This is a genomic window from Photorhabdus viridis (assembly GCF_040256935.1).
Lineage (GTDB): Bacteria > Pseudomonadota > Gammaproteobacteria > Enterobacterales > Enterobacteriaceae > Photorhabdus > Photorhabdus viridis.
In genome coordinates, this window is the sequence record NZ_JBEJZY010000017.1 from 1 (window position 1) to 55,966 (window position 55,966).

The 55,966-nt window shown below is 42.3% G+C and carries 67 protein-coding genes, 1 tRNA gene and 1 pseudogene (1 of these 69 cut by a window edge); 31 read left to right on the forward strand and 38 right to left on the reverse strand.

Annotated features, from left to right (window positions below; all coding sequences use genetic code 11):
• Nucleotides 1–54 precede the first annotated feature (54 nt).
• From ABR397_RS08920 to ABR397_RS08970, 11 genes are all read right to left on the reverse strand, one after another.
• The gene (locus ABR397_RS08920) at nt 55–264 is read right to left on the reverse strand and encodes a hypothetical protein (protein ID WP_350305432.1); all 210 of its coding nucleotides are present in this window, start codon (nt 262–264) and stop codon (nt 55–57) included.
• A 71-nt stretch (nt 265–335) separates the two neighbouring features.
• Entirely contained in the window at nt 336–773 is a 438-nt protein-coding gene (locus ABR397_RS08925; RefSeq protein WP_036777850.1) for a type II toxin-antitoxin system YafO family toxin, read from the reverse strand.
• Between the two features lie 3 nt (nt 774–776).
• Entirely contained in the window at nt 777–1,337 is a 561-nt protein-coding gene (locus tag ABR397_RS08930) for a hypothetical protein (RefSeq protein ID WP_214067741.1), read from the reverse strand.
• A gap of 314 nt (nt 1,338–1,651) precedes the next feature.
• Nucleotides 1,652–2,107 (reverse strand): hypothetical protein, encoded by a 456-nt coding sequence (locus ABR397_RS08935; RefSeq protein ID WP_350305433.1) that lies wholly within the window; start codon nt 2,105–2,107, stop codon nt 1,652–1,654.
• 4 nt (nt 2,108–2,111) lie between these two features.
• Nucleotides 2,112–2,195: a hypothetical protein gene (locus ABR397_RS08940; protein ID WP_350305517.1), complete on the reverse strand. Its 84-nt coding sequence runs from the start codon at nt 2,193–2,195 to the stop codon at nt 2,112–2,114.
• A 290-nt stretch (nt 2,196–2,485) separates the two neighbouring features.
• Nucleotides 2,486–2,869 carry a hypothetical protein gene (locus ABR397_RS08945; RefSeq protein WP_350305434.1) on the reverse strand — a complete coding sequence of 128 codons (384 nt, stop codon included), beginning with the start codon at nt 2,867–2,869 and terminating at the stop codon, nt 2,486–2,488.
• 1,068 nt (nt 2,870–3,937) lie between these two features.
• Nucleotides 3,938–4,522 (reverse strand): putative adenosine monophosphate-protein transferase Fic, encoded by a 585-nt coding sequence (locus tag ABR397_RS08950; RefSeq protein ID WP_350305435.1) that lies wholly within the window; start codon nt 4,520–4,522, stop codon nt 3,938–3,940.
• A gap of 7 nt (nt 4,523–4,529) precedes the next feature.
• Complete coding sequence (locus ABR397_RS08955; RefSeq protein ID WP_350305436.1) at nt 4,530–5,012, reverse strand: YhfG family protein; 483 nt, start codon at nt 5,010–5,012, stop codon at nt 4,530–4,532.
• An 82-nt stretch (nt 5,013–5,094) separates the two neighbouring features.
• Entirely contained in the window at nt 5,095–5,628 is a 534-nt protein-coding gene (locus ABR397_RS08960) for a GNAT family N-acetyltransferase (RefSeq protein WP_350305518.1), read from the reverse strand.
• A 131-nt stretch (nt 5,629–5,759) separates the two neighbouring features.
• Nucleotides 5,760–6,251 (reverse strand): bactofilin family protein, encoded by a 492-nt coding sequence (locus ABR397_RS08965; protein WP_350305437.1) that lies wholly within the window; start codon nt 6,249–6,251, stop codon nt 5,760–5,762.
• A gap of 667 nt (nt 6,252–6,918) precedes the next feature.
• Nucleotides 6,919–7,275, reverse strand: coding sequence for a hypothetical protein (locus ABR397_RS08970; RefSeq protein WP_350305438.1), 357 nt, complete (start codon nt 7,273–7,275; stop codon nt 6,919–6,921).
• Nucleotides 7,276–8,010: 735 nt separating this feature from the next.
• Between ABR397_RS08970 and ABR397_RS08975 the strand changes: the two genes are divergently transcribed.
• Both ABR397_RS08975 and ABR397_RS08980 read left to right on the forward strand, forming a co-directional pair.
• Nucleotides 8,011–8,286 (forward strand): FaeA/PapI family transcriptional regulator, encoded by a 276-nt coding sequence (locus tag ABR397_RS08975; RefSeq protein ID WP_350305439.1) that lies wholly within the window; start codon nt 8,011–8,013, stop codon nt 8,284–8,286.
• Nucleotides 8,287–8,732: 446 nt separating this feature from the next.
• A complete protein-coding gene (locus tag ABR397_RS08980) occupies nt 8,733–10,322 on the forward strand; it encodes an FGGY-family carbohydrate kinase (RefSeq protein ID WP_350305519.1) in 1,590 nt (529 codons plus the stop codon).
• A gap of 120 nt (nt 10,323–10,442) precedes the next feature.
• On the opposite strand, the gene tehB is transcribed toward ABR397_RS08980, so the two are convergent.
• The 4 genes from tehB to ABR397_RS09000 all read right to left on the reverse strand — a co-directional run bounded on the left by tehB (nt 10,443) and on the right by ABR397_RS09000 (nt 15,289).
• Nucleotides 10,443–11,300, reverse strand: a complete 858-nt coding sequence (tehB, locus tag ABR397_RS08985) for an SAM-dependent methyltransferase TehB (RefSeq protein ID WP_350305440.1) — start codon at nt 11,298–11,300, stop codon at nt 10,443–10,445.
• Between the two features lie 202 nt (nt 11,301–11,502).
• Nucleotides 11,503–13,644 (reverse strand): polysaccharide biosynthesis tyrosine autokinase, encoded by a 2,142-nt coding sequence (locus ABR397_RS08990; RefSeq protein ID WP_350305441.1) that lies wholly within the window; start codon nt 13,642–13,644, stop codon nt 11,503–11,505.
• A gap of 71 nt (nt 13,645–13,715) precedes the next feature.
• Nucleotides 13,716–14,144, reverse strand: coding sequence for an arsenate reductase/protein-tyrosine-phosphatase family protein (locus tag ABR397_RS08995; RefSeq protein ID WP_350305442.1), 429 nt, complete (start codon nt 14,142–14,144; stop codon nt 13,716–13,718).
• Nucleotides 14,144–15,289: a polysaccharide export protein gene (locus ABR397_RS09000; protein WP_350305443.1), complete on the reverse strand. Its 1,146-nt coding sequence runs from the start codon at nt 15,287–15,289 to the stop codon at nt 14,144–14,146. Before ABR397_RS09000 ends, ABR397_RS08995 begins: the two co-directional genes overlap by 1 nt.
• Before the next feature lie 717 nt (nt 15,290–16,006).
• Between ABR397_RS09000 and ABR397_RS09005 the strand changes: the two genes are divergently transcribed.
• Nucleotides 16,007–16,402 (forward strand): VOC family protein, encoded by a 396-nt coding sequence (locus ABR397_RS09005; RefSeq protein WP_350305444.1) that lies wholly within the window; start codon nt 16,007–16,009, stop codon nt 16,400–16,402.
• Between the two features lie 76 nt (nt 16,403–16,478).
• Here ABR397_RS09005 and ABR397_RS09010 read toward each other — a convergent pair whose 3' ends face one another.
• From ABR397_RS09010 to sctW, 19 genes are all read right to left on the reverse strand, one after another.
• Entirely contained in the window at nt 16,479–16,928 is a 450-nt protein-coding gene (locus tag ABR397_RS09010; protein ID WP_350305445.1) for a lysis protein, read from the reverse strand.
• Nucleotides 16,929–16,937: 9 nt separating this feature from the next.
• Entirely contained in the window at nt 16,938–17,339 is a 402-nt protein-coding gene (locus ABR397_RS09015) for a structural protein (RefSeq protein WP_350305446.1), read from the reverse strand.
• Nucleotides 17,340–17,351: 12 nt separating this feature from the next.
• Nucleotides 17,352–17,675 (reverse strand): phage holin, lambda family, encoded by a 324-nt coding sequence (locus tag ABR397_RS09020; RefSeq protein WP_021323761.1) that lies wholly within the window; start codon nt 17,673–17,675, stop codon nt 17,352–17,354.
• Between the two features lie 490 nt (nt 17,676–18,165).
• Nucleotides 18,166–18,963, reverse strand: coding sequence for an alpha/beta hydrolase (locus ABR397_RS09025; RefSeq protein ID WP_350305447.1), 798 nt, complete (start codon nt 18,961–18,963; stop codon nt 18,166–18,168).
• Between the two features lie 504 nt (nt 18,964–19,467).
• Nucleotides 19,468–19,857 carry a YscW family type III secretion system pilotin gene (locus ABR397_RS09030; RefSeq protein ID WP_350305448.1) on the reverse strand — a complete coding sequence of 130 codons (390 nt, stop codon included), beginning with the start codon at nt 19,855–19,857 and terminating at the stop codon, nt 19,468–19,470.
• The gene (locus tag ABR397_RS09035) at nt 19,854–20,087 is read right to left on the reverse strand and encodes a T3SS regulon translocated regulator ExsE family protein (protein ID WP_350305449.1); all 234 of its coding nucleotides are present in this window, start codon (nt 20,085–20,087) and stop codon (nt 19,854–19,856) included. The genes ABR397_RS09030 and ABR397_RS09035 overlap by 4 nt, the downstream gene beginning before the upstream one ends.
• Nucleotides 20,084–20,527 carry a type III secretion system chaperone gene (locus ABR397_RS09040; RefSeq protein ID WP_350305450.1) on the reverse strand — a complete coding sequence of 148 codons (444 nt, stop codon included), beginning with the start codon at nt 20,525–20,527 and terminating at the stop codon, nt 20,084–20,086. The genes ABR397_RS09035 and ABR397_RS09040 overlap by 4 nt, the downstream gene beginning before the upstream one ends.
• A gap of 411 nt (nt 20,528–20,938) precedes the next feature.
• The gene (locus ABR397_RS09045) at nt 20,939–21,811 is read right to left on the reverse strand and encodes a YopD family type III secretion system translocon subunit (RefSeq protein ID WP_350305451.1); all 873 of its coding nucleotides are present in this window, start codon (nt 21,809–21,811) and stop codon (nt 20,939–20,941) included.
• Between the two features lie 11 nt (nt 21,812–21,822).
• Nucleotides 21,823–23,019: a type III secretion system translocon subunit SctE gene (gene sctE / locus ABR397_RS09050; protein ID WP_350305452.1), complete on the reverse strand. Its 1,197-nt coding sequence runs from the start codon at nt 23,017–23,019 to the stop codon at nt 21,823–21,825.
• The gene (locus tag ABR397_RS09055; RefSeq protein ID WP_350305453.1) at nt 23,000–23,509 is read right to left on the reverse strand and encodes a SycD/LcrH family type III secretion system chaperone; all 510 of its coding nucleotides are present in this window, start codon (nt 23,507–23,509) and stop codon (nt 23,000–23,002) included. The genes sctE and ABR397_RS09055 overlap by 20 nt, the downstream gene beginning before the upstream one ends.
• Nucleotides 23,510–23,518: 9 nt before the next feature.
• Nucleotides 23,519–24,475, reverse strand: a complete 957-nt coding sequence (locus ABR397_RS09060) for a virulence-associated V antigen (RefSeq protein ID WP_350305454.1) — start codon at nt 24,473–24,475, stop codon at nt 23,519–23,521.
• Between the two features lie 10 nt (nt 24,476–24,485).
• A complete protein-coding gene (locus ABR397_RS09065; protein WP_350305455.1) occupies nt 24,486–24,764 on the reverse strand; it encodes an LcrG family type III secretion system chaperone in 279 nt (92 codons plus the stop codon).
• A gap of 46 nt (nt 24,765–24,810) precedes the next feature.
• Nucleotides 24,811–25,239 carry an LcrR family type III secretion system chaperone gene (locus ABR397_RS09070; protein ID WP_350305456.1) on the reverse strand — a complete coding sequence of 143 codons (429 nt, stop codon included), beginning with the start codon at nt 25,237–25,239 and terminating at the stop codon, nt 24,811–24,813.
• Entirely contained in the window at nt 25,236–27,353 is a 2,118-nt protein-coding gene (sctV, locus tag ABR397_RS09075) for a type III secretion system export apparatus subunit SctV (protein ID WP_350305457.1), read from the reverse strand. The genes ABR397_RS09070 and sctV overlap by 4 nt, the downstream gene beginning before the upstream one ends.
• Nucleotides 27,350–27,679, reverse strand: coding sequence for a type III secretion system chaperone SctY (gene sctY, locus ABR397_RS09080; protein ID WP_350305458.1), 330 nt, complete (start codon nt 27,677–27,679; stop codon nt 27,350–27,352). Before sctY ends, sctV begins: the two co-directional genes overlap by 4 nt.
• Nucleotides 27,680–27,681: 2 nt before the next feature.
• Nucleotides 27,682–28,047: a YscX family type III secretion system protein SctX gene (sctX, locus tag ABR397_RS09085; protein ID WP_350305459.1), complete on the reverse strand. Its 366-nt coding sequence runs from the start codon at nt 28,045–28,047 to the stop codon at nt 27,682–27,684.
• Complete coding sequence (gene sycN / locus ABR397_RS09090) at nt 28,044–28,415, reverse strand: type III secretion chaperone SycN (RefSeq protein WP_021323774.1); 372 nt, start codon at nt 28,413–28,415, stop codon at nt 28,044–28,046. Before sycN ends, sctX begins: the two co-directional genes overlap by 4 nt.
• Nucleotides 28,412–28,699, reverse strand: coding sequence for a TyeA family type III secretion system gatekeeper subunit (locus ABR397_RS09095; protein ID WP_350305460.1), 288 nt, complete (start codon nt 28,697–28,699; stop codon nt 28,412–28,414). Before ABR397_RS09095 ends, sycN begins: the two co-directional genes overlap by 4 nt.
• Complete coding sequence (gene sctW / locus ABR397_RS09100; protein WP_350305461.1) at nt 28,680–29,552, reverse strand: type III secretion system gatekeeper subunit SctW; 873 nt, start codon at nt 29,550–29,552, stop codon at nt 28,680–28,682. The genes ABR397_RS09095 and sctW overlap by 20 nt, the downstream gene beginning before the upstream one ends.
• Before the next feature lie 311 nt (nt 29,553–29,863).
• Between sctW and sctN the strand changes: the two genes are divergently transcribed.
• From sctN to ABR397_RS09205, 21 genes are all read left to right on the forward strand, one after another.
• Nucleotides 29,864–31,189 carry a type III secretion system ATPase SctN gene (gene sctN / locus ABR397_RS09105; protein WP_021323777.1) on the forward strand — a complete coding sequence of 442 codons (1,326 nt, stop codon included), beginning with the start codon at nt 29,864–29,866 and terminating at the stop codon, nt 31,187–31,189.
• Nucleotides 31,186–31,650 (forward strand): type III secretion protein, encoded by a 465-nt coding sequence (locus tag ABR397_RS09110; protein WP_350305462.1) that lies wholly within the window; start codon nt 31,186–31,188, stop codon nt 31,648–31,650. Before sctN ends, ABR397_RS09110 begins: the two co-directional genes overlap by 4 nt.
• Nucleotides 31,651–31,661: 11 nt before the next feature.
• The gene (locus ABR397_RS09115; protein WP_350305463.1) at nt 31,662–33,140 is read left to right on the forward strand and encodes a type III secretion system needle length determinant; all 1,479 of its coding nucleotides are present in this window, start codon (nt 31,662–31,664) and stop codon (nt 33,138–33,140) included.
• Nucleotides 33,137–34,063, forward strand: a complete 927-nt coding sequence (gene sctQ, locus ABR397_RS09120) for a type III secretion system cytoplasmic ring protein SctQ (protein WP_350305464.1) — start codon at nt 33,137–33,139, stop codon at nt 34,061–34,063. The genes ABR397_RS09115 and sctQ overlap by 4 nt, the downstream gene beginning before the upstream one ends.
• The gene (gene sctR, locus ABR397_RS09125; RefSeq protein ID WP_350305465.1) at nt 34,060–34,713 is read left to right on the forward strand and encodes a type III secretion system export apparatus subunit SctR; all 654 of its coding nucleotides are present in this window, start codon (nt 34,060–34,062) and stop codon (nt 34,711–34,713) included. The genes sctQ and sctR overlap by 4 nt, the downstream gene beginning before the upstream one ends.
• A 2-nt stretch (nt 34,714–34,715) precedes the next feature.
• Nucleotides 34,716–34,982, forward strand: a complete 267-nt coding sequence (gene sctS / locus ABR397_RS09130; RefSeq protein ID WP_021323784.1) for a type III secretion system export apparatus subunit SctS — start codon at nt 34,716–34,718, stop codon at nt 34,980–34,982.
• Complete coding sequence (sctT, locus tag ABR397_RS09135; RefSeq protein ID WP_350305466.1) at nt 34,979–35,767, forward strand: type III secretion system export apparatus subunit SctT; 789 nt, start codon at nt 34,979–34,981, stop codon at nt 35,765–35,767. The genes sctS and sctT overlap by 4 nt, the downstream gene beginning before the upstream one ends.
• The gene (gene sctU, locus ABR397_RS09140; protein WP_350305467.1) at nt 35,764–36,819 is read left to right on the forward strand and encodes a type III secretion system export apparatus subunit SctU; all 1,056 of its coding nucleotides are present in this window, start codon (nt 35,764–35,766) and stop codon (nt 36,817–36,819) included. The genes sctT and sctU overlap by 4 nt, the downstream gene beginning before the upstream one ends.
• Before the next feature lie 847 nt (nt 36,820–37,666).
• A complete protein-coding gene (locus ABR397_RS09145) occupies nt 37,667–38,485 on the forward strand; it encodes a helix-turn-helix transcriptional regulator (protein ID WP_350305468.1) in 819 nt (272 codons plus the stop codon).
• A gap of 114 nt (nt 38,486–38,599) precedes the next feature.
• Nucleotides 38,600–39,436, forward strand: a complete 837-nt coding sequence (locus ABR397_RS09150) for a T3SS regulon anti-activator ExsD domain-containing protein (RefSeq protein ID WP_350305469.1) — start codon at nt 38,600–38,602, stop codon at nt 39,434–39,436.
• A 14-nt stretch (nt 39,437–39,450) separates the two neighbouring features.
• Nucleotides 39,451–39,873, forward strand: a complete 423-nt coding sequence (locus tag ABR397_RS09155) for a YscB family type III secretion system chaperone (protein ID WP_350305470.1) — start codon at nt 39,451–39,453, stop codon at nt 39,871–39,873.
• A complete protein-coding gene (gene sctC, locus ABR397_RS09160; RefSeq protein ID WP_350305471.1) occupies nt 39,861–41,699 on the forward strand; it encodes a type III secretion system outer membrane ring subunit SctC in 1,839 nt (612 codons plus the stop codon). The genes ABR397_RS09155 and sctC overlap by 13 nt, the downstream gene beginning before the upstream one ends.
• A complete protein-coding gene (gene sctD / locus ABR397_RS09165) occupies nt 41,696–42,967 on the forward strand; it encodes a type III secretion system inner membrane ring subunit SctD (RefSeq protein WP_350305472.1) in 1,272 nt (423 codons plus the stop codon). Before sctC ends, sctD begins: the two co-directional genes overlap by 4 nt.
• Entirely contained in the window at nt 42,964–43,185 is a 222-nt protein-coding gene (locus ABR397_RS09170) for an EscE/YscE/SsaE family type III secretion system needle protein co-chaperone (RefSeq protein ID WP_350305473.1), read from the forward strand. The genes sctD and ABR397_RS09170 overlap by 4 nt, the downstream gene beginning before the upstream one ends.
• Nucleotides 43,169–43,423, forward strand: a complete 255-nt coding sequence (gene sctF / locus ABR397_RS09175; RefSeq protein WP_350305474.1) for a type III secretion system needle filament subunit SctF — start codon at nt 43,169–43,171, stop codon at nt 43,421–43,423. The genes ABR397_RS09170 and sctF overlap by 17 nt, the downstream gene beginning before the upstream one ends.
• Before the next feature lie 2 nt (nt 43,424–43,425).
• Nucleotides 43,426–43,782, forward strand: a complete 357-nt coding sequence (locus ABR397_RS09180) for a YscG family type III secretion system chaperone (protein ID WP_350305475.1) — start codon at nt 43,426–43,428, stop codon at nt 43,780–43,782.
• The gene (locus ABR397_RS09185) at nt 43,775–44,341 is read left to right on the forward strand and encodes a YopR family T3SS polymerization control protein (RefSeq protein WP_350305476.1); all 567 of its coding nucleotides are present in this window, start codon (nt 43,775–43,777) and stop codon (nt 44,339–44,341) included. Before ABR397_RS09180 ends, ABR397_RS09185 begins: the two co-directional genes overlap by 8 nt.
• A complete protein-coding gene (gene sctI, locus ABR397_RS09190) occupies nt 44,341–44,679 on the forward strand; it encodes a type III secretion system inner rod subunit SctI (protein ID WP_350305477.1) in 339 nt (112 codons plus the stop codon). The genes ABR397_RS09185 and sctI overlap by 1 nt, the downstream gene beginning before the upstream one ends.
• A 6-nt stretch (nt 44,680–44,685) precedes the next feature.
• Nucleotides 44,686–45,423, forward strand: coding sequence for a type III secretion system inner membrane ring lipoprotein SctJ (gene sctJ / locus ABR397_RS09195; protein ID WP_350305478.1), 738 nt, complete (start codon nt 44,686–44,688; stop codon nt 45,421–45,423).
• Nucleotides 45,423–46,049 carry a Yop proteins translocation protein K gene (locus tag ABR397_RS09200; RefSeq protein WP_350305479.1) on the forward strand — a complete coding sequence of 209 codons (627 nt, stop codon included), beginning with the start codon at nt 45,423–45,425 and terminating at the stop codon, nt 46,047–46,049. The genes sctJ and ABR397_RS09200 overlap by 1 nt, the downstream gene beginning before the upstream one ends.
• The gene (locus ABR397_RS09205) at nt 46,028–46,645 is read left to right on the forward strand and encodes an HrpE/YscL family type III secretion apparatus protein (protein WP_350305480.1); all 618 of its coding nucleotides are present in this window, start codon (nt 46,028–46,030) and stop codon (nt 46,643–46,645) included. Before ABR397_RS09200 ends, ABR397_RS09205 begins: the two co-directional genes overlap by 22 nt.
• Before the next feature lie 283 nt (nt 46,646–46,928).
• On the opposite strand, the gene cspE is transcribed toward ABR397_RS09205, so the two are convergent.
• Nucleotides 46,929–47,144, reverse strand: a complete 216-nt coding sequence (gene cspE, locus ABR397_RS09210) for a transcription antiterminator/RNA stability regulator CspE (protein WP_046973791.1) — start codon at nt 47,142–47,144, stop codon at nt 46,929–46,931.
• Between the two features lie 1,339 nt (nt 47,145–48,483).
• Here cspE and atoD point away from each other — a divergent pair.
• From atoD to ABR397_RS09225, 3 genes and pseudogenes are all read left to right on the forward strand, one after another.
• On the forward strand, nt 48,484–49,146 hold the full coding sequence (gene atoD, locus ABR397_RS09215; protein ID WP_350305481.1) for an acetate CoA-transferase subunit alpha: 663 nt from the start codon (nt 48,484–48,486) through the stop codon (nt 49,144–49,146).
• Nucleotides 49,146–49,796, forward strand: coding sequence for a CoA transferase subunit B (locus ABR397_RS09220; RefSeq protein WP_350305482.1), 651 nt, complete (start codon nt 49,146–49,148; stop codon nt 49,794–49,796). Before atoD ends, ABR397_RS09220 begins: the two co-directional genes overlap by 1 nt.
• Nucleotides 49,790–50,402 (forward strand): annotated as a pseudogene (locus ABR397_RS09225) (IS30 family transposase); the annotation flags it as partial. The gene ABR397_RS09220 and the pseudogene ABR397_RS09225, both read left to right, overlap by 7 nt.
• Nucleotides 50,403–50,612: 210 nt before the next feature.
• On the opposite strand, the gene ABR397_RS09230 reads toward ABR397_RS09225, so the two are convergent.
• Both ABR397_RS09230 and ABR397_RS09235 read right to left on the reverse strand, forming a co-directional pair.
• Nucleotides 50,613–51,827, reverse strand: coding sequence for a tyrosine-type recombinase/integrase (locus ABR397_RS09230; protein ID WP_350305483.1), 1,215 nt, complete (start codon nt 51,825–51,827; stop codon nt 50,613–50,615).
• A 165-nt stretch (nt 51,828–51,992) separates the two neighbouring features.
• Nucleotides 51,993–52,069 (reverse strand) — tRNA-Arg (locus ABR397_RS09235).
• A 196-nt stretch (nt 52,070–52,265) separates the two neighbouring features.
• Between ABR397_RS09235 and folD the strand changes: the two genes are divergently transcribed.
• Nucleotides 52,266–53,141 (forward strand): bifunctional methylenetetrahydrofolate dehydrogenase/methenyltetrahydrofolate cyclohydrolase FolD, encoded by an 876-nt coding sequence (gene folD, locus ABR397_RS09240; RefSeq protein WP_350305484.1) that lies wholly within the window; start codon nt 52,266–52,268, stop codon nt 53,139–53,141.
• Nucleotides 53,141–53,353, forward strand: a complete 213-nt coding sequence (gene ybcJ / locus ABR397_RS09245) for a ribosome-associated protein YbcJ (RefSeq protein WP_350305485.1) — start codon at nt 53,141–53,143, stop codon at nt 53,351–53,353. The genes folD and ybcJ overlap by 1 nt, the downstream gene beginning before the upstream one ends.
• A 70-nt stretch (nt 53,354–53,423) precedes the next feature.
• On the opposite strand, the gene cysS is transcribed toward ybcJ, so the two are convergent.
• On the reverse strand, nt 53,424–54,809 hold the full coding sequence (gene cysS / locus ABR397_RS09250; RefSeq protein WP_350305486.1) for a cysteine--tRNA ligase: 1,386 nt from the start codon (nt 54,807–54,809) through the stop codon (nt 53,424–53,426).
• A 268-nt stretch (nt 54,810–55,077) separates the two neighbouring features.
• Between cysS and ppiB the strand changes: the two genes are divergently transcribed.
• Nucleotides 55,078–55,572, forward strand: a complete 495-nt coding sequence (gene ppiB, locus ABR397_RS09255) for a peptidylprolyl isomerase B (RefSeq protein WP_350305487.1) — start codon at nt 55,078–55,080, stop codon at nt 55,570–55,572.
• Between the two features lie 10 nt (nt 55,573–55,582).
• Nucleotides 55,583–55,966, forward strand: partial view of a UDP-2,3-diacylglucosamine diphosphatase gene (lpxH, locus tag ABR397_RS09260; protein WP_350305488.1) — the 5' portion only. Its footprint extends 339 nt past the window's final position; 384 of the gene's 723 nt are visible here — the first part of the coding sequence; the start codon lies at nt 55,583–55,585; the stop codon falls past the right edge of the window.

The window sequence follows — 55,966 nt, forward strand, 5'->3', positions numbered from 1 at the left end:
TGGCAGACTGAACATAAGGTAACTTCATTGCTTCTTGTTGCATTTTGCTGTTGATTAGCTGAGTTCCCGGCCAATATCCCAAAATTCGCTGGTAATAAGGAATACCCAATGTTGTGTCATACCAGCACTCACCAGATATGTACTACAGGCACAAGCGACATCCTGCGCTACAGAATAGGGATTATCAGTAATGGCGATATTTCCAGAATCATCTAACGTTAAATCCCATGACTCGGTATCAAGAAGAAATGAACGAGTTTGCATTTTCGAACCCTATAGAAATAAAAAAACCGCAATTAAGCGGCCAAATATGAAAAAACCCGTACTGGACGGGTTTAGTTATTATCTCTGAAATCCTGAGCTATTCTTGCCAGATAACTCATTATCTTGGGATTTCTAGCTTTTCCATGAGCATCAGGATGCATTATCGCCAATAAGGAATATTTGTTTTCTTCCAAAAGACCTTGAACGTATACTAGACAAGCATCATTTTCTGGGCTATTTGATTTACACGTTCTATAATACTGAACCCTATTTGTAGGGAATGAATCAGGCGGAAAGCAAAGATGAATATGCATCATACATGATTTATATGCTGCTTCTGGCTGAGTGTAAGCAACATCCCTACCAAAATAATCAGGGACTTCTCCGGTTTCTTTATAGTGTTTAAAATCTTGCAGAATAGCCTGTTCAAGATCTGGATGCTTTAGGAAGACGTCATCAAAAAAATCTTTCCTCGTATACTCATTTATTGATACATCCACTTGTTCCATTTATCACCCAGTAAATGAAAAATTCCCAGACTCAATCTTTTTGGTTGTATAAGCAGCCAATTCTGATAGAGCAGCTTTATTTATATCGCTTTTATAAATCTTAGGCAAAGTAAATAATTGACGAGAAAAATCATTAAGACGAGTTATCTCAAATCTGGCCTTTGCTATAGATTTCAGATACATCCTCATTTCTTGTTTTTCTTCATCGGATCGATCTTGCTTCAACATAGCTTTGAGCCCCTGCTCAAACCCTCTCATTGTGGTTTCGCAAGCCTTATTAATTTCTATATCGTTTTGAAGCAAAATACCACGAATTTGACTTTCATCAAGGCTTAGGAGATTTAAATAATATTGGCTAATTTCATTAGCTAATGAATCAACAATCTCTCTTCTTTCTTGATATTGAGTTTTCAAATCATCCAGACTACAGATAGTTTCACCTACTTTAAAGCTAAGCATACTACAACCGTCCCTCGAATCCACATAACCAGCAGAGAATGAAGGAACCGACAGCACTCCTCCGAATAAAACTACTGCTAAACAATTCCTTAGTGATAGATTCATGACGTTCTACCTTATCAAATAGTTTGTTATAGTGAGTCACAAACAGTCATAATGTGTCACTATGTATCATATTAAACCACTATTCTGAACCTTACAACCATGCAGTAAATGACAATTAGCCACCTATATAAGCCTTATTCCAGAAGATAACGAACGTTAAAAGCAAGATTTAGAAAAATAGCATCACATTGACATCATTTTGTCATGAGTGTCATACGTCTGATGAAAATACGCAACAATATTGTACTGTAAGCCGAAGATGACTTTATCCACCAACACGGCTAGGGGTTTATAGATTCTTAAATCGTTCGATTCTATATTTTTCCCGCTGCTTTTAACGCGTTGTAGCTAGGAAGATAGCGTTTTGGATTAACGATACATAGCTGCTGAAAAACGGATGAAACCCCTTCCCCCCGCGACAACATTGCTTCATCACGATTCTCATAGTAATACCGGATAATATTCATTACTTGTTTCTCTTTTAGCATCAATTTTTTTCCTTGATTTACAGCATCTTCCTTTTGAGCTTTATATACCGGGCTTTCAGTCGAGTAACTTCCTGTTTGTAACAGGACCTCTTCTGCGAGGGTGGACGGATCTATATAGTTAAGCCCTGCATTCGCGGCATACTGCTGTAATATAGACTGGGACATACACATAGCGGATATCTTTTCTTGCCGAGAAGTGTCACTGTTTTTTGCTCCGGCGCTAAACACGCAGGCAAACAAAGCTCCTGCGACAATAATATTTGATGTTAGATTTCTATACATATTTTTACTCTGGACTGTTGGTTTTCGAACCACCAGATTCAACACCACCATGCACATGTGATGAAAGTTTAACCCCATTTCCTGTAATTTCGCCCTTCGCTGTTACGGTACTGCCGAATTATGTGAATCCAAAATATTTAACTGTTAGGATTAAATGTTAAGTTAAACCTATACTATATGATGTAATCAAGTAACTATAAATCCTCATTAAGTCGTAGCTAATGAAACTGATGACTAGTTTCAACGTTAATAATTAAGCCGGCGTTGATTCCGGCTTACTCACAATTTATTCCATTGTTTTTATTAACCAATCGCAATTCAATATATTACTATTAGATTACCGTCGTAATCCCATCGCCTTAAAATAATCATTCGGTTTTACCTAAATATAACAATATGATTGAATTCTGAATTCGGTAGAGTGCAGTCTTTAATCACATCATTGAAGTTAATAATATTAACCCGTTTTTGTATTTTAAACGCGGTTAATGCAAGAGAAAACAAAGCTTTTCCTGCATCTTTATCTACAGTGACTAAATCATCAGATACAAAATGTGTCGTCTTACTTGGATAAGTTTCTGGAGCCACTTGAATACCCCAACTTCCTGTTGCACCTGTTACATAGATTTGGGAAATGTAACCTTGCGCACATGAATTAGACTGTAATGCAACAACCTCACCTTTCTCAGGAAGCTCCTCTGCTATAGCTGACATGGCAATTAATCCAGACATTAAGGCCGTATAGGATAAGCTTTTTTTCATTTTTATCTCCTATCTTGGGTTTATTAGAGTGATATATTTATCATGGATGTAATGATATAAATGACAAATTTCCATTATTATTTTAGGGATTACAAGTGGAGACCGATATATCATTATACAATCAAAACCATATAAAACATAACGTTACTAAATATAATGTTACAGTAGCCAATCTGCACTTATTCCTTCTTCTTAATTATTAACAACTATTCCTATAAGTGAATAAAAATGTCAGATTGATTTTTTATGTGAATTATTCTTTCACTAACTCAAATAATTTGGTTCTGTAGATTGTATAGTCCAATAATTTGAGTAAATAGAGATATCTTTGGCTCAACAATATATATTTGATTTAGTTAAAAAAATAAATTGAAAGCTTAGTAACTTCAACAGATTTTCAACAAGACAGCAAAAATAATAGCGAAAAATTAACTCAATATTAATTATTGAACGATAATTAGTAACTCAGATAAATTATATGACTCCAATCAACACCTGATGAGGTACCAGCCATGAAAAAGTTATCAGCCTGTCTTTTAGTATTAAGTATTGCTTCTTTCACACCTAACTTTGCGTCTGCAAATATATGTTTTCAAGTCAAACATTCTCTGGGTAAATGCGCTAAAGCATGTGCACCGGTAATTTTCCTTAGTCCTTTTTTCTCAACAATTTGTCTTTAATTCAATTAACAATGAAATATTTAATAAACAAAGTGATAAGAATAATTTTTTTCCTATCACTTTACTGATAACACGGCAAGATATATGTCAATCTGACCAGAAACAACAGAAAATCTTATCAGAAAATGCTAGGAAAAATACAGAAGGATTTAGTTAGTTTAACTAGACGCTCACTCTAAATAAAATTAATTCAACTTAAATAGGTGAACTAACCCCCAAGATTGTCGGGCTAAATTATATTAATAAAAGCACAGATAAATAACCCACGATGAAAAAATTCATTTATAATACCTATTCTCTGATACCTAACATACAAAGTAGATAAAAATCTCAAATAAAAAGATATCGGAAAATTATTAACTATTGTATCATCCCCATCTTGTCTAATTTAATAGACACAATTTCCGAAAATTTTCATCAATGGCTTATAATTACATTGATAAGCAGAAATATTAGCTTCAATCCACTGCTTAGCATTTATAGACTCAAAAGAGATTTTATATCCACAGTTTATAACAATATATTCAAATAATAGTCGCTGTGTTCGCCCATTTCCTTCTCTAAAAGGATGAATCACATTTAATTCCGCATAATATTCAGCAAGTTTTTTAATAAGTTTCTGATAATTTAATCCTACAAGATAATTTTCATTCTCTAGCATATCAAATATCCTATTCCCTTCTATCTCAATACATTTAGCATGACAGAAACGGGTATCCCCTTTAGATATATCAATTATCCTTAGCTGACCAGCCCAATCATATAAATCAGAAAATATCTGTTTATGGAGTTTACACCAAAAGACTAAATTGTAAGGTGGTTCCTGGAATGAAATATTCAATATAGCAAGTTCAGTAAATTCCCTTTCTGCCTGCTCAAGAATAACGGGATCACGAATAGCTAATTTATTAATAAGTGTATCGATACCCAGATATGTATAGGGATCTTGCCCTGCTCCATATTTATCTACCATGAATACCTCATTGTAAACTATATTTTCTAATTAGTTTATCTTTAAGATTTTTTTGCTCTTTCGGTGTTTCAGGCAAACTATTCATAACAATATTCATCCCTTCAAGACGCATGCTATCTCTATAGTTTTTTAATTTTACACTGTCAAAATAATATTTTTTTTCACTATAAGTTGTCATTATTGTTTTTCTATTATTTTGGTTTTTAATATCTTTCTCTTGCTGACGGGAATATTTAAACTTAGCCAGATCCAAATCTCTCAATTTATAGTTAATCGCTTGACCGCTTTCAAACATCCCCCAAGAAATAACTTCAAAATAGCTGACTTTACCGTTTCTAATACAGTTAATCTTTACCTCTAAGTCTTGTTGTAATATTTGCAAAACCTGTTGCACTTTACGCTCAGATATCCCTGTCGCTTCCACAATTGAACGTGTGTTGGGATGTTCTAATTTAGCCAGAGCCGCCATAACAGCTAATTCATATTTCATTTGAATTCCCAAAATACATATATATTTAACAGTAGTATAAAACACTAAGGTCGCTAAAACCAGAAAAGAGAATATAGAATTATTACTGGCGAATTCTGTAAAGCACATGCTCATGAAGCAAGTGCCCATCTGGTAATAAAGGATGCAAGAAAGTATTTTCATCTTTCACCATTCCAAGCCTCTCCATAACTTTTTGAGATCGCAAATTAGACACTGTCGTAAATGCAACTACCTCCTCAAGTTTTAATTCAGTGAAAGCAAAATCCAATGCCTTGCATGCAGCTTCACTGGCATAACCTTTACCCCAAAATGGTTTATCAAGACGCCACCCAATTTCAGTACAAGGTGAAAATGGCAATTCTGCTACAGGAATATTCAAACCGACAAAACCAATAAAATCCCCCGTTTCTTTCAGCTCCACAGCCCATAATCCCCAACCATCCTGCTGTTCAAATCTCTGGATAATTCTATCCACCATTGTATTGCTTTGTTCAACCGTCAAAGTGGCAGGAAAGTATTCCATAACTTCTGCGTTACTATTCAAATGAAAGAATGGCCCCCTATCTTCCTCTTTCCAGGAGCGCATTATTAATCTTTCTGTTTCCAGTGTAATCATCATATTTTCCTTAATATCAGCTATATCAGCAGACAAGCAAAATGCCTATATGTGCGAAAAGCACATACTTCAACCAAGAGAATTAAAACAATTAAACAGATAAATTGCTATACACGGGCCTGGTTTATCTATCAGGCACTTGTTTTTACCGTAGCCTTATCTTTGGATTTATCATTATTGGTATCTTTTATTGGCACAACACGTTCAGATGCTAATGTTGCTTTATTTTCAATCTGTTCTGATTGCCCAAAGAATAAACCACCACGCTTGATAGACATACTGCCACAGCGACTGATACCACGCAGTTCACCATGTTCAAGAATATCCAATGTTGCTGCACAACAAGTCCCTTCAACATCACCGTCAATTATGATTTCTGGAGCATTAAGTTCACCTTCGACCCGCCCGGCATGCATAATGCGGATTGCTCCCTCTTTCACCCGGATATTCCCAATCACTTTACCCCAGATCTGTATATCACCTTCTACATCAATATCGCCCTTAAAGACTGAACTTTTAGCAACAATAGTGCAACGGTGGGCCTCTGCGCTGACACTCTTTTTATCATCACCAGCCTGAGACACTGGTTCCACAGCCACTGTTTCTGTTTTTTTTCCAAACATAGTTTTTGATCTCGATCTCATGTTAATAAAGCAAAATATTAAAGCCAGAAAAGATAGAATCGCTGTCACTGTACAGCTAAACAGATTACCAACCAGATAGAGCCCCAGAGCAATGCTCCACATGACCCATATACAGCTTAGAAAAATATTGTTCGAAAAACGATGTTTTGCCATGTTTTTTCACATTCTTATTGTTTTTCATACTTTTTTCATTAGAAAATGAAAATCACTATCTTAACAGAACAAATAGCAATCAATGCTGAAGGTAAGCCGATATTTGTAACGCTATTAAACGGTTAAAACCATCATTCATTCTTACTGCCTATACGATGATATCCTAGGATAACGATCAGTAAAAAAATTAATATTAGAATATAAATTTTAACTCTATATTTGATAACATCATTTAACAATAAAGTCACGTTATTAATGTTTAATTTTATTTACAAATAATCTGATAATGAAACAACAATAATCTTCCTTAAAAGGAAAATACGATATTTTCATTGTCTTTATATTAATCTGAAAGTTTTATAAGACTGATATGACAATAACTAAAGAGGGAACATGAAAATCTATAGGAAGGATAATTTAAACACCAGATTATTCTTAAAAATCACCAATTTTTTCTATCTTGTGATTAGAGTCCATGATCAAAAGATAACGATTAAAAAATAAAACTTACCATTAATCTGAACATGTGAAGTTTCTTCCACTGGCATGGCTTTGGTGGTTTATCTGGTTTATTGATAACACAGGGTAAAACCAGCAACACTTTTGAAGTTACCCGAGACAATAACCGTTGAACCACCGGTTCCAAACTGCAATTTTTCAAACGAATTTCGGTATTTTTCGGGATTTGGTTCCCCTCACCTTTCAACGCCAAATTGGAAGTTTTCCTAAGACTTATAGTGTGCTCTAAATTGTTCGAATTAATGAAATACGGAACATCAATCACAATACCACCGATAATAGAAATAACAAATATTAATGTTGTCGCCATCATAATTTTATTCAGTTTCATTTCTAACCCTCAATATATTGATAAAAATAAAATACAAAAGTATCTAATAACACTCAATAAAATAACATAATACAAATCAACTTCAATTTCAGAGTAAATTTATAAATGGATGTTTTTGCGATTATTAAGTATCTTTTGCTTTTTATGAATGGAATCCATTAACTAGAATAGTTAAGATGCCAAAATATATTGACATAGATATGACTGTTAGAAAAACGTGGAAAATTCACGACATATAGAAATCCATTAAGCACAGAAAAATAAAAACGATATCATTGATGGCTCTCCACTAGATTTATCATGATGAGAGATAAGTTAATGAAAACACAATTCATCCATAAACATTTATACATAAGCAATATCCTTATTGAAGTTCAAATTATTACAGAATAATTTGAAAAATAAAAACAAAAAATACAAATTCAAATAACTTCACAACAAAATACTTATATAACATTTCAATACTATAATTTGCGATCTATAGTGTCGCAAATTATATCTACATTAGGATAAAATCCTTTATTGCACTTGTTTATCAAATCAAAAGATATAAAATTTTAATTTTTCGATATAATCAATCTGCATCGTACAAAAACCAACCTTGACAAAACAGGATATACCCGGCAATTCTTTATGAACGGACATTTAGATTGTTCACATATGTTGAAATTAACCGTCGGATTACCCCAAGTAACTCAAGGTATCTAACTGGGTTCGATAAAGCCTGGAGTTAATATGGAAAACCGGAAGAATTCAACTCAACCTTCCCAAACAGATCAAGTACTTAATGTCATATCCAAATTATGTACCGTTCAGGAAATGCAAATAGCTCCACCACCGGAATCATGGCCCAGCACACGTGATGTAGCAGAGCAATGTGATTTCACTATCTATAAAGCTCGTTATCTGCTATTGAAACTGGCTGACAAAGGATTAGTTATGGTAACTCCGTCTCCCGTTAAAAATTCTCTTCGATGGTATATATCAGAAGATAAAATTAAATCCATCTAACAATTTATCTTTCAAAAAAATCTGAAAAAATAGGTGCCTGTTCTGCACAGCAGGGCCTATCATTAAGCTAAATTTACAAAAACAACATACAATCTTATATGTTTCGTTAAAATAGAGACTTTGTATACACTACATTCCAACTGATTCTGACACCAAAGATGGTAAATATATTTTCATCCGAGTAATCTGTCTGGCTATTTTTGCTATAATTATATTCACCACCTTCTTGTTTTTTTATTACAAAATTCTCAACAAATAATTTAAGTACAGAGGTCTGCCCTTCTCCCCGCTGATGAATAGAAAAATATGTGTAGTATTTTTTACCATCATAAAATTACCGAATCTTTCTCGAGCCGCTTCACAATAATTGAATAACCTCATTGTGTTATTGTCCTATCCAACTCATTTTGTCAGCTTAAGCTAACGAATAAGAGGAGAATCACATGATGGAACAACAATATTTCATTGGTATTGATGTTGGTTCAGCCAGTGTCCGTACTGCGGTTTTTGACCAACACGGCAAACGACATGCATTCTCGGTTCTCCCTATTCAACAATTTCATCCAAAAACCGATTTTATCGAACAATCTTCTAAGAATATTTGGGCACAAGTGTGTGCAACAGTAAAAGAAGCTGTCACATTGGCGAATATTAATCCCCTTGATGTTAAGTCAATCGGTTTCGATGCTACCTGTTCACTAGTCGCTGTAGCGAATGAAGGGCTGCCGCTTTCTGTAGCTGAAAATGGAGATCCTGAACACGACATCATCATGTGGATGGATCATCGGGCAACCAAAGAAACCATCACGATAAATCAAACCAATGATCCGGCACTATGCTATGCGGGTGGTGAAATCAGTCCTGAAATGGAACTGCCGAAGATATTGTGGCTAAAAAACCATTTTCCTCAGCGTTATCAGGATGTATGGCGTTTCTTTGATTTAGCCGATTTTTTAGTATGGAAAGCCACTGCCGCTGATGTAGCCAGTATCTGTACTCTTGCCTGCAAATGGAACTATCTGGCTCATCAAAAACAGTTCAGCGAAGATCTACTTCATGAGGTGGGTTTAGAAGATTTAACCAATAAAGTTCCATCTACCATTCTTGATATTGGCGATAAAGCCGGTTATCTGACCGCTAAAGTGGCTAAAGATTTTGGGCTACACACAGGCGTTGTTGTCGCCGGTGGTATTATCGATGCACATGCGGGTGGATTGGCGCTGGCCGGCGCATATCCAGAAGGCAGTCTAGTCATTATCAGTGGAACTTCAAACTGCCACATGATTGTCAGTCCCTATCCTGTCATGGTTCCGGGTGTCTGGGGACCTTATTTCAGCGCAATGCTACCCGGTTACTGGCTCAACGAAGGTGGGCAAAGCGCCGCCGGTGCATTAGTTGAGTGGTCAATACGTCAGCATAACAGCTGGCAGGAGCTGGAAGCAGAAGCTAAGGCATCTGATCATCAATACTACCAGCTATTGAATGAAGCCGTTGCACAGTTAGAAAAACAAGAAAAACACCCAACGGTTCATTTACATATTTTAGCTGACCATCATGGCAACCGTTCACCAAGGGCAAACCCTAACGCCAAAGGAATGGTCAGTGGGCTCACGCTGGAAAATGGTCGGGATGCTCTGGCCCGCTATTACTTGGCAACCCTGCAATCTATCGCTTATGGCACTCGTCACATTATTAATACATTAGTAGAAGCCGGACACCAAATAAACAAACTAGTTATATGTGGTGGAGCAACCAAAAACCCATTATGGCTACGTGAATACGCCAACGCAACCAGACGCGAAATTCATCTGCCTCAGGAAGAGAATGCCGTTAATCTTGGTGCAGCCCTGCTCGGTGCTGTTGCCTGCGATTCCTTTGAAAACGTCACTCAGGCAGCAAAATCAATGGTACGTGACGGCAACGTTATTAGACCGGAAAAAGAGACCTTTTTATTTCACCAAGCTAAATATCAAGTCTATCTGCAAATGTACCGTGACCAACAACAATATAACAAAATCATGCAAACCTGCGTTTAATCTTTAATAATAAAAACTGGAATATAACAGAATAGAACATACATTCGTGATTGAAACTTATAAAATAGATCAACAGTCGGTTAAATCGACTGTTGATATTAATATATTTATTTAAATATTTTACCGCTTTCTGGCAATAAGCGTTGCGAAGTTTAATTTTATTCTATTACCATTTTCATCTGTTTTATGAAGAAGCCCAGAATTTTCATTATACTTAATCATTTCCCAATCAGCATAATAACGCTCCAACTCTCTTGGTTTCAAAAAACATTTAAATGGCAGTAATGAATATGGTGCATAATCTGTTTCAACCGGACAAACAATCAAATTAACTCCACCCTCATTCGTCTGCTTCTGCATATTATAAATAATGTCAGCAATTTTTCCCCGTTGTAGGAACATCAGCACCACAGTTGAAATAATTAAATCGTATTTTTCTACAATATTGTGTAAGTTAATATCATAAACAGCTGTATGGATATTTTTAACCTGTTGTTTCTCTTTAATAGCATTAATTGCATCAATATGTTGCAGACTGATATCCACCGCTGTAACGTCATAACCTCTTTCTGCCAGATAGAAAGTATTCCGGCCACGACCGGATCCCAAATCCAATGTTTTACAAGGAGAAATAATATCTGCCAAATATCTGATCTCTGAGTGAGGTAATGACAAGTTATTTTGCTTATAAAACAGATATTGTGGTTCGCATAGGAAAGAGAGCTGGCACTTAATATCATCACTCGCCCATTTTATTTTATGCCAGACCTCTGGCTGAATAATCGGAGGTTGCTTTTGCACATTAAAGTATGCCGTTTTTTCCTGATCACCATCGAAAATCACAAACTCCAGTTCACCTTCAAGAATCTCAAGACAAGCATACGTCCCCTCTTTGGTGTTATGTCTTTCAGTGAACATGTCAGGAATAGTGTTTTTTTGCCAGATTGGCATTCGCTTATAGCAAACAAAATCGCTCATAGAAGTTCCCTGATAATAAGATTCATTTTAAATGCATCTTATAGTTACATTCTGTCACTGTAAAGGCATAAAGTAACGGGAGGAAAATTTCAGCAGGTTCGCCGTCGCTATCCTTACGAAATAAAAGGAAAAATGATTAATCTTCTTTTTACCCGAGCGAACTCATTGATAAAATTTCTCCGGCTAAAGCCGGAGAAAAAGGTTAATCTTTATAACTGTATTGATAATGTCCGCCATAATAGAGACTGGAGTTTTTCTCTACCGCATTTAGCAATACCCCTTTAATATGAGTGCCATTTTGCTCAAATCGGCGAATAGCAACATCAACTTCTTTAACTCTCGTTTTATAATAACGGGCAATTAACAATGAAGTTCCCGCATATCTCCCAATAATCGCAGCATCGGTTACGGCTAAAATAGGTGGGGTATCTATCAAGACATAATCATAACGCTCTTCTGCCCAAGATAATAACTCCTTGAATCTATTATGCATAAGCAACTCTGACGGATTAGGCGGAGTATTACCCCGACTGACAAAATCAAGTTCAGTAAGATAAGTTCTGGTAATAACCTCTTTTAACTGATTCTGACCAGCCAGATATTCAGAAAGCCCCAAAGATTGAGGACTTTCCAGCACCTTATGCAAATGGCCTCTTCTCATATCTGCATCTATTAAAAGAACGCGTTTATTACCTAATGCCAATACTGCCGCAAGGTTCACCGAAATAAAAGATTTTCCCAATTCAGGCGCTGAACCAGAAAGAAGAATAACTTTATTCGAGGATTCCATCATTGAAAAATGCAGGGTCGTTCTAAGACTCCGCAATGCTTCAATAGCCAAATCAGTAGGATCATGAATAGCTAATAACCGCAATTTCTGACGATGAGTTCTCTTTTTCTGTTGCTGTTCAAGTTTAGCCTGGGTCTCAGATAGTGGGATAGTTGCATAAACGGAAACTCCAATTTCTTCCAATTGCTCAGGGCTTTCAATTCCTTTACGGAACATTACCCTTAATAAAACGACTCCGATTGACAATATAAGCCCTAACATCGTCATAGCCGCAATGATCAGTGGCTTTTTCGGTTTTACAGCTGAACTTTCTACAACAGCTTCATCAATAATACGTACATTACCAACCGTCCCAGCTTTCAGGATATTCAATTCCTGCTGTTTGTTGAGTAACTGAACATAAATTTCTTGCCCAACCTGAACATCCCGGGTTAAACGTAAAATTTCCTGTTGTGTTTTCGGTAACCGTTTGATTGACTGATTAAGCTCCTTTTTGGTCTCAGCCAACGTCTTACGTTTATCAAGCAAAGCAACATAAGCAGGATGTTGTTTGGTATACAATTGCTGTAACTCAGCTTCTTTGAAAGTCAACTCATTGAGCTGTTTTTCAATCTGGACCAATGTCTCCAGAGCTGATTTTGCTTCAAGTGATAAATCGACAGATTCATTAGCTTGACGATACTGATTAAGCAGCTCTTCAGAACTATTGAGCGCCATTTTAACTTTAGGTAAATGATTCTTTAAAAAACTAAGACTACTTTCAGCCTCTTCAGTTTTTCTTGTCACATTCTGTTGTAAATAATTCTTACTGACACTATCAAGTATCGATTTTATTCTTTTACGATCATCACCTTCTATTTCAAGCGAGATAATGCCGGTATTATTTCCTTTCTCCGTCACCCGTAAAGCTTGTTGCAATGAACGAACGGCATCCAACCGGGGTCGTTTAACCAATGTAAAGCTTTGCCCTGGAGAAGCTAAGATATTTGAGATAAGCAAATTTACGCCGCCAGCATCAAGTACCTTATTCACTTGCCCGTGAAAAACCTGATCGTCAAACTCCAACTGATAATTTTCTGAATCATCAACATATATTTTTATAGCTTTACCAATATGCTCTGATGATACCGTAAAATTTTTAATAACAATGTCAGGCTTTGGCATACCTCGAAGACGAGCAATTCCCTTGCCTATTACAGGAAAGTAGTCGGCGGTAACCTGAATATCCAGATTCAAGTCCTTTACCGTCTTGCCTATTATCATTCGGGAAACTAATAGTTCCAGTTCTGCTGATGTATCTGACTGTCTTCCAGACAGCATCTCCGTCATGTCCCCAACTAAAGATAGTGCGCCACTTTTCTTTTCAACCTGCAATAAAGCATTCGCTTTGTATACAGGTGTAGCAACTAAGGAATAACCAAGACCAATAACCATGAATAAGAGAGTGATTCCGCCAATGGCCCAGCGATAATCGAATAAGGCACTAATAAGACGGCCTAAATCAATTTCATCACTATCCGTATGTGTGTGACTTGATTTATCTGATTTAGTCATAAAAAGCCTATAATTACTTTATTAAGAAGCAATGAAAAATAAAAAACCCAGAATCAAAAAATACTTATAAGTTATAATTTACCCAACCAACCATTAGCACTCTTAAACAATAATTGATATACATATTCATAAACCTCTATATCGGATTTATAAGGATCAGGAATCTCCATTTCACTTAGCCAATGACCAAAAAGCATTGTTTTCCCTCTTGCCCCTAGGTTTATCCGGTTTACCGCCTCAATATGTTTTTTTTCCATAACCAGAATCAGATTTGACTGCTGACATAATTCACTGGTTAGCTGACGTGCGGTATGCCCTTCTAAAGACAATCCATATCTGGACGCAATCTTACTTGAGAGCTCATGTGCAGGTTTATCCGTCAAAGCCGATATTCCCGCAGAATAAATCTCCTTCTGAGGAAATCGCTGCCGCAATAAACGCTCCCCTGTTGGAGATCGACAAAGATTACCCACACACACAATTAAAATAGAATTAAACATTAATTAGGCCACGTACGAATCCATCGGGTTGTTTCAGTCAGGTTGTTAATGCTTGATATCGTTGGCACCAACTGACTGATAACCCGATTCCAACGAACAATTGGCGCACTGGTAACATAAACAATATCATAAGGCTGCAAATTAAACTCAGTACCCAGGATTAATGCTGTTGCATCCTTAGCATTGAGCTGATAGATATTAGCTATTTTTCCATTATTATCAGGCACATTGCGCAATGAACGGATAACAAAAACTCCACTCGCATCGCTTGATAATTGATCCATACCTTCAGCGTTGCCCAATGCTTCTGTCAAGGTCATACCACTACGATCCATACGCAAAGTGCTCTGTTTTCTAACTTCCCCCATAACAAATACTTTCAAATCATCATTACGGGGAATGTATAAGATATCGCCGGAGTAGAGCAGACGATTTTGCTTCAGATCACCATTTTGCATTAAATCTTGCAGAGAAATAATCGTCTCCTTTCCCTTATGAGTCAAAATAACCCTTTTCCAGTCAGCATTTTCGGTCAAACCACCAGCATGGTTAATCGCATCAATAATAGTTAAAGGAACATTGGTGATAGGTTGTTGATCAGACTTGGCAACTTCGCCTGTTATATAAGCTTTTTGTGAACGAAAAGCAGCAATATTTACATCAATCTGAGGAGATTCGATATATTTTGATAACTTCTCTGTAATCAGAGTACGCACTTGAGTGACCGTTTTCCCTTTCACATGAAGTTTGCCAATATATGGATAAAAAATGGTTCCGTCAGAATGCACCCAGTTACCTGTATCACTGGCACTACGATATTGCCCTGCTGGTATTGTCAATTCAGGATGATCCCAGACAGTAACCATAATGACATCACCTACACCAATACGGTATTCATATTGCTGTAATTCTTTATCTAACTCAGGATTAGGACGTGCAATAGCAGAATTTACTCGTAACTTTTCAATTAACTGAGGTGTTACCGGATAAACATTTACCAAATCATTAATATCATAGTTATTATCATTACCATTGATTATTTCTTTATTATAAACAGGAAGACTACTCCCAGGAGCAACCGTACAACCACCTAATAACATAGAACAGGATGATGCCAGAACTATAATTAATTCCTTAATATTCATCAGAAATTTATCCTTAAAAAATAATAAACAAAAAAATACATCAATTAGTATTAATTATAATCTCCCTAAGAAAACTAGATTATAATATAATATAATATAATATAATATAAAAATTTTGCTTAAGTATCACAAGCCTCTATGTTACTGGTCATATCACTTTGTAAAAACAATAAAAATCAACTTAACACTTTTGAGTAATTCAAACTATCAAATAAATATAAATCAAACAAATAATATATTTATCAACTATTTAATTATAGAATGTATTTTATAAGGTACTATTGCAAATATAAAGTAATAACCACATCCCTCTGATGCAAGATAACAAGAACATTCATCAGAATTTATCGACACCGAATACATGATTGAGATTACATTAGTGGAAAAAATACGCACTGACTGGTATCAAGCCGGTGTTCACATAAGTGACTTTGTGATTTATATGATGATGACAGACTAAAAAACAGCCAATAATTTTATCACACAAGATAATTTATAAAACACTAAATTTGATTTCATTATAAACAATATCTCGGTGATATTGAATATTTTGAGACTATAATTTAATTGTTAACACTTTCAGACTATTCTAATTTTCAATAACACCACTTTGTACTTTTCACGGTTATCCACTACTATTATTGATTGTTTTATATTAGAGACAGAAAACCTGAAAGTTGAATATATTCCATAAAAATTTTATCAACCGGGACTATCATGCAAACATCAACCATCTTAAGAATAGCCAGACCAACCGATAACTTAAATCAGGTTGCCGACATGTACTGCCAAGGTTTAGGGTTTATTATTTTAGGTCGATTCGAAAATCATGAAAACTTTGATGGCATCATATTAGGACATCCAGATCATCCCTGGCATCTCGAATTTACACATCATCATGGTACAACCGCAGGCAGAGCACCCACACAAGATAGTTTACTGGCCTTCTATATATCAGACCATTCAGAATGGTTACATCAAATATCGTTAATGCAAACCGCTGATTTTATCACGGTTCCTTCTTACAATCCATACTGGGATGTTAATGGTAAAACATTTGAAGATATTGATGGTTATCGGGTTGTGTTACAAAACACAGTATCCCCTGTTTAACTTTAAGCATACTTACCTGATAACCAACCCACACCTACCTTGTTTGACATTGTGAAATAACATGATCAAAACTCAGCTATTGACACTGAGTTTTGATATACTCCCGCAAGTATTTAGTTTGTTTTTCGTTCTCAATAATCATTCTTCGGAGATCGAAATAATCTTGTTCAGCTGCCGGGTTAAGTCGTGGGGCTCTTGCATTGCCCATGCTGCCAGAGGAACCGGCTTCGCTTTGATTACAGGTTGCCGCGATACGCAACCGGAGACGACCAGCGGCAATATCACCACGAAGAACATCAATTTCAGATTTGGCATTGGCAAGTTCCTTTGTATATTTATTATCCAGATCAGACAGAAGTTTTATCCTCTCCTGCTGACTGGCGATTTCATTCTGTTGCTCTAGCAACTCGCTCTGTAGCTGGACTGTCGTATCAAGCTGTTTGGTGTACTTACCGTAATAGTGATGAGCCACCAACGAGACAAGAACCAGTGCAACGAAGGTGTAACCGTGTGAGTTAAACTTCATCATATCGCCCTACAAAAGTGAAAAGGCTTTATCAATCACCTCGTCGTTATAGGGCTGGCTACCATTCTCTACGGTAATAATGGCCTTAATCAATTTGGTCATAAATGCCTGATTAAACACATCAACAACTCGGTCACGGGTAACATCGGTGTCTTTACACACACGATTAACATAACCATCGGTATTATTCTCATTCGGGGGAGCCCAGCGTGAAATAATCCCCTTCACTGTTTTTAGACCATATTTCCTATTGTAATTATGTAAAATTTTAATCATTGCCCGAATACCATATTCAGGACTGACAAACTGACAAAAAGCGTTATCGGTACGCTGTGATCCAAGAACCAAGCCTTGCCAGTCATCACCCCAACGAATATTGCCGGGGTTATTGTTTCGTATGCCTCTGCTCATCATTTACTCCTTTTACTTATTGCCTGTTTTGTTATTAACCACTTTTCTTAAGATCTGACCGAAATAGTCAGTTCCCAAATAACCAATAATGACACTGCCGATGTAAGCCAAATCCGTGCTCATACCAAAGAAATCCAGCACATCACGGATAAACCAAGCAATCATGGCGCACATGATGGCATCCATAATTGTCGTCCAGAACTTACCTCCGTTATATCGACCTCTGAGATAAGCCATTGCAGCAGCCAGCGCCGCACCTATACCTTGCTCTTTGACTGACAGCAGCCATAACCATAGCTGCATCCAAATGTCAGGCTGTTTATCCATGTATTTCATCCTTTCCTCCCATTGATACAATGGGAATCCACAGGCTGCCGTGTAGCCTTAAATTTGAGTTAATAGGAATACTGCAAAATCAGTAGAATAAGAAAAGGCCACACATAGTGCAGCCTTAAATTTTGTAAGGTGATTACTTACATTTAGTATAATTCCGTGCTCATCAACAAACACCGGTTGTGTATCATTATGTATCAGGGAATGTTAACAATTAACAGACATATATCCTTCATCTTTCAAGTTGCTGCTTTGTTGGCTGCGTTCACTTACCCCAGTCACATCGTTATCTATGCTCCTGGGGATACGTTCACTTGCCGCCGCGCTGCAACTTGAAATTTATTAGATATATAACTTAATTAAGGCTTTAACTATTCCAAACAAATAATATCACACCTGACAATTATTATTAATTTTCTATAAAAACCGAATTTAAAATTTATTTTTTAATTTTCCGATATCGTATCCTTAAATAAAAAGACAAGGCTGACTATCACGCCTTTAATATAAATTCCTTTAATACACGATAAACCTCTTCAGGTTGTTCAAGTATCCCTAAATGGGTCCTGGAATTTTCTAGTCGCTTAACCTGGAAGAATGAGTGCTCAGAGGAAAATTTTCTCTGCTGAAGTAAATAATTATCACTTCTGTCCAAAGAATAAATATGAATACATTGATGCCCTCCGGAAAAAACTTTCAATCGTTCTAAAGGAGAACCGAATCTATTATATGCTCCAGCTATCGCCTTTCCGGCGGCTTCCCACACAGGGAAATCCACTTGTGACATTTCTTTAATTAAATGATCCATAATGATTTTATTATTTTCTCCCCCCATCCAGAAATTAAATAAAGAATCTCTTGCTGAAGTCCAACTTTCAGGATCCTGAATATCGCTGATTGATTGAAAAAATGCAGGATCGGGGTTAGTCATAATCCAATCAAGAAATACGAGTGCAGATACTCTCTCTGGCATTATCTCTGCTATATCGGTAGCAATCCAACTGGCATGAGCAACCGAAACCAGTATAAACTGTTCTATTTTTAATGAATTAATGAAAGAAACAATATCATTTAACAATATCTCTGGCGTTAATGGCGATGCCGATTGTGAGGACAATCCATGATTACGCCAATCCAAGCTAATCACTCTGAAAGTTTCCATAGCCAACGCTTCAAATGGAATAAAAACCGTTTTAGGTTCACACCATCCAGGAAGCAATAACAATGTTATTGGACCAATTCCATTGTCATTGTAATCTATTGTTATATTATTGCAGTGAAATTGACTCATAATCCTATCCTCAGCAAAGAGATAATAAATACCATTCCTGGTTTTTGTTTCAGTATCGTATGCAGTTTACACATCACATGATAACAAAAAATGAATTTATTTAATAAAGCAGATTCGACTAATAAGCGCAACGTTGTTAATCCAGAATAAAACACCATTCACACTTTCACTGATGAATTTTGAATAGTTTTGGACAGAGGCTGCCACAATTGAAAAATATACAGATTGGAATGGCAACCTAGGCAATGCCATAGAATAGGAGGTCAACATGAATATCTTAAGGTCATTGCCCTACGAATTAATAAATCTAACAGGATATTTTGGATTTTCCAATATTACAGGAATCCTCCACATACAAATGTAGCCAAATATTTTGAGGATGAAAAAGTCAAATATAGCAAAGCGATATAAATATCAGGAAACAACGGAGGAGGAGAAAAAATATCCCGTAAAATTACTCAATATAAGATAATGAAAATAGCCCAAGATATTGACTACTCAAGCTTATAGACACTCTGGATAACAAGGTAAAGGAGACAATTGCACTATAATTCTCTTTCCTGTCACGATTCGTTGTTGACTCTTTGCTTGTACCGCTTGTTTCCCATCCCAGCGCAGGCGAGTTCTTAAAAACAACTCATCATGGGAGAACTGTGGATTTAAACGCATAGAAAAAGTGAGAGGTAACATATCCAAGCGATAATTCATCTCCCCCACGGTCAATATTTTGCCTTCAACAACAGCAAGCAATGACAGTTCAACATTTGCTGTTCTGGTCAAAGAAATTGGCATAGCTACATCCCCCTCAATCAACGGTGATGCGTCATTCTTGATTACCTTACTGACACACCCGGTAATCAACAAATACAACAATACCAGCCCTATTTTGGTCATAACAGGCTAATTCTACGTTGTGATAACGGGGTATACTGCCCATCCAGTAAGCGCTGTAATGCTGTCTCATGTTCAGGCTCTATTACAAGGCCCCTATTTAGCACAGCAGAAAGCGGCTCATGAAAATTTTGCGGTACATGCCCAGGTATAACCCTGCGGCCACAACAAAGATTGTCATTCTCATGAGGTACGTTTGTTAAATGAATAGACAATGAATTATCAATTTTCATACTCGCATTCCCAGAGAATTACTCAGTTGAGAGTCAGTCGGAAGTTGAGCCTGCAATAACTCCTGCCAAAACTCGGCGTGATCCAACATACTCGAAAGGCTCTCCTCAAAAGCAGCCAGATTCAGTCGACTGGCTGACATTTGCCGATAAAGCTGTACCATCAAAGTTGATTCATCAAAACCAAAGTGAAGATCAAACTGATACCAATGACGATTAAAACTGGCTAATTGACGGAAAATTCCTTCCCCAACCGCAGTGATATCAGCAACATCTACCTGTAAAACGAGTTGGTCACGTTCAGGAATTAAGATCAAAGAGAGGTTAAGATGCTCATCAAAACAGAGAGCAGCCACACCTTCATGATTTAAAGCTAAGTGTGGCAAGCCAAATTTAGCAGCAAAGTCAGCCAAAACTTGGTTGATGATAATTATCACATCCATGGATTACTCCCGCAGAGAAGGAAATCAGGTAAACTCGAAGTTACCGCGCGGTTAAGCAAACGGGTTACTCCCGCAGAAAAGGGGATTAGTTTACTATTATCATCTTTTATGCCTCTGTCACTAAAAGGCAGTTCTTTTAATAAAAAGGTCACTCCGGTGATTATCAAAAACCAAACACCGGATCATAAGTGGACACTTTTTCTGTAACACACTTTGCTCTGTAAGATGTCCTACGAAGATGACCATTTCGAATGAATACTGTCGTAGAGTAAGTTTTCTTAGTTAGCTTATTTTTACGCTAACCTTGGTAAACCAAAGCCCTGATCCAAAAACTAAAACGTTATTAACAGTTTGAGCGCCCCTTCCTAGGGCGCTCATATCTACAATATCAACATTTGTCTGCTACCAGCATTACACCGTACGTAATACTTGAACCTCACTCTGAGAGAGTTGTTGCAGCAATTGCAAAATATCTTTCATAAAGTTGTTATTCAATGAGATCTGATCTTCACTCTTTTGTTTTTCGTGCTGGGCAACAGACGCATCGACTTCATGTTCCTTGGCTTTGGCCTGAGAAAGTCCTTGTTCTACCTGCACTGCATTATTAGACATATCTCTTAAACCGTTCATCACCGAACTGGAGATCTGCTGCTTGCTGTTACGATTATCAAAAACCAGTGTAAGAGATTTCAGAGCATTCTTGTCAGCATCTTGTGCTGTATCCCACACTTTACCAATCGCTGCCCGATCCGCATCGCTACTCTTACCTGACTGTTGCATCTTGATGTCGATTAATTCTTTACGCCCAGCAATATTATTGTCCAGCGTCTTCTGCTGCTTAATCGACTGACTATTTTTAAAAGCAGAGAAGCCCCCTATCAATGCTGAACCAAACGCCATTACACCTGAAACAACAGCCATAGCAATCGTCAGCTTGGCACTATGACGCATCTCATCTACTTGTGACTTCTGAGCATTAATAGTTGCCTTGTTTTCAGTATCACGCTGCAAGATACCCAATTCACGCATCTTCTTGGCAATCTCAAAAAGCAGCGACATCATATCCAGTATGCCAGTCAATTCTTGCTTGACATTACCTAACCGACTGAGATCAAGCCCCTGTCGTGGTGCAATCAAATCAACCTTATCCATACGCCCGGTTTTTTCCGACTGCTGGATAGCTGCTTCATGTGTTGTTACCGCAGAATTTTTATCAATAACAACATCAGTTGTGTTGCTGAAAGTGATCGCCTGAGAAACGTTGAAGCTATCAATAGTATTCATTTTTTTATTCCCTAAATTTTATGCGGTAGGCTGGCAAGATTGTTCATCATGTCACCCCTAGCATTGAGCATCTGAAAGACCATTTCCATGACATGTTGGAAAGATTCCACCATCTGGGATAGCTCCTCTTTAAGCTTATCCATAACAGCCCGGAATGCTGTTAATTCGCTACGTGAAAGTTGTACATCTGCTTGTCGATTAGCCGCTTTACTCTGGAACGCAAAATTGGCAGTTTGAGCACCACCATTAGCTAAATCAACAACCACGTCACTTACCTGAATACTTACTTTCACGCTACGAGACATAGTATTAGCTGTATTAGCCGCTGTACCAGCGACTTTTGCCGAAAACTCTGCCGCCTTTACCGCCATCTTAGCCGTCAATTCAGCCACTTTAGTGCCCATCTTAGCGCCCATTTTGGCTATCAAGCCAGCGGCTGAACCACCGAAACTGACTGCCGCTGCTGCCACAGCCATCGTAACCTCAATCGCAGTTATTACTGGCCCCAGCCACTTCATGGTTTCCTTGCTGATTAAACCGTCTTGAGCCGCTTGTTGCAGCCCCTGAGACACCACACCCATTACCCCTCCGGCAATCAGCATAGCGCCTGCTACCGCACCGACCCCGGTAGCAACCATGACTGCCCCGATCACAATTGAAGCAATCGCACTGATCCAGCCGAAGATTTTGGAGAACAACCCGGATTTCTGCGCCTCTTTGGCAGAGTTTTCGGCGTCTTTAATCTTCTGCTGGTTTTCATCCATTTTCTGCAAGCTTTCCTGGCGCGCCCGCTGGATATCCTGGATCTTGAGATTCGTTTGAGTACTCTTAACATCGCTGGCCAGCTTACCCAGCTCAATATCGAACTCCTCCGGTGAGGATAACGCCAGAGAGGACAACCGCGAAGTTTCTTTCAATTCTGCTGTCAGCTTTATTGTCAGCCCTGCTGCCAATGCAGCTCCTTGCGTAACCGATACGACCAGACTAGCTATTTTCCCTTGTTGCTGAACATCAAGACGAATATTACTCACTGCTAATGGTGCCGGCAATGATACCCCTCGTGACTTAGCCACATCAGACGGTACGTTACCAGCCTGGCTAAGCGTAATGCGATAATCCTCTTTAGGAGGTGTAGCCACAGGGATATCATCAACCTGAGAACCGCCCGGCAATAGAGGAACCCGATGTTCATTTGCTATCAGAGTCATCTTCCTGAGTCCTTTTTATTGTGATGGCTTCTAACATTGCGCTAGAACTGGCAGCTAAAGCAGCCTGTTCAGGCAAAGCTGCCGCTAACTGTTGAGCCGAGTAGAAGCCACTCTCGGCCCCATCAAGCTCTCCTAATTGCAGGAGGCATTCAGCAGCATGAAATGGAAAACGAGGCTCATTAATATCAAGCATCGCTCCATAACTATAACTTTGGATCGCCTGCTCCAATTGTCCCATCGCCTGACGGCACGCACCCAATCCGAGGAAGAACCGGGAATCATAGTGATCCAACATACATAAAGCCTGGAATATTTTATGCGCATCCTGCCATTTGCCTGATTGGTACTGATTGAACGCTAATGAATAAAGCTGCTCCAGCGTATCACTGGAGACATCCTTCAACATGGCAAGAGTACCGCCGTCATGAAGAAAGGACTCCAATTCTTGTGCATATTGGTCAGAAGTGGTAGATGTTTCTTGGTGCTCCATAATCATTCCTTAAATTGCGCCGAGAATATTACGCATAATGCTGTCGTATTTCTGGATAAAACGGTTTAACGCTTCAATAGCAGCGTTGTAACGAGAACTAACATCATTTAAACGCGTGGTTTTTTCCTGGACAGTATTGTTTAGTGGATTTACGCGATCATTGACCGAAGTAGAAAAGTTGGCCAGTTTGTTATTATCCTTATTATATTCATACGAGGTCGCCAGACCACTCATAGCCCCACTTTGCTTGTTGGAGCTTTCTAAAAAGTCCTTAATGGAGAGGTCTGGTGATCCTTTAGATGTATTGATTAGCAACTTATATTCAGCACTTTTCTCAAAAGTGGCCTTATCACTAAAACCATACTTCTCATGTTTCAGCAGATCGAAAGATTTACTATCATTAATAGAGAGAGTCCCATTAACTGCTAATTTCGCATTAATCTCCGACTGAATAACACTGTAAACCTTTAGCTCTGCGGTCAATGCTGCCAATTCATCACGCAACTCAAGTCGTTTTTTATCATGACCTAGCATGACAGAGATAAAGACTTCAGTGACATCATCATCAAGACGATCCGGCGTTAAATTAAAATGAACCGCAGCTAGGAAATCCCTTAATGTCCAGTCTTTTTTTAATGTCGGGTTATTCAAGAAGGATTTAAGATTCTCGATTCCATTCTTTATTTGGCTATCGAAGTGACCACCCTTAACAACCGCATCTGCTGGCAGGAAATAGGCAATCACTTTTTTCAGGAGCTCTTCATCGTCAGTAATAGTCTTTGTATCAAACTTTACCGTATCCATAGCCGGATCATATTTTGCTTCAATCTTGATCTTATTTTTACTAATAAGCCCAACTAATTTATCAAGCTCTGAAGATCCGGAACCTTGTAATTCTTGCAGAGAAACCTTCTCCAGATCTGCTAAGAAAAGCTGTGGATCATTTTGATATGGCCTAATTTCCATCTTTAAATCCTTATACAATAATGCCACGCATACGAGGTGGCCGACGGAGACGCTTTCCCTCTTCCAAAGAGTGAGAATGACTGCTTCGTAAGCGATTAACTTCTGTCAGCAGTTCCTGCTCGGCATCCTGAACCAAAAAAGTATCAGCATGACCAAACAGCGCTGTACCTACATTTGGGTTGATACCAAGAGACTGCCACATCTCCTGTAACAATTGCAGTCTGTGATCACTGTCCTTAATGGCTTCTTCAGCTGCTTGCAGTACTTTGGCATTGGGTTCCTCTTGCATCAGTGACTCCTATAATAAAGGCAGATATTGATTCTTCCTGTCAGAGTTAGACTTTTTTTTGTTGTTTTCTCATCTGATGTAACGAGATAACACGACTGGCTTCTAACTCGAACCAGCCAGGCGCCACCTCGCTCGCGCCTGTCCAGCGGTAGTAGAATCGGGCCAGACGTTCATCATTAAGGGGTGAATCAGCCAGAGTATTAACTTGACCATAAAGCCGACTACCCGATCCAAGCACTTCTATAGCGGCTGTTGCCAACAGATAAAGGGGAGCAAATGGATTAGCAAGTCCCCGGCGCTGCCGGGTACGACGTAACATGACAATCCAAACTCGCGGTGCATCATAGCGCCAGGCAATTTCACAGCCTTCACTCCACACACGCCAGCCAAGAGGAATTGGACTATTCCCCATACAGTGAGGCTGCACCGAATAACCACGATCCTCAAACCAAGACGTAAGCGGGTCATAATTCATAGACAAACCCTACCGAGAGGTTGGATATTAATCTGTTGAGTCAACTCCTGATACGAGAGCACTGGCAAACCGTGGTGATCACCTTCAATTAACTTGCGCACATAGCGGCGAATATCCATTGATACGATCAACACCGGCTTATTCTGCATCTGCGTTAAATCACCCACCGTTTTTTTCATCTGTTCAAGGAAACTTTGCGTCACCGCCGGGTCCAGCGCCAAATAACTCCCTGCGCTCGTCTGGCGAATACCTCCCCGAATCTGCTCCTCGACTTGCTGATCCAACAGATAAGCGGGCAGGATGTTATTGCCGTTAGCATACTTGTAACAGATATAACGCTTGAGGCTACTGCGAATATATTCCGTCAACTGCACCACATCTTTCTCCTTTTGCCCCCATACCACCATGGCTTCAAGAATCGCACGTGTATTGCGAATAGAGATATCTTCTCCCACCAGCCGTTGCAATATCTCAGTCATCCGTTGCAATGGGATGATGCGCATGGCCTCCTTGACCAACTCGCCATAGCTGCCCTCCATCTGCTCCAGAAGATAACGGGTTTCCTGCACACCAATAAAATCTTCGGCATACTCCCGCAACACATGTGACAAATGCCAGGTGATCACCTGAGACATCGACAAAACCGCCATTCCAGACTTAGTTAAACGTTCCTGATGTACTTCAGCCACCCACAAAGTAGGCTGATTAGGTAACAGTGGCTCGCCTTCCTCATAAGGGATAGCCAACAATTCCAACTGACTAACTGGTTCCTGTACCAGCAGATGTTCTGAACGCAGCCGACCACGGGCGACGGGTACTTCTTGTAGCTGGATCAAGTACTCTCCCTGCTTCATACCCTCATTAAAGCGTAAGTGGATACCTGGAAAGGGTACTCCCAAGTCTAAATAGAGGGCACGTCGTACCCGTATTAATTCATCGTTAAGCGAAATGGCTTCCAACTCAGCCTGTAATCCGGCATCCACATCAATAAGTAAAGGAACCGTCATCGCGAATTCTTCTTTCTCACCGAGCTTCCCGCCTTTAGCTTTACTGCCAACCTTAGGCTTAGATTTGGCTGCCGGGGCACCCGCTCCTTGAGCTAACAGGCTGGGAAGATCAGCTTGCTGACTAACATTGGCTTGCCGCTGACGCTGGAGCAGGAAATAACCCCCACCAGTCACCACCAGCGCAAGCATAAAAAAGATTAATGTCGGGAACCCGGGAATAAGACCAAACAACACCAATAAAAAACCACCAATCAGTAGCGCCTTTGGTTGAGCAATGACCTGTTCGCCAATCTCATTACCCAAATCTGAGGAATCTTCCGACGAAACCCGGGTAACAATGATACCTGCCGTGATGGCAATCAGCAGAGCCGGTACCTGAGAAACCATGCCATCACCCACGGTCAAAATGGCGTAGAGCTGCAATGCATCAGACGCTGACATTCCCTTCTGAGTAACGCCTATGGTTATTCCGCCCAGGATGTTGACAAAGATGATAAGGAGACTGGCAATAGCATCACCCTTAACAAATTTCATCGCGCCATCCATTGAACCAAACATCTGGCTCTCTTTCTCGATAATGCTACGCCTCTCCCTGGCCTCATTGACGTCGATAACTCCCGCACGCATATCTCCATCAATGCTCATCTGCTTACCAGGCATGGCATCGAGGGAAAAACGCGCGCTAACCTCAGCCACACGCTCGGAACCTTTGGTAATGACGATAAATTGTACGATGGTAATGATCAAAAAGATCACTATCCCCACGATCAGGTTTCCACCAACCACAAAATTACCAAAGGTATAAACAATCTTCCCAGCGTCAGCCTGCAAGAGGATCATCCGGGTGGTACTGATTGAAAGCGCCAGACGAAACAGGGTCGTCACCAGCAATACCGCAGGGAAGGCAGAAAACTGCAAGGGGGAGTTTATATAAACCGCCATCATCATTAGTACGACAGAGATGGTTATATTAATGGCGATCAGAATGTCCAGCAGGAAAGGAGGAAGTGGCAAAATCATCATGAAGACAACTGCCAGCAATAAGATTGCCAGCATAATATCTTTGCGCTCGCCGATCCGGCTTAATAACTCAAGCCCGCGATTCATAGTTCGGTCCCTTGAGAGAGATAACTCTGATAAGCACTACGTGCTTCTTTCAGGTTCCCTTCCTGTTGACAAGCGCGGCTGACACAAAGCCAAAGAGCCTCACTCTGCTCGCCCTGATCCCGTAAGAGAGCGCAATGTTCTTTCGCCACGCTCCCTTGTTGCAGTTTAAGTAATGAAACCACCAAAGCACGGCGTCCTTCCTGATGTTCAGGATGCAAAGCCAGCAATGCATCCAATAAAATACGGGCTCGGTCAGGGTGACCGTACTGGAGTTGAAGCCAGCCGAGCAGCAGCAAAGCACTTTGCTGTTTAGAACTAAGAGTCATGGTTATACCTTGTGCAACAGGTGCAGAGCCATCTGCAACAACTGTTCATCTTGATTCATCTTTTCCAGCAGAGAGACAGCATGCTGTACCCTGATGTCATCACCTTGTTGCAAAGTTGCACGCAAGCTACTGACAGCCTGACGGAAGTCATGGGGACGTAACAGAGAGTGAAACCCATCTTGTGGGCAGGCAAAGGCCAACAAAGCCTGATCAGCTTTATTGGCAGGATAAAGACGTGCAGAGTGAGTCTCAACGGATTGACCATCGGGCAATAACGCATAGCGATCAGGCAAACCAATCTCTATCTCTTCCCGGCTGATCGCCGTCAGTTGCTCAATTCCTATATGGGCGGAAGCAATTCTACTCACGAAGCGAGCACCTCACGCTGTACTCTTAGCAAGGAGCGAAATGCCTGATGCAACAAAGGCAACGTTATATGCCGTTCATCTAATGTCACAAACAACAACAAGCGATCTTCCCCCAGCCAGCCACAACGCAAGGGCAGTTCTGGCCCTTGACCGCTAAAGGTGAGTAACATCGCCTTAACCATCGCGTCTCTCCCCTGATGCCAGGGAATTTCACGGGCTAGCCAAAGCGTTAATGATCCACCATAGCGCTCAATCTGTAACGTGCCAGAATATTCAAAATCGATTTGGATCAAGGGACTGGAAGCATCAGACATCTCCATACCCAAATCCTGACAAAACTGGAGCAATTGTGGCTCTATCCAGTTCATGATGCTCCCTCTCCTGACCACAATTCGTCTTCTTCCCTTTCAATTGCTGTATCAAGCGCCAGTTGACAAGAATTAAGCAGGTTTTGCCGCTGCTCTTCATCACTGAACACTTCCACCGGAATCAATCGAATCAATCGCTTCAACTCCCGGTAAAAATGAATTTGAGTTTGGCTGTTCTGCAATTCCAAAGCATGACCGAGCATTTCAACATCCCGCACATTGGCCCAGCGCTTCTCAAGCAGAGAAACGACATCACCCATAAGGTCAGAAGGCCCGTATGCCATGATTTTCCCCCTTTACCACGCTTTGCCATAACTGCTCAACCTGAACCGACAAGCTGTTAAGCAGACGAAGCTTATGCATGTCACTCATCACACGTTCCAGCTTAATAGGATCAAGTTGTCGCGGTTGGCTGTCTAGATCAGCGCTCAGGGCTTTCATGATGAATCCTGTCACTTCCATCAGGGAGCTGCTCTTGAAATTGGCCTGGATATCTCGCCAGGCCGCTGACAGCCCTTGATAATCCATAACGGCATCACGATAGATGTTACGCAATGCCTGCAAACTACCAACTCCATCTCCGGCTGCTGCCGTGGCATCAGGAGTAATGCGGGCGCCTAACTCGATAGCAATACCTTGCTCTTGCGCTAAACGTGACAACTCCTGTTCAACCAATGTCAATATGGCACGTGCCTCTGGCCTGCCTGCCAACGCATCACGGGCCTGACTCAGCGCATAGAATTGCTCACTCACTTCTCCAGAGAAACTTTCCAGATAAGCCTGCAACTGAGCAATATTAGTTAGTTGGCTGCTATTTAAATGAGAGATCAACGCTTTAACCTTTTGTTGACGCTCCAGATCCGGCACTTTCTGCAAGTATTCACCCACCAACGCCTCAATTTCCCTCACCCTGGCATGTCCATCGCTAACTTTACGTCTGGAGAGCGGCATATCCTTGCGTTCCGAAAATGCAAAAGTAAGCTCTTCGGCCGCGTCAGCAAAAGACTGGGATGCAGTAACCAGTACCACTTTCTCTCCCTGAAACTGACCGACCCTAGCCTGCTCCTGTTGTGCTGTAATCCCGGCATCAGGTTCTGACAAAGTTACCGAATGGAGATGATTCTGGATAATATCCATAGCCTATCCTGTCATATCAGAGTTAATAATGGACAAATTATAAAGGTACCGTCCCGGCGCCTATGCCAAAATCAGCCGCGAATTTTTAGCAAAACCCGCCGTAAACTATCGCCAAGGACAGAATTCATCGTTATCTGCCCACTGAAGCTGATGTAAGATGCATCAAGCATGTGAACCGGGAAGCTTCACGGCTCAAAGTTGGGAATAGCTACGCAAACTCCAACCATTTTCTAAAAACTCCCGACTCAGGTTGCAATCTCTTCCCCTTTCCCTTCTTTATAGTACTTGCAGCAGAGGTTATATAAACGATCATGAAGCTTTCCCTTGACCATATTCCCGGCCAAATGAGCCACGCTATTAATGAATGTCGACTAATTCAGATTCGCGGCAGGGTTACTCAAGTCACGGGTACATTACTTAAGGCTGTCATCCCCGGAGTGCGGATAGGTGAGCTTTGCCATTTACGCAATCCTGACAATACGCTATCCCTCCTAGCAGAGGTGATTGGGTTCCAACAACATCAAGCCCTATTGACACCACTTGGCGAAATGTTTGGCATTTCTTCAAATACTGAAGTAAGCCCAACCGGAGCCATGCATCAGGTTGGCGTAGGTGATTACCTGTTAGGACAAATCCTTGACGGACTGGGTAATCCATTTTCCGGCGGACAGTTGCCGGAACCACAAGCTTTGTATCCGGTTTATCGGGATGCTCCGGCGCCCATGAGTCGTAAACGGATTGAGCACCCGCTCTCACTCGGCGTGCGGGCTATTGACGGCTTGCTAACCTGTGGTGAAGGTCAGCGTATGGGAATTTTTGCCGCTGCGGGCGGTGGCAAAAGTACGCTGTTATCTACGTTGATTCGTAACGCCGAAGTTGATGTTACTGTGCTAGCGCTCATCGGTGAACGTGGCCGCGAAGTGCGGGAATTTATCGAATCGGATCTGGGCGAAGAAGGACTGAAACGTTCAGTGCTGGTAGTCGCTACCTCAGATCGTCCAGCGATGGAGAGGGCTAAGGCAGGATTTGTCGCGACCTCAATCGCTGAGTACTTCCGTGATCAAGGCAAACGTGTACTCCTGCTGATGGATTCCGTGACCCGTTTCGCCCGCGCGCAACGAGAAATAGGTCTGGCTGCCGGCGAACCGCCAACCCGACGAGGTTACCCACCGTCAGTCTTCGCGGCATTACCACGATTAATGGAACGTGCGGGTCAATCTGACAAAGGATCAATTACTGCCCTTTACACTGTATTAGTGGAAGGGGATGACATGACAGAACCCGTAGCGGATGAAACCCGCTCGATCCTTGATGGTCACATTATTTTGTCACGCAAGCTGGCTGCGGCTAACCATTATCCAGCTATTGATGTGTTACGTTCCGCCAGCAGGGTGATGAACCAGATTATCACTCCTGAACACCAGGCTCAGGCGGGTTTGTTACGTCATTGGCTGGCTAAATATGAAGAAGTTGAGCTTTTGTTGCAGATCGGAGAATACAAAAAGGGGCAAGATCCCGTTGCCGACAATGCCATTGCACACATTGAAGCAATACGTAGTTGGTTGCGCCAAGGCACTCATGAAACAAGTGATTTGCCGCAAACTTTAGCACTCTTGCAGCAGATAACGAAACAATGATTAACCGTTTACAACGTATAAAAGCACTACGTGTTGAACGCGCTGAACGACATTTTTCCCTGCAACAAATGAAACTTCAAACGACACGTCAACACCATAAACAGGCTTTGCAAGCCTCGCAAGATTACTGTCAATGGCGAATAGCAGAAGAGCAACGTCTTTTTAAACTGTGTCAAGGCCAACCCATTGACCGCAAAGGTCTTGAACGCTGGCAACAGCAAGTTGCCCTGTTACGCGAAAATGAAGCTCAGTTGGAAAAGGAAGTTGCTGAAATGGCCGAAAAAGTGGAACTGGAACTGCGTCAACTACAAGAATGCCAACGTGTACTGCACCACGCACGTCAGCAGCAGGAAAAATTTAACGAATTGGGTCGCCAGGAACAAGAGGCGATCCGTGTCCAAAACGAATGCCAGGAAGAGCGGGAACAAGAAGAGTTCCATCGCCAACAAGAAAGGGTGTAAAACAGAAAAGCATGAACCCACTGACAGCTATCGGCAAAGGTGTCCCCTCCCTACCAACGTCCCCCACAACGGCAGACACAGATTTGCAGCGCCGTTTCGAGCAGGCTATCGCCACTCATACCAACAATACACGTCAGTCAACAACAAAACGGGCAGACCAACTATTAACCGACCCGGCCACAAACAGCGCAACAGCGGATCTACATTTCACGCATGACGCAAATGAGGAACTTCCTCCATTCGCCTCCACGCACCATGCAACTGATGACCCGCACAAACACACCTTACCACTGCCATACCATAACCCCTCTTCTTTTTCACATAGGAGAGAAGAGAACCAAGCTAATCTGGAGCAAGAAAAAGAGTCCCAAGAACCTGATATACGGGCAAACTCTCTGGCAGCATCTGACCTCCCAGTGCACGCTCCCAATCTTGAGCCAGCCAATATGACACCTGCGGTTGTGCCTCATCCAGACACAGCAATTATCTCTGCGCATAAAGACATACACAACAAACCAATATCCCTTTTAGTAACTCAGGAAACGCCTGACATATTCGCATCCCAGACAGACACACAACAGGTCATCCCTCATCCATTACCAGGCCAATATGTACCCGCACAACCTCAAAATCAGAAGAAAAGCTTATTGGCCTCTGTTGATCGTCTCAATGAGATCGCTATCGAGATAAAAGAGTCTCTGTCAACACCCGGTATCCTGACGAACCAACCCGCTCTGAACACGCTATCTGCTGACCTAAAACCGGTTGATATCATGTCCTCTGTTGCGGTCTATCCTGACACAGCAGCTATTCCTGCACGGAAAGATGCAAACGATGAACCAGTATATTATGCAGTGGCGCAAACAATGCCCGGCATATCCAGATCTCAGCTAAATACACAAGAGCAAGACATACTTTCCCGCCAGCAGGCAGGTCTGGCTCTTCCTGTTCCTAATGCTAATGAAATCTGCATCACGGAAAAAAAGATCCTTACTGAAATCGAGACGTACCATTTATTGGCATCAAAGCCAAAAGAATCTGACATTCAGTCCTCCTATCCTGGTGAATCAGACGGGAAAATGCCCTTCTTTCCACAAACACAGCTCCTCCCAGGCGAGCGCATACTCGCTACAATGCAAGCAACCTCAACTATTTCCCCACTTCTGGAGGCGCTGGTCGATAAATTGAGTGTGGAGATCAGTATCGAACTAACACGGCAGCAACGTCCGCCAACATTACATCTGACACTCCCTAATCTGGGTGCTCTTGAGATTCAACTAACCAATGAGAATGGCAAACTTCAAATAGAGATTTTGGCAAGCCCGGCAGCCCAACAACAACTGAAGCAGGCACGCTTTGAGTTGCTTGAACGTCTACAGCTCCTTTATCCAACACAAACCGTCGAACTCTCTCTCCCGTCTCAAGCGGATAGCGAGCACGGATCACGCCAGAGTCGCAGCGTATATGAAGAATGGAAAAATGATGCATGAATAGCCTGACCTTACCCAAAGTCTCATTGGAAGAATTGACTCTGCGTCAAACCCTGAGCCGTCATCAGCAACAATTTAACTGGGCTGATGGTCATCTCACTCTGAATATCGTTTCTCCTCCCCGAACGCTGGACAAAGTCCTGATCGCCCACTGGAAGGGACATACTTTCTCTTTTTACTGCCATGCAACCGAGCTGGCTCTGTGGCTCGCCCCCGATCTACAACGGGCAGATCTGGCTTCACTCCCTCAGGATCTGCTGCTGGCACTGATGGAATATCAAAGCAAAGCACTACCAGATCTGTCATGGTCCGCACTGCAAACCACGTCAGAACTCTCTTTATCAACCTGCTTATTACTACGCCTTGAGCGGCCAGGCGCCACATTACCACTCTGGTTACCAGAACCCTCGCCCTTACTTGCCATATTGCCAAAACGCCAACCAAGCGAGTACTTGCCCATTCCACTACAACTGTCTCTGCAATGGGGGACAATAAGCCTGACTTTAGACGAGTTTCATACCCTGGAACCAGGGGATGTACTGCTACTGCCCCCACAGCAACAGCCAGATGCCCCTCTGTTAGCCCATCTGGAAGGGCGACCTTGGGCCTACTTTAAATACCATGAACATAAACTGGAGTTAATCACTATGCACACTCTCTCTCCTGACACTCCTGACAGTACGCCGGTAACGGACTTAAACAGCCTAGAAGTTCATGTCAGTTTCGAAGTTGGTCGTCAGACCTTGGATTTACATACGCTTACCAGTCTGCAACCCGGTTCATTACTCGATCTTGGTGTTCCGCCAGACGGTGAGGTACGTATTCTCGTCAATCAGAAATGCCTCGGTTCAGGGCGGTTAGTGGATATTCAGGGACGTTTGGGTGTAAGGGTTGAACATCTCTTTACGGAGAAACAACCATGATTCAACTACCAAACGAGTTGGATCTTATCATCGGGCTAGCCTTATTGGCTCTGCTCCCCTTTATTGCCGTCATGGCCACCTCTTTTCTCAAACTGGCAGTGGTATTTTCTTTGCTACGTAATGCCCTGGGTGTACAACAAATTCCCCCCAATATGGCTATGTATGGATTGGCAATTATCCTCACTATCTATGTCATGGCCCCGGTGGGTTTCGCTACTCAAGATTATCTGCGCCAGAATGAGGTTTCATTCAGCAACTCAGAATCGGTAGAAAAATTTATGGAAGAAGGAATAACACCTTACCGGAACTTTCTTAAACAACATATTAAACCCAGTGAGCGCACCTTCTTTATTGATAGCACCCGACAGATTTGGCCAAGCCGATATGCTGACCGGTTGGAACCAGATAGCCTGCTAATCCTGCTGCCAGCCTTTACAGTCAGTGAATTAACCCGCGCATTTGAAATTGGGTTTCTTCTTTATCTGCCGTTCATTGCAATCGATCTGATTATTTCTAATATTCTGCTCGCTATGGGGATGATGATGGTTTCCCCCATGACCATCTCTCTTCCCTTCAAGTTGCTGCTATTTGTCCTGCTTGATGGCTGGACACGCCTGACACACGGCCTTGTCACCAGTTATGGAGCCTGAATATGAGTAATGCTGATATTCTGCACTTCACCAGCCAATCTCTCTGGCTGGTATTAATTCTTTCCCTGCCACCGGTATTAATGGCTGCCGCAGTGGGAACACTGGTTTCATTGATCCAGGCACTCACCCAAATACAAGAACAAACTCTGGGTTTTGTCATTAAATTAATTGCGGTCATTATTACCTTGTTCGCCACGGCTACCTGGCTTGGCAACGAGCTCTACAGCTTCGCCAACATGGCCTTTCTCAAGGTGCCACTAATCAAATGACCCTACCAGAGCTCCAGCAACAAATCCTTGCTTACACCCTGCTGTTACCCCGCATTATGAGCTGTTTTGTGATATTTCCTGTACTCAGCAAACAGATGCTGGGTGGTGGAATGATTCGCAACGGTGTGGCTTGTTCACTGGCCCTCTATGCTTATCCAACAGTAGCAGATACCGCCCTGCCGGCATTTGGTAGCTTGGAATTGACGCTGTTGCTCGGTAAGGAAGTCTTGCTTGGTATGCTAATCGGCTTTATCGCTTCCATTCCATTTTGGGCCATGGAAGCCACCGGCTTTATTATAGATAACCAACGGGGAGCAACCATGGCTTCGGTACTTAACCCATCTCTGGGAAGCCAAACTTCACCTACAGGTCTGCTATTGACTCAAACTTTGATTACGCTTTTCTTCTCCGGCGGCGCTTTTCTTAGTCTGCTTGGCGCCCTATTTCAGAGTTACAACAGTTGGCCGGTAGCTCAGTTTTTTCCCCACATTACCAGCCAGTGGATCAGTTTTTTCTACGGCCAGTTCAGCTATCTGCTGCAACTTTGCGCCCTGATGGCTGCCCCTTTATTAATTGCCATGTTTCTTGCAGAGTTTGGGCTGGCACTGATTAGCCGTTTCGCCCCGTCTCTCAATGTTTTCGTATTGGCGATGCCAATCAAGAGCGCCATTGCCAGTCTGTTATTGGTTCTCTATATCCGATTACTGATGCATCATGCTTATGATAAGGTGTTGTTAACGCTCTCTCCTGTGCGCATGTTAATTCCTGTCCTGGAGGCGCCATGAGTGGAGAAAAAACTGAACAGCCTACTCCCAAGAAACTCAGAGATGCCCGTAAGAAGGGCCAGGTAACCAAAAGCAACGAAGTAGTATCGACCTCCTTAATCCTGGGGCTGATCGGCATGATAATGGTCATGTCCGAATACTATTTGGAACATCTGAGTAAACTGATGCTAATTCCGGCCAGTCTGCTGGAGAAACCCTTTCCTCAAGCTTTCAATCATGTCGTTGAAAACCTGATGCAGGAACTGGTTTACCTCTGCCTGCCAATTTTGAGCGTTTCCGCTTTGCTATCATTAGCATCACACCTTGCCCAATACGGCTTCCTGTTGAGTGGGAATTCCATCAAACCTGATATCAAAAAGATCAACCCTGTTGAAGGGGCCAAAAGAATCTTCTCTATCAAGAGCCTGATGGAATTCGTCAAATCAATACTCAAAGTGACACTGCTCTGTATCCTAGTCTGGGTTACCCTGGAAGGTAATCTACAGGCGCTACTGTACCTGCCGGAGTGTGGGACAAGATGTATTATCCCTGTGCTCGGTATGATGTTGACCCATCTAATGACCGTATGTGGTATCGGGTTTATCGTGATTTCTATTGCCGATTATGCCTTCGAGCACTACCAACATATCAAGCAGCTCAGAATGAGCAAAGACGAGATCAAGCGCGAATATAAAGAGAGTGAAGGCAGCCCGGAGATCAAAAGCAAGCGGCGCCAATTTCACCAAGAATTACAATCAAGCAATATGCGCGCCAGCGTCAAGAATTCATCAGTGATCGTCGCCAACCCAACTCACATTGCCGTCGGTATCCGCTACAAGAAAGGAGAGACACCTTTACCTCTTATTACGCTCAAGTTTACTGATGCGCAGGCCCTGCAAGTCCGGCGTATCGCCGAAGAGGAAGGTATTCCAGTATTACAGCGAATCCCTCTCGCACGGGCACTTTATCAGGATGGCCTCATCGATAACTATATCCCCGCTGATCTCATTCAAGCCACCGCAGAAGTTTTACGCTGGCTGGAACAGTGGCAAGATCGCTCTCCTGAGCCGTAATCTACCCTCAAATAGCGCTTTTTGAGATGTAAAATGCACTATATTGACCGCGCTGTAAGTCAATGTTCGCTATGTGTCGATCATTCCCAGCAGCTCAGTATTTAAAATTTATTCAGTTTATAACGCACTGAACCCCCTTTCCGAAGTAACTTGATAAAAACTCGACTCAGGTTCACTTCTTAATTCATTGCGACCAAACCACATAATTATAACAAATTTAAGATAAATAAAGATGACTACTGATAGCTCAGTGTTCCTTAAACGATATTATAATAAACAATCCAATTCAGTTAGATTGATTCTTTTTATCGATTGATAAAATCGTTCAAACTAGATTTGAATTTCTTATCAAGTGATCTACTATTATGCAAGTATGCGAGGGTTATTTGAGCTATTAGATCTTGTTGCACACTGACTTCTGCGCCTTTTAATCAATTAATTCTCAGATGACCATGACAATAATTGACGTATTTTGAATCATCCATACATTATCTGAATAAAAAGGAGAAAAATAATAATTGAGACAAAATAAAAAGCCCAACTTATGATTCAGCATGAGGAATCTACAGGCAATCTTTACTATGTAAAAAGAATTGATCGCTTTTCATCTGTCATTTATAAAATGTGAGAATAATACTATTATTCAGATCGAGAGCATTAATATGCTACCAGAAGAAAAACCGTTTTAATTAAAAAGCCTTATAACTCGCTATCCCGTTAAACACATAAAACTATTCTTCCTGTCTATTGCAGGTAGTAAAACCAAAGAAAACATATATTTAATATCAATAAGAATAACGTAATTTATATTTTTTTAAGACAACACCAATAGATCCAGGACAATAAAATGAACGGCATCACAACATCAGGGAAGGGAATGGATATCACTCTATTCCAGAGTAGCATGCCTGCCTTCAACGTTATAGAACATCATCAGGAAGGGATATATATCCTGCTCGAAGGTGAAATGACATGGCAGGACAGCACCAATACCTACGATATCTCTCATAACGAACTGCTTTTTGTTCGTCGTGGCAGTTACGCAGCAAAAACGCGTAGTGATACCTGTAAGCTACTTTGGTTACCCCTGAGTACCACTTTCCTCCACGGTTTTCTGCAACGTTTTGGTACTCTGCTCAGCGAAGTCGAGCGGCATAATGTGCCAACACCCGAGTTGATTGCATTTACCTCATCTCCGCTATTATCCCAGAGTGTTAGTGGGCTGGTTGATCTATTGGCTCATGATTACCCCCCAGCTTTGGGTCAATTAAGAACAGAAGAATTGCTATTGTTAATGTCTTTTGAGGAACAAGGGATTCTTCTCATGTCAGTATTACGACAACTGAGCAACCGCCAGGTAGAACGTTTACAGAGCTTTATGGAAAATCACTACCTCAAAGAATGGAAACTCAGCGAATTTGCTAAAGAATTCGGCATGGGATTAACCACTTTCAAGGAGCTATTCCGCTCCGTATACGGCATATCACCACGAGCCTGGATCAGTGAGCGCCGTATTCTTTATGCACATCAGCTACTACTCAATAGCGAGATGAGTATTGTTGATATCTCAATGGAAGCCGGATTCTCCAGCCAATCCTACTTTACTCAAAGCTATCGGAGACGCTTTGATTGTACTCCCAGTCGTGCCAGGTATGGCAAAGAGTAACGATTGGCTAAAATAATCTGACGTTTTTTACAAGTTAACCATTGGCCTGACAGATAAAATAAGGCCATTCCTAATCTAATCGACAAGAGTGACTAGCAGCAAGATGAGCATAGCATGAGCCAGCAAGACCATAATCAGACTCGAACCAGCATGTTTCTCGGCCGCAAGATCTCTGTCATGCAGTCTGGGATTCCGCGCCGAGAACAGTTGCTCGGAAAATCACCGTCTATTCAGTACCAGAATAGAGACATTATCAATAACCAACAGTTTGTTCTGTTACAACGCCTTTTGCCCAGACATCTTCTGGAAAGCTTAATGAAATCTGTTTGGTTTCGCAGACGGCTAAATTGTGGGCAAGCTTTGAAACGTAATGACCTGCAACAGCTAATCAGAGCGGCGGCAAAATCAGAATGTGGCTGGGACACGGTACTGGGTGACCACATTAACCTAGCCGACAGGCATCTTTTACAACATTGGGTACTACAGCCACTATTTGATTGGTGGCTCCGCCTGCTAGAACCAGAAATAGAACTCTGGTTCATCGAACTTGATCAGTTGCAGATTCAAGAACGGCAACTGCGTGCTAAGGCGCATTTTTGGCAACAGGTTGAAAACGTATCATCTCAATGCCGAGAACAACACTCTCAAGAGGTTATATCCTTGCAAACAGCGCTCAACCAACGCAAGCAACTATTAGAAAAACTGCTGTTGACAGCGGAAAACCAGGCCCATGAAGCATGGCCCAACTGGTTTACCGGTCTGGATGCACTCCAGACCGATGACAATCTTACCGTTTTCACCCCGGTTCCTGAAGTACTGTCTCCCTGCTGGACATGGTTGACCACTTTAAAGTACGACACAGAAGCTGCTATCCACTTGAAACAATGGCTCTGCTCTCGCGTCCTGTGCTTGCCACAGGACAGTTTTTATTGGCAATCGACGACGACCTAATCATTAGAGGAAACATGCAAACTCTACTCAATCATTTGGCCAGTCGCCTGGGCCAGAAACCTTTTGTTTCCGACAAACGAGGGCATTACCATTTGCACATTGATAACTACAACCTGTTTCTTCGCCAACAAGGAACTGAATTTGTGTTATCCAGCCCTCTAAACTGGCGCCATAACCCAAAAGATCCATCAGGCACTGAACAACTGAAGACACTGTTGCAACAAGTCACTCGTTGGGGACGTCATACTCCCCACGCATTAACCCTAGATGAATCAGAGAATCTTATTCTGGAGGCTCGCCTTGATCCTGACAATTTGGATGTTCAAATCCTGGAACAGATGCTAACTATGCATGTCGATTTATTGGGACAAATTATGGAATTATTATCGGAAACGCAATCTTCCCCTCAATGGAAACAAGTAATATGGCAGCCATGAAACAGTTCCAACGGCTGTGCCGTTCCTTACTGTTGTCGTTGAGTATCAGTAGCGTGATGCTCTCTTCGGCTTTTAGCCAGGATCTGGATTGGCTGCCCATGCCTTATGACTATCTGGCAAAAGGAGAAAGCTTGCGGGATGTGCTGGTTAATTTCGGCGCTAACTATGACGCATCAGTGGTTGTCAGCGATAAGGTGACCGATCAGGTTAACGGCCATTTTGAACAAAATGGCCCTCAGGAATTCCTGCAACATTTATCCTCTCTCTATAACCTAGTCTGGTATTACGATGGGAGTGTGCTTTATGTATTCAAAAACAGTGAAATACAATCGCGTCTCCTTAAGCTTGAACAAACCAACGCAACAGAGCTACAGCAAGCCCTGAAACGTTCCGGTATTTGGGAACCCCGCTTTGGCTGGCGTCCAGATGCAGGTAACCAACTGGTGTACATATCAGGCCCTCCCCGTTATCTTGAACTGGTCGATCAGACTGCGTCCGCACTGGAACAGCAATCACTGCTGCGTAGCGAAAAAACCGGAGCGTTAACAGTAGAAATTTTCCCTCTAAAATACGCCTCAGTCACAGACCGTCAGATCCAGTATCGTGATAGCAATATTGAGGCGCCTGGCATTGCCACTATTCTCTCCCGCCTGCTCAGCGATGCCAATGTGACGACTGTCACTGGTGAAACAGCATCGTCTATGGGAGGAAACCATTCAAGCCGTGCTGTTGTACAGGCAGAACCGTCCCTAAACGCAATCATTGTACGTGACACCCCGGAAAGGATGTCCATGTACGCACATTTAATCAACGCACTGGACAAACCCTCTGCACGTATTGAAGTTGCACTTTCCATCGTCGACATCAACGCTGACAACCTTTCTGAACTGGGTGTCGACTGGCAGGTAGGCATCAATACCGGACCTCGCCATCTTATCGATATCACCACTACTAGGGAGAAAAAGGAAAAAGGGGAGAGCATCGGCTCAGCGGCATTGGGTAGCTTAGTTGATCGCCGTGGCTTGGATTATCTACTAGCTAAAATAACCCTGTTAGAGAGTAAAGGCAGCGCTCAGGTAGTCTCCCGCCCGACGCTTTTAACTCAGGAGAATACTCAAGCGGTCATTGACCACAATGAAACCTACTACGTAAAAGTTAATGGTGAACGGGTTGCCGAGCTTAAAAGCCTCACCTATGGCACGATGCTGCGCATGACTCCCAGAGTCATCCAAATCGGAGATTCTCCTGAAATCAGTTTGAGTCTTCACATTGAAGATGGTAACCAGAAGCCCAACAGTTCAGGCCTGGATGGCATTCCGACTATCAGCCGAACCATTGTTGATACCGTTGCCCGGGTTGGGCATGGGCAAAGCTTACTGATCGGCGGCATCTACCGTGACGAGATGAGTGAAACCCAGCGCAAAGTGCCATTTTTAGGCGATATCCCCTATCTGGGTGTTTTGTTCCGCAGTACCACTGAACAAGTTCGACGATCAGTACGACTATTTATTATTGAGCCACGGCTGATTGATGGTGGGATAGCTCATTATCTGGCTCTTGGCAACGGACAAGATCTGCGCCATCGGTTACTGGCAACACAAGATCTCTCTAATCAGAGCGTTTCTCTGAGTAAAGTACTGGCTGGCGCGCAATGCCAATCTTTATCCCCGGCCCGTCAAGTGCAAGAAACGCTACGGCAAGCAGGTAAAAGCTCATTTTTAGCCCCATGCCGAATGGGCAAGGCTTATGGATGGCGAGTCATTGAACAACAATGTTCACTTAAGGATACCTGGTGTGTTCGTGCGCAAGATAAGGCGATCAGATGAGTTGGAAAATTCGCTTCTACCGCGGACTGAATAAAAGTATTGAGGTCAATCTAGCCGAAGGGCGCTTAGCCATCGGCTCGGATCCCTTACAAGCAGATATCGTTCTGGTAGATGAAGATGTTGCTCCTGTGCACCTCATCTTAGAAGTAGAATCAGACTCAATCCGCCTGTTGGAATGGGCCGGTGAAACAGTACCAAGTCAGAATGGTGAATCCCTATCACCGGGGGTTTCACTACAAGCACTGGCTCGCCAAGAGGCGGGGCCGTTACTATGGGCTTTCTGTGACCAACAACAGACATTCCCAAATCAACTCGCTGAACCGGCGGTAACACCACACCAGCGCCCTGCCCGGCAAAATCGTAGCCGGGCTGCCGGCGGGATGCTGATACTCTGTTTGGTGTTGGCACTCGGCTTTTTGGCTCTGCTTGGACATGAAGGATGGCAAAGGCATAACCCATCCCATGGTATGGCCGAACAGGAACTACGCCGTTTCCTTAATAACGATTCAGCCTATCGTCAGGTTAATGTACAAATGATGCCCAATAATGAGCCGTTGCTGCTCAAAGGTTACGTGAACTTCAACCATCAACGATTGGCACTGCAACAGTATCTTGATACTCACTCTCTCAATTATCGGCTGGAGCTACGTACCATGGAGGAATTACGTCAGGGGGTGGATTTCATTTTACAAAAATTAGGCTATACCCAGGTCCAGAGCGGCGATGGCAAACTACCCGGTTGGATCCGTCTTACGGGAGAATTAACTGATCCTGATCAACAATGGAATGACATTGAGTCACTGCTCAAACGTGATGTTCCGGGTCTACTCGGTATAGAAAACCAGACGCGGCTAACTGGCGGCCATCTCAAGCGGCTGGATATGCTATTGGCTAAACATGATTTACCCAACTCGCTGACCTATCAGGATAAAAGCGATCGTATCGAATTCACAGGTCAATTAGATGAACTCCAGACTCATAATTTCTACCGCTTACAACAAGTATTCAAGCAAGAATTCGGCAACCGACCAACACTGGTATTACTGAATAACAACCGGCTCTCCCGCAATGATGAACTCAATTTCGACGTCCGGGCGGTTTCTCTGGGACGTGTGCCTTACGTGGTACTAAAAAATAACCTGCGTTATCCCGTTGGAGCAACAACAGAAAATGGTTTGAGGATCGAAGCTATCCGTCGAGACGCTATTGTTATTATCAAAGGTGAGCAGCAATTTATCGTCAAACTTAACAGGAGCCCAGCTTTATGATGACATCCTTGGAGGCACGACTGTTTGGTGCTGATCCCACTTATGTCAACGAAATTCAACACCGCCTCTCTCAGGCGCTGAACGATATCAAACAACGCCTGAGACGTGGGGGTTCTGTACAAGAATACCAACAATGGCAGCAGGAGGCTGACGCCATTCAAGCTGCAATCACAATACTTAACACAACAGAAGGAGACCATCATGGCTCAGATTTTTAGCCACACAGGCACAGTCAATACACTCGATCAGGTTGGTACTCAACTTAATGGGAAAGCCGACGAGGCCAACACCGAAGTTAGTAATGCAATCACCGCACTAAAAAACGGTCCAGATAACCCCGCCTTGCTAGCTGAATTACAGCACAAAATTAACAAGTGGTCAGTCATCTACAATATTAACTCTACCGTCACCCGGTCCATGAAGGATCTGATGCAGAGCATATTACAGAAGATCTGATTATGACAACACGTTCACTCAAAGGGCTACTGGCAGATATTGCTCTGGTTGGAAGCGGCCACCACTGCCATAACGAAGCCAATATTATTGCCAATTGGCTGCTATTAAGCGAAGAAGGGCAAGAAGCCGCAAACCTGATTCGGCTCTCTTCTCTGACGAACCAAGGCAAATATCAACAGGCTCTGGATTTTGGCCGGGATCTTCCCTGGCCCAGTCTGGAACCCTGGTTGGCTTTGTGTGAATGGCGTCTGGGGCTAGCATCAGCCCTGGAACAAAGGCTGACGCGAATGGCGGGCAGTGACGATCCGCAATTGTTGTCCTTTGTCGACGGTATGCGAGAACAACTGACCCATGAATAGGATCGAAGGACCATCTTACAACATCCCGTCGCAACCAACAGCACAGCCTTCGGTCAGCGTTGTGCACAAGCACGACTTTGAACAGGCACTGGAACTCATGCCAGATCAGCAGACGCTGAAAGAGCGGCAACAACGCTGGATACAAGGAGCATCTCTGGAAGAAGTTTTAGGTGACTTCAATCCGACAACCCAGCAAAAAATCGTCTGGCAATGGCATCAGACCTTATCAACTGATAGCCAGCCCTCCCAACGTGCTCAGTTAGAGGGCAAACTTATTGCCCCAGTACAAGAACATCTGTGGTCGCAGTTCGGCGGCCTGACATTACCCGTCAAGCCACAACTGGATTTACCAGAACTCAGAGCGATTGTTCGTGAATTCGCGCCCACAGGTCGACAACAGGAAACTGTCCTTCTCAAAGTACTCGGCGAGATTAAATCTCTAGACGGTAATGAGTACCTGAGTGACCTAATCCGACGTGAGTTGCAGACACTTATCCCCCGTAACGGTATGGTGGATAACCTGATCCGAAACTCACACAAACTCGATTTGGAGGAATAATGGACCTGCCACAAATAAGCGAGACACTGATAACCAGCCTGGATGAACTCAACACACCTCAGGCCAGCGCCGAAAATATTGCACATTTTGAACTGGCTATGTCCAATCAAGATCAGGGGCTTGAAAACAACCTGATCAGCGAGTTGGGCCAGTATAAACAACAACTTACTCAGGCTAAACAAGATCTGGAAGCACAGCTGGCAGTCCCCGGCAGTGATCCCAATAGCTTGATGCAAATGCAATGGTCTCTAATGCGGATTACCCTGCAAGAAGAGCTGATTGCCAAAACAGTAGGACGATTGAATCAAAACGTTGAAACCCTAATGAAAGCCCAGTGAGGAGCCGTGAAGAAACACCCTATAATCTGCATCCTGTTAGCTGTCCTCATGCTGACAGGATGTAAAATCGAACTCTATACTGGAGTTAGCCAAAAAGAAGGCAACGAAATGCTGGCCTTGCTCAGGGAAGCAGGAATTTCCTCTGATAAGCAACCAGACAAAGATGGCAATATCAAGCTGTTAGTCGAAGAATCCGATGTCGCACAAGCTGTTGAAGTGCTAAAACGCAAAGGGTATCCACGGGAGAACTTCTCCTCTCTACAGGATGTCTTCCCTAAAGACGGCCTGATCTCCTCACCGGTAGAAGAGCGGGCGCGGCTCAACTTCGCCAAAGCACAAGAGATTGCCCGAACGCTTTCTGAGATCGATGGCGTACTCGTAGCACGGGTACACGTGGTCTTACCTGAGGAGCAAGACAGACTGGGTAAAAAGTTATCGCCGGCCTCTTCTTCTGTGTTTATCAAACACGCAGCTGACGTTCAACTCGATACTTACATTCCCCAGATAAAGCAACTGGTCAATAACAGCATCGAAGGATTGAGTTATGACCGCATTAGCGTCGTATTAGTCCCTGCGGCGGGCGTGCGTCAGGTACCGTTAGCACCACGCTATTCCACACTATTTTCTATCCAGGTTACTGAAGAATCACAAGGCCGCTTGATTGGAATTCTGGTTTTATTGTTGGCCTTGTTATTCATCAGCAATCTGGCTCAGTTCCTGTGGCACCGAAGCAGGATGCAATAATGGTAACAACATTAACACCCTACCAATTTCGGTTTTGCCCTGCCAGTTATATTCATGCGGACCATCTATCACCAGATTGGCTTTCAGTCTTGTCCTCCCTTCCTGAATGGCGTAGCTCTCCCAGAGTCAATGGGCTACTGTTGACTCAATTTGACCTGAATGTGGATTACGAGTTACCCGCCGGATTGGGAAACATTGCCTTACTGGAGCAATCATACTTAGAACAACTTTTTACCTGGCTGGGAGCTTTACTTCACGGGCAAGCTATTCGCCATTGCCTGTTGGCGGCAGAACTTCGCCATTTACATGACGCGCTTGGGAGAGAGGGACATCACTTTTGCTTAAAGTACCTCGACATCATTATCGGCAACTGGCCGACTGGTTGGCAACGTTCATTGCCACCAGAAATCAATGCGAATTATTTTCGTACCTGTGCCTTACAGTTTTGGCTAATGGCCATGGAACCACTCCCTGCCGATTTCGCCAAACGCCTGAGCTTACGGCTTCCCCCTAATAACAATTCCTCTGCCTGGCCTATCAGCCAGGCAGAACGACCACTGGCACAGGCATTGTGTCTCAAACTGGCTAAACAAGTGAATACAGAATGTTACCTTTTATTAAAATAACAAAAGAACATCTTCAATTTTCTCCTGAACTTCTGATATTACGTAAAGCAGACTATCAAATCTGCCTCAGCGCCCAGTCTCTACTTGATGCCGCCCAGATCCAGGCTCAGGAAATTGAACGTGAAGCTCAGACCGTTTATGAGCAACAAAAAGAGTTAGGCTGGCAGGCCGGTATTGATGCTGCCCGCACAGAACAAGCCAATTTGATTCACCAAACCCAGCTCCAATGTCAGCAATATTACCGACAAGTCGAGCAACAAATGAGCAATGTGGTATTGCAAGCTGTTCGTAAAATCCTGAAGAATTATGACCAGATTTCCCTTACCTTACAGGTGGTTCGTGAAGCCCTTTCATTAGTCAGCAACCAAAAACAGGTCATCCTGCGAGTTAATCCTGAACAGGCCACAGCAGTACGCGAACAGATATCCCGGGTACATAAAGACTTTCCTGAGATCGGTTACTTAGAAGTCACAGCGGATGATCGCCTCGATCAAGGCGGCTGCATTCTGGAAACAGAAGTCGGGATCATTGATGCCAGCTTAGATAGTCAACTCGACGCACTCATGTCCGCCATTAACAATCAATGGCAGAATTGACTATTTCGTCATTATAATAGAGTGAAATTTTGACAAAACATTTTGATTCACTCTATCTGATATCTAGGCTTATATTCCCTTATCCGTAAGATAATCCGGTATACATTTCTCTTGCCGGATTTGTTCTATAATAGGCTGGGAATAACATGTAACATTTTGGCGGGTACACATACGAAAAACCCGCAATTAAGCGGGTTTTTACTTATTAACGACGTTAACTGCTCAGGATATTACCTTCATCGCTATTGTAAAGTCGTTAATGAATTTAAGCAGTTAAGTTAAATCAAGATAATACGATAACATTTACTGCTGATGGACCTTTAGCACCATTCTCAATAGAGAATGAAACTTCCTGTCCTTCTTCCAGCGTTTTGAAATTATTGCTCTGAATTGCAGAATAATGAACAAAAACGTCTTTGCTACCATCTTTCGGAGAAATAAAGCCAAAACCTTTATCGTTATTAAACCATTTTACTGAACCAGTCATTGCACTAGACATAGAATTTTCCTTTAATTTTATTTAAGTTGCCATAAGGCATATTAGGTCTGTTTTTCAGTTTTACTTATGGGTACTAATTAGAAGGAATTCGCAATGAAGTGGTATCGTGGATAACGCTAAATGGTGAACTGCTTTAACTTGCTTTTCATAAAGTAGGTCTGTACTTCCAAACCAGTGAAGACATTAAATCACATATACTGACATTTAGCAAATTTTAATTTCATTTATTTTTTTCTATTTGATGTTTCCCTTTTCCCAAATTGCTGATTTATGCATACTGCATAGCACCGCCAACACTATAACTGACTAATTATAAAAAGTTCTTATCCCAAAACCCTATTTGGAATGCCGGAGATTAGATGACTCACTTAACAAACTACTGGAATTGAAACGTACACTGTCCACACGCTTTTACAACTATCTAACAGCATATAGCAGCATTAGAGCACCCATTACGCTCAATAACATTGACTGAATTCACTATAATACCAATGTATTCTACTATATCTGCATCTGGGCTCAGCTCAGAAATTCAATTGAATATCTGCGGAAACATGGTCTTACTCTTGCAAATCCCGTAAAGACTTGGCTATGGTATTGAGATACGAAAAAAGCCACCTCAAAGCGTAGCCTTAAGCCAAGAATTAAAAACTGTCGAACTAGCCAAACAATCACATGTTGCTTTATTTATGATTTTTCAGCAAATTATTTGAATTTACGATCAGATTCCACTACGTTAAGAACATAATTAATTTGTAAAAAGTCCAATTTAAAAATTGGCCTGTCCTATGTTAGTAAATAAGATTCCAAAATAGCTCCACACCTTATACCACAAATAATTCCATGTATAACAATGGGTTGAAGAAGGCCATATGTAGCAGAATTATGAAACGTTATTTAAATACGATGCCGTACCTCTCGGCATTAATAAATCAGTCCAGCTCCATACGCCCATAAGGTTAAATCGAATCAAAATCATTAGAAATTCTTCACATTAAGCCATTTTACCCTTTGCCCCAACTCTGCAACAATTTATACTCCGAATAACGGTCTTACTGTCACATAGTACCTATTATCCCTAAGGATCTGGTTTCTATGCCCCAGTCTTTACCGGTTTTGCACAATACATTAACAAGCTATCACCACATACTCTGCGCATAAAAATGATCATGCAATCTGCACTGATAATCTCTTTAGCTATACTCATCATTATCTATCTAGCTGAAATCGAAGAAAGGGATACCCTATAGGAAAATGTAAAAATGAAAAAATTAACCGTTCTAACCGGAAAACTGCCTCCTTCCCTCCCAGAAAGACAGGATTTCCCAGAGGTTAACTGATGAAAAATAAACTCATTAGCATACAGCAAGCCACCGCGCATTTTTATGATGGAATGACCATCATGGTAGGCGGTTTTATAGGCGTAGGTACGCCTCCTGGTTTAATCACTGTATTACTCAATTCCGGTGTAAAAGATCTGACTCTGATTGCTAACGATACTGGCCGTGTCGACTTCGGTATCAGTCCTCTTATTGTTAATCATAGAGTGAAAAAAGTTATCACCTCGCATATTGGCACTAACCCAGAAACTGGACGCCAAATGATTGCTAGAGAAATAGAGGTGGAACTGGTTCCTCTGGGAACATTGATCGAACGTATTCGCTGCGGTGGAGCAGGTTTGGGCGGATTCCTGACCCCTACCGGAGTCGGTACCTTTGTAGAAGAAGGGAAACAAAAAATAACCCTCAATGGAATAGACTATTTACTGGAACTCCCACTACGCGCAGATCTGGCGTTGATTCAAGCTCATCTTGCCGATCATCAGGGCAATCTGACCTATCAGTTAAGCGCCCGTAATTTTAACCCAGTTATCGCTCTGGCTGCGGATATCACAATTGCCGAGCCGGATACATTAGTTGAAGTGGGTGAGATTGCACCGGACTGCGTTATGACACCTAGCGCACTGATTGACTATATCGTTTATCCAGAGGGAAACTCATAATGAACATCAAACAACTTATTGCCCACCGTATCGCACTTGAGCTACAAGACGGCGACGTTGTTAACCTCGGCATCGGTATTCCCACGCTAGTAGCGAACTATCTGCCTGATAACATTCATATTACCCTCCAATCAGAAAACGGTTTTCTGGGCCTTGGCCCCGTTACAGAGCCCCATCCGAATCTGGTCAATGCCGGAGGAAAACCCTGTGGCATCCTGCCCGGTGCCGCCATGTTTGACAGTGCCTTCTCTTTTGCCCTGATCCGCGGTGGTCACATAGACGCTTGCGTGCTGGGTGCTCTGCAAGTTGACCAACATGCCAATCTGGCCAGTTGGATGATACCGGGGAAAATGGTGCTCGGTATGGGGGGCGCAATGGATCTCGTCACGGGTGCCCGAAAAGTGATTATTGCAATGGAACACTGTACCAAAAACGGATCCGCAAAGATCCTCAAGCAATGTACCCTGCCGCTAACCGCCGTCAATAAAGTCAAGATGATCGTCACCGAACTGGGCGTATTCTACTTTGAGCAGGACCAGTTAATCCTGAAAGAATATGCACCGGGCATCACACTAGAAACTCTAAGAGAAAAAACCGAAGCAGAATTCAGCGTCGCACATGATCTCAAAGCCATGCCTATTCCAAAATAGAGGGGGGTGATTTATGGCAACATCTGCGAATAGCCAGAAAACCCTATCGCAAACGCTATGGTCGCGATGAAAGAAGAGGTAAAATTAAAAATCGGGTCAGTATTGATGAACGCCCGGAAATTGTTGATAAAAAAGAACGTATTGGGACTGGGAAGGAAATACGATAATAGGGAAAGATAAAAAAGTGTCTTATTAACATTGGTTGACCGCAAGACGCTGTATACAATTATCGTTAAACTTGATAGCAAGCGGGCATCAGAAGTCGCGAAAGCGGCCGTGAAAGTATTATACCCGTTAAAACAAAAGGTTAAGACCATCACGTTCGATAATGGTTTAAAGTTCGCAGATCATGAAATCATCAGTGAAGAATTAGAAACCCAAATTTACTTTGCTCCCCCTTATTCGCCTTGGGAAAGAGGGATCAATGAGAATATCAATGGGTTAATCAGACAATACTTCCCAAAGGGGACCAATTTTAATGAAATCTCTGATCAGGAAATAAATTTTGTGGTAAACCGATTAAATAATTGCCCTCGAAAAACACGGGGTGGGAAAATACCGAATGAATTATTTAAAGGAATACGAACATGTTTACTTCCAGATTAACGATGTTGCACTTATTATGTGAATCTAAGTTCCAATATTCATGCCGTATTTGCAAAGCCAGAAACCATTGTTCATGGTTTAAGGAATGAACATATTCTTCATATTTATCGATATCAAACCAATTTAAACAGCAATATTCATTCATCAGCATTGTTCAAAAGCCATCCTAAAATGTTCAGTTAATACAGATTAACATATGGAACTTATCCACTACGCCCTTTTGCCAAATTTTCCGATCAACACATTTTCACCTCGCTCCAACATATCCATATAATCCGCATACCATTGCAGCATTTCCCTACGACCATCCAGATATTGAGCGTGATTGTAAGTTCCCCGAATACTGTTCTTATCAACATGTGCAAGCTGTGTTTCAATCCATGCAGAGCTATAGCCTTGTTCATGCAAAATTGTACTCATTGTATGGCGGAATCCGTGGCCTGTTGCCCTTCCATCATAACCTATACGCTTAAGAACCTGATTAATGGCGGCTTCACTCATTGGTTTACTTGCATCATTCCTACCATGAAAAGCAAAGTTAAATCGGCCTGTGATCGCTTCCAACTCTCTCAGCAAAGCCAAAGCTTGCTCAGAAAGCGGAACAATATGAGGCCGACGCATTTTCATGCGTTCTTGCGGGATTTCCCAAATTGCTTTGTCTAAATCAATTTCTGTCCAAGTAGAGGCTCGCAGCTCTATTGTTCTTAATCCGGTAAGTAAAAGTAATTTGGTAGCGATTTGAGTAATTTTACTTCCGCTATAGAGGGAAATCGCCTGTAAAAATGCAGGTAATTCATCAACATTCAAATGTGGGAAATGCTTGGCTTTTGGTGTCGCTAATACGCCAACCAATTCAGCCGCAGGATTATATTCTGCTCTTCCCGTGACAATTGCGTATCTGAAAACTTGATTACATGCCTGTCTGATCTTTTTCAACTTATCAAGAACGCCGCGTTGTTCCATTTTACGCAGGACGGTGAGCATGTCTAAGGGGTTGATATCGGTGATAGCGTGTTTACCGATATAAGGAAAAATATCTTTTGTGAAGCCTTTTAAAAGATCATCTGCATATCCCTTTGACCAGTTAGGAGCCTTGCAAGCGTGCCACTCAAGGGCAATTTTTTCGAAGCTGTTATTTACGATGAGAGCCTTTTCTCTTTTTACCTGTCTTTTGGCCTGCCCTGGATCATCGCCATTTGCCAATATTTTCTTGGCATCTTCCCTTTTGTTTCTGGCTTCTACCAAAGTTACAGTGGGATAAGTACCAAATGCCAATCGCTTTTCTTTGCCAGCAAAACGATATTTTAGCCGCCAACATTTGGAACCATTCGGGAAAATTTCTAAGTACATGCCCCCACCATCGGAGAGTTTGTACGATTTGTCTTTGGGCTTCGCGGTCTCTATCTGTCTGGCTGTCAACTTCATTTGGGGGCATCTATTTTGATTGAACCTAACAATGCCCCCTATTATGCCCCCAGAGATCTGTAGATTTCAACATACCCTAGTAGACATCGATAGATTGTAGTTTCTTGGTTTTCTTTGTTTTTTAAGTAATTTGTAGACTTTAAAAGACGTTTGGATACTTGGAGATGGCGCGCCCTACAGGATTCGAACCTGTGACCTACGGCTTAGAAGGCCGTTGCTCTATCCAGCTGAGCTAAGGGCGCATCTTGGGAGATGAGCTGCATCTGTAATGCTTTGATGCGGGGTGAGATTATACGGGGACAAACCCTTGAGTCAATGGCTTTTCTGCTTATAAATCTCCATCTGTCTATTTTCTGATTATCAATAAAACTGACAGCACGCTCATGTTCTGACAAAATAGGCGGTATCCCAATGTTTGATTTATGGATTTATTAGTGCATGTCAGCAAAAATTATTGACGGGAAAACGATTGCGCAGACAATCAGAAGAGAAGTCGCAGAACGTGTTCAACAACGTGTCGCAGCGGGAAAACGAGCTCCCGGTCTTGCCGTTGTTTTAGTAGGGGAAAACCCCGCTTCTCAGATTTATGTCGCAAGCAAACGCCGGGCCTGTGAAGAAGTCGGGTTTGTCTCCCGTTCTTATGATCTGCCAGATACTACCAGTGAAGCAGAGTTACTGAACCTTATCGATCAACTCAATAACGATTCAGAAATTGATGGAATTCTGGTGCAGCTCCCTTTACCTGCCGGTATCGACAATGTCAAAGTTCTGGAACGTATCCAACCTGATAAGGATGTTGATGGCTTCCATCCCTATAATATTGGCCGTCTGTGTCAACGTGCACCAAAACTGCGCCCCTGTACTCCGCGCGGTATCGCAACGTTGCTTGAGCGCTGCGAAATTAATACTTATGGCCTGAATGCCGTCATTATCGGCGCTTCAAATATTGTTGGTCGTCCAATGAGTCTGGAATTGTTGCTGGCTGGCTGTACCACCACGGTGACTCATCGCTTTACCAAAGATTTACGCCACCATGTGGAACATGCGGATCTGCTAATTGTGGCTGTCGGTAAACCGAACTTTATCCCCGGTGAATGGATTAAACCAGGCGCTATCGTTATTGATGTAGGCATTAACCGTCTAGAAGACGGTAAGGTCATTGGTGATGTTGATTTTAAAACCGCATCAGAACGAGCAAGCTGGATTTCGCCCGTTCCAGGTGGTGTTGGTCCAATGACAGTCGCTACTCTGATCCAGAACACCTTGCAAGCCTGCGAGGAATACCACAACGTGGAAAAAACTGAAGGTTGTTAATGGAAATTTTTTATTTAGAAGGCCATCCTCATGTGGAGCTGTGTGATCTGCTGAAGTTTCAAGGATGGAGTGAAAGCGGGGCGGCCGCCAAAGCAGTTATTGCTGAAAGTCTGATCGAAGTCAATGGTCAAACAGAGACGCGCAAACGCTGCAAAATTATTGCCGGGCAGGTTGTTACCTTCAACGGTGATTCTGTTTGCATCAAAGAATAACTAAAATAGGCTCCACCAAAAGGGAGCCTATTTTATAAAGCCAGCTCAGTGGCTCAAAAATATATCTAACTTATTTACGACGCCAACTCGTTCCCTGCGGGCCGTCTTCCAGCTCAATCCCCATCTCATTCAACTGATTACGGGCAGAATCCGCCAGCGCCCAATTTTTGTTTTTACGGGCATCATTACGCTGTTTAATCAGTGCTTCTATTTTAGTAGTTTCTTCATCATTAGCCTGAACACCACTATGTAAAAATTGTTCCGGCTCTTGTTCCAATAAACCTAAAATACCCGCCAATTTTCGTAACTCAGCCGCCAGGCCATTCGCCGCGGCCATATTTTCTGATTTCAATCGGTTGATTTCACGTGCTATATCAAACAGTACCGAATAAGCCTCTGGTGTATTGAAATCGTCATTCATCGCTTCCTTGAAACGCGTCTCAAACAGTTCACCACCTGTCGGCTGTACAGAAGCATCCGTGCCACGCAGAGAAGTATATAGACGTTCAAGCGCAGTACGCGCCTGTTTCAGGTTTTCTTCAGTGTAATTAAGCTGGCTACGATAATGGCCTGACAGCAGGAAGTAACGTACCGTCTCTGAATCGTAATATTCCAGTACGTCACGGATAGTAAAGAAGTTGTTCAGCGATTTAGACATCTTCTCTTTATCCATCATCACCATTCCAGAGTGCATCCAATAATTCACATACGGGCCATCATGAGCACAGGTAGACTGAGCAATTTCATTTTCATGATGCGGGAACATCAGATCAGCACCACCACCATGAATATCAAAATGATTGCCTAACTGTTTGTTGTTCATGGCAGAACATTCAATATGCCAACCAGGACGACCAGCTCCCCACAGCGATTCCCAGCTTGGTTCGCCCGGCTTAGACATTTTCCACAATACGAAATCCATTGGGTTACGCTTGACATCAGCTACTTCTACTCGTGCACCTGCTTGTAACTGGCTGAGATCCTGGCGGGAAAGTGATCCGTAATCCGGATCACTCTCGACGGAAAACATGACATCACCATTATCCGCCACATAAGCATGATCACGTTTTATCAATGATTCCGTCAGTTCAATAATCTCTGGGATATGACGGGTCGCACGTGGTTCCAAGTCAGGACGTAAAATATTCAGCGCATCAAAATCTTTATGCATTTCCGCCAGCATACGGCTGGTCAACTCATCGCAACTTTCACGGTTTTCTGCTGCACGTTTGATGATCTTGTCATCAACATCGGTCACGTTGCGCACATAGGTCAAATCGTATCCCAAATAGCGCAGATAACGGGCAACCACATCAAAAGAAACAAATGTTCTGCCGTGACCAATATGACACAGGTCATAAATCGTGATACCACACACGTACATCCCTACTTTCCCTGGATGGATTGGCTTAAATTCTTCTTTCTGACGACTGAGGGTATTGAAAATTTTTAGCATCGGGATTTTCCGTAAATTCACTGTACGTGTGATTAAAAATAACGAATTGATAATTCTGGATTTATGTCCTTATCTCATAATAAATACTCGATATGGCATAGACCAATAAGATATTGAAACCTGATATTAAGCGCTTTGCAAGGTCAGCGGTCAATATAGCTTACTGAAATTAATAGGTACTGACTCATTATGGCAGATGTGATATAAAAGCCGCCTGGTCCAAATGCCCTAAACCGGGTTAATCAAAACTATTATTAGGATTTCAATTATGGTGACTTTCCATACCAATTTTGGCGATATCGTAATTAATACTTTCACCGATAAAGCTCCTGTAACTGTTGAAAATTTCTTGAACTACTGCCGCAATAGCTTCTACGATAACACTATTTTTCACCGTGTTATTAATGGCTTCATGATTCAAGGTGGTGGGTTTGAACCTGGTATGAAGCAAAAATCGACTGACGAGGCTATCAAAAACGAAGCCAATAACGGTCTGAAAAACAACCGTGGTACTCTGGCTATGGCACGTACCAACGATCCACACTCCGCGACTGCACAGTTCTTCATCAATGTTGTTGATAATGATTTCCTGAACTTCCGTTCTGAACGTCCTGATGGCTGGGGTTACTGCGTATTTGCCGAAGTGGTCGAAGGTATGGATGTTGTTGATAAAATCAAAGGTGTATCTACTGGCCGCAGCGGCATGCACCAAGACGTACCACGCGAAGACGTTATCATCGAAAAAGTGACTGTCAGCGAGTAATTCAGCGCGTATGTGCACACTTTTTATCGCAGATTTACATCTCAGCGAACACGAACCGGCAATCACTGCCGGTTTTCTGCGTTTTCTGCGTGAGGATGCTATTCAGGCGGATAGTCTCTATATTCTCGGTGATCTGTTCGATTACTGGATTGGCGATGATGATAACAATCCTCTCCACCATGAAATTGCCGCTGCATTAAAAACACTGAAACAACAAGGTATTACCTGTTATTTTATTCATGGTAACCGTGATTTTCTGATCGGCTCCCGCTTCGCTGAAGAAAGCGGAATGATACTGTTACCACAGGAAAAAATAGTGGAACTGTATGGTAAGCGGGTGCTTATCTTACACGGAGATACTTTGTGTACTGATGACGAAGGTTATCAACAATAC

Excerpts from the sequence above, each read along its gene's own strand:
- ABR397_RS08920 (WP_350305432.1), bottom strand. The coding sequence starts at position 264 with ATGCAAACTCGTTCATTTCTTCTTGATACCGAGTCATGGGATTTAACG.
- ABR397_RS08925 (WP_036777850.1), bottom strand. The coding sequence starts at position 773 with ATGGAACAAGTGGATGTATCAATAAATGAGTATACGAGGAAAGATTTT.
- ABR397_RS08930 (WP_214067741.1), bottom strand. The coding sequence starts at position 1,337 with ATGAATCTATCACTAAGGAATTGTTTAGCAGTAGTTTTATTCGGAGGA.
- ABR397_RS08935 (WP_350305433.1), bottom strand. The coding sequence starts at position 2,107 with ATGTATAGAAATCTAACATCAAATATTATTGTCGCAGGAGCTTTGTTT.
- ABR397_RS08945 (WP_350305434.1), bottom strand. The coding sequence starts at position 2,869 with ATGAAAAAAAGCTTATCCTATACGGCCTTAATGTCTGGATTAATTGCC.
- ABR397_RS08950 (WP_350305435.1), bottom strand. The coding sequence starts at position 4,522 with ATGGTAGATAAATATGGAGCAGGGCAAGATCCCTATACATATCTGGGT.
- ABR397_RS08955 (WP_350305436.1), bottom strand. The coding sequence starts at position 5,012 with ATGAAATATGAATTAGCTGTTATGGCGGCTCTGGCTAAATTAGAACAT.
- ABR397_RS08960 (WP_350305518.1), bottom strand. The coding sequence starts at position 5,628 with ATGATTACACTGGAAACAGAAAGATTAATAATGCGCTCCTGGAAAGAG.
- ABR397_RS08965 (WP_350305437.1), bottom strand. The coding sequence starts at position 6,251 with ATGTTTGGAAAAAAAACAGAAACAGTGGCTGTGGAACCAGTGTCTCAG.
- ABR397_RS08970 (WP_350305438.1), bottom strand. The coding sequence starts at position 7,275 with ATGAAACTGAATAAAATTATGATGGCGACAACATTAATATTTGTTATT.
- ABR397_RS08975 (WP_350305439.1), top strand. The coding sequence starts at position 8,011 with ATGGAAAACCGGAAGAATTCAACTCAACCTTCCCAAACAGATCAAGTA.
- ABR397_RS08980 (WP_350305519.1), top strand. The coding sequence starts at position 8,733 with ATGGAACAACAATATTTCATTGGTATTGATGTTGGTTCAGCCAGTGTC.
- tehB (WP_350305440.1), bottom strand. The coding sequence starts at position 11,300 with ATGAGCGATTTTGTTTGCTATAAGCGAATGCCAATCTGGCAAAAAAAC.
- ABR397_RS08990 (WP_350305441.1), bottom strand. The coding sequence starts at position 13,644 with ATGACTAAATCAGATAAATCAAGTCACACACATACGGATAGTGATGAA.
- ABR397_RS08995 (WP_350305442.1), bottom strand. The coding sequence starts at position 14,144 with ATGTTTAATTCTATTTTAATTGTGTGTGTGGGTAATCTTTGTCGATCT.
- ABR397_RS09000 (WP_350305443.1), bottom strand. The coding sequence starts at position 15,289 with ATGAATATTAAGGAATTAATTATAGTTCTGGCATCATCCTGTTCTATG.
- ABR397_RS09005 (WP_350305444.1), top strand. The coding sequence starts at position 16,007 with ATGCAAACATCAACCATCTTAAGAATAGCCAGACCAACCGATAACTTA.
- ABR397_RS09010 (WP_350305445.1), bottom strand. The coding sequence starts at position 16,928 with ATGAAGTTTAACTCACACGGTTACACCTTCGTTGCACTGGTTCTTGTC.
- ABR397_RS09015 (WP_350305446.1), bottom strand. The coding sequence starts at position 17,339 with ATGAGCAGAGGCATACGAAACAATAACCCCGGCAATATTCGTTGGGGT.
- ABR397_RS09020 (WP_021323761.1), bottom strand. The coding sequence starts at position 17,675 with ATGAAATACATGGATAAACAGCCTGACATTTGGATGCAGCTATGGTTA.
- ABR397_RS09025 (WP_350305447.1), bottom strand. The coding sequence starts at position 18,963 with ATGAGTCAATTTCACTGCAATAATATAACAATAGATTACAATGACAAT.
- ABR397_RS09030 (WP_350305448.1), bottom strand. The coding sequence starts at position 19,857 with ATGACCAAAATAGGGCTGGTATTGTTGTATTTGTTGATTACCGGGTGT.
- ABR397_RS09035 (WP_350305449.1), bottom strand. The coding sequence starts at position 20,087 with ATGAAAATTGATAATTCATTGTCTATTCATTTAACAAACGTACCTCAT.
- ABR397_RS09040 (WP_350305450.1), bottom strand. The coding sequence starts at position 20,527 with ATGGATGTGATAATTATCATCAACCAAGTTTTGGCTGACTTTGCTGCT.
- ABR397_RS09045 (WP_350305451.1), bottom strand. The coding sequence starts at position 21,811 with ATGAATACTATTGATAGCTTCAACGTTTCTCAGGCGATCACTTTCAGC.
- sctE (WP_350305452.1), bottom strand. The coding sequence starts at position 23,019 with ATGACTCTGATAGCAAATGAACATCGGGTTCCTCTATTGCCGGGCGGT.
- ABR397_RS09055 (WP_350305453.1), bottom strand. The coding sequence starts at position 23,509 with ATGGAGCACCAAGAAACATCTACCACTTCTGACCAATATGCACAAGAA.
- ABR397_RS09060 (WP_350305454.1), bottom strand. The coding sequence starts at position 24,475 with ATGGAAATTAGGCCATATCAAAATGATCCACAGCTTTTCTTAGCAGAT.
- ABR397_RS09065 (WP_350305455.1), bottom strand. The coding sequence starts at position 24,764 with ATGCAAGAGGAACCCAATGCCAAAGTACTGCAAGCAGCTGAAGAAGCC.
- ABR397_RS09070 (WP_350305456.1), bottom strand. The coding sequence starts at position 25,239 with ATGAATTATGACCCGCTTACGTCTTGGTTTGAGGATCGTGGTTATTCG.
- sctV (WP_350305457.1), bottom strand. The coding sequence starts at position 27,353 with ATGAATCGCGGGCTTGAGTTATTAAGCCGGATCGGCGAGCGCAAAGAT.
- sctY (WP_350305458.1), bottom strand. The coding sequence starts at position 27,679 with ATGACTCTTAGTTCTAAACAGCAAAGTGCTTTGCTGCTGCTCGGCTGG.
- sycN (WP_021323774.1), bottom strand. The coding sequence starts at position 28,415 with ATGAACTGGATAGAGCCACAATTGCTCCAGTTTTGTCAGGATTTGGGT.
- ABR397_RS09095 (WP_350305460.1), bottom strand. The coding sequence starts at position 28,699 with ATGGCATACGGGCCTTCTGACCTTATGGGTGATGTCGTTTCTCTGCTT.
- sctW (WP_350305461.1), bottom strand. The coding sequence starts at position 29,552 with ATGGATATTATCCAGAATCATCTCCATTCGGTAACTTTGTCAGAACCT.
- sctN (WP_021323777.1), top strand. The coding sequence starts at position 29,864 with ATGAAGCTTTCCCTTGACCATATTCCCGGCCAAATGAGCCACGCTATT.
- ABR397_RS09110 (WP_350305462.1), top strand. The coding sequence starts at position 31,186 with ATGATTAACCGTTTACAACGTATAAAAGCACTACGTGTTGAACGCGCT.
- ABR397_RS09115 (WP_350305463.1), top strand. The coding sequence starts at position 31,662 with ATGAACCCACTGACAGCTATCGGCAAAGGTGTCCCCTCCCTACCAACG.
- sctQ (WP_350305464.1), top strand. The coding sequence starts at position 33,137 with ATGAATAGCCTGACCTTACCCAAAGTCTCATTGGAAGAATTGACTCTG.
- sctR (WP_350305465.1), top strand. The coding sequence starts at position 34,060 with ATGATTCAACTACCAAACGAGTTGGATCTTATCATCGGGCTAGCCTTA.
- sctS (WP_021323784.1), top strand. The coding sequence starts at position 34,716 with ATGAGTAATGCTGATATTCTGCACTTCACCAGCCAATCTCTCTGGCTG.
- sctT (WP_350305466.1), top strand. The coding sequence starts at position 34,979 with ATGACCCTACCAGAGCTCCAGCAACAAATCCTTGCTTACACCCTGCTG.
- sctU (WP_350305467.1), top strand. The coding sequence starts at position 35,764 with ATGAGTGGAGAAAAAACTGAACAGCCTACTCCCAAGAAACTCAGAGAT.
- ABR397_RS09145 (WP_350305468.1), top strand. The coding sequence starts at position 37,667 with ATGAACGGCATCACAACATCAGGGAAGGGAATGGATATCACTCTATTC.
- ABR397_RS09150 (WP_350305469.1), top strand. The coding sequence starts at position 38,600 with ATGAGCCAGCAAGACCATAATCAGACTCGAACCAGCATGTTTCTCGGC.
- ABR397_RS09155 (WP_350305470.1), top strand. The coding sequence starts at position 39,451 with ATGCAAACTCTACTCAATCATTTGGCCAGTCGCCTGGGCCAGAAACCT.
- sctC (WP_350305471.1), top strand. The coding sequence starts at position 39,861 with ATGGCAGCCATGAAACAGTTCCAACGGCTGTGCCGTTCCTTACTGTTG.
- sctD (WP_350305472.1), top strand. The coding sequence starts at position 41,696 with ATGAGTTGGAAAATTCGCTTCTACCGCGGACTGAATAAAAGTATTGAG.
- ABR397_RS09170 (WP_350305473.1), top strand. The coding sequence starts at position 42,964 with ATGATGACATCCTTGGAGGCACGACTGTTTGGTGCTGATCCCACTTAT.
- sctF (WP_350305474.1), top strand. The coding sequence starts at position 43,169 with ATGGCTCAGATTTTTAGCCACACAGGCACAGTCAATACACTCGATCAG.
- ABR397_RS09180 (WP_350305475.1), top strand. The coding sequence starts at position 43,426 with ATGACAACACGTTCACTCAAAGGGCTACTGGCAGATATTGCTCTGGTT.
- ABR397_RS09185 (WP_350305476.1), top strand. The coding sequence starts at position 43,775 with ATGAATAGGATCGAAGGACCATCTTACAACATCCCGTCGCAACCAACA.
- sctI (WP_350305477.1), top strand. The coding sequence starts at position 44,341 with ATGGACCTGCCACAAATAAGCGAGACACTGATAACCAGCCTGGATGAA.
- ABR397_RS09200 (WP_350305479.1), top strand. The coding sequence starts at position 45,423 with ATGGTAACAACATTAACACCCTACCAATTTCGGTTTTGCCCTGCCAGT.
- ABR397_RS09205 (WP_350305480.1), top strand. The coding sequence starts at position 46,028 with ATGTTACCTTTTATTAAAATAACAAAAGAACATCTTCAATTTTCTCCT.
- cspE (WP_046973791.1), bottom strand. The coding sequence starts at position 47,144 with ATGTCTAGTGCAATGACTGGTTCAGTAAAATGGTTTAATAACGATAAA.
- atoD (WP_350305481.1), top strand. The coding sequence starts at position 48,484 with ATGAAAAATAAACTCATTAGCATACAGCAAGCCACCGCGCATTTTTAT.
- ABR397_RS09220 (WP_350305482.1), top strand. The coding sequence starts at position 49,146 with ATGAACATCAAACAACTTATTGCCCACCGTATCGCACTTGAGCTACAA.
- ABR397_RS09230 (WP_350305483.1), bottom strand. The coding sequence starts at position 51,827 with ATGAAGTTGACAGCCAGACAGATAGAGACCGCGAAGCCCAAAGACAAA.
- folD (WP_350305484.1), top strand. The coding sequence starts at position 52,266 with ATGTCAGCAAAAATTATTGACGGGAAAACGATTGCGCAGACAATCAGA.
- ybcJ (WP_350305485.1), top strand. The coding sequence starts at position 53,141 with ATGGAAATTTTTTATTTAGAAGGCCATCCTCATGTGGAGCTGTGTGAT.
- cysS (WP_350305486.1), bottom strand. The coding sequence starts at position 54,809 with ATGCTAAAAATTTTCAATACCCTCAGTCGTCAGAAAGAAGAATTTAAG.
- ppiB (WP_350305487.1), top strand. The coding sequence starts at position 55,078 with ATGGTGACTTTCCATACCAATTTTGGCGATATCGTAATTAATACTTTC.